Source organism: Janthinobacterium algoris, assembly GCF_051380935.1.
Lineage (GTDB): Bacteria > Pseudomonadota > Gammaproteobacteria > Burkholderiales > Burkholderiaceae_D > Janthinobacterium.
In genome coordinates this window covers 1-56,154 of sequence record NZ_JBNYXZ010000025.1, presented here as the reverse complement: position 1 = coordinate 56,154, position 56,154 = coordinate 1, and the positions used below count along the sequence as shown (strand labels likewise).

The following is a 56,154-nucleotide window of genomic DNA, read 5'->3' as shown; positions in this document are numbered from 1 at the left end:
GGGTCGACTCTCCGTTTAACTGAACCTCAAAGCCAGGATCTACGTATTCAGTGAGAATGTTGGGGGCATCTGTCAATGCAGAAAAGGGGCTTTGCAATGATAGAATCATCTTCCAAACCCGGTTCAATGCTGCTTCGGACCAAGTCTCACGTAACCGTCCGATCCGAAGCCGCGTACCTTCGCGCTCTATAGGTTTTTGATATTGTTCGACATGATTAAATATGTCGTTCAGGTCTTGGCCGGACTCAAAGTGATTATCCCAATCAAACGAGACTCTTAATCCTAGCTCACTACCGACGACCTCTGTCTCCATCATAAGAGTCTTACCGAGGCGCTGCACGGCAAAACGACCAATACCTTTACGGCCTGCCCGCAGTCGCTGGTAGCGGGGGGATATGGGCTGCGTCTGCTTGTGTGCGGTTGATAGCCTCATCCAAGAATCTCGTACAACTTGGAGCGTCATGCCCAAACCGTTATCCTCGATTACTAATTCACCGCCTTGCTTGTCGTGATTGTGGAATGTGACGATCACCTGAGAGGCATCCGCATCATATGCATTTTTAATAAGTTCAGCCAACGCGGTTTCTTGTTTGGCGACCAGTTCAAGCCCCAACCGCTGGATATGGCCGGCATCAACGCTAAAGCGGACGGCATGCACACTATTATCAACTTCACTACGACTGAGCCTTTCAATAAGATGCCAGTTAGGTTGTTCTTTTGTAAGCTCTTCAGCGATGATATGGCGCAGGGTTTCTAGCTCGCTCATAAGTCTCTTTTCTCGTTTTGGACAATACTTAGCATTCGTTTTAACGAATGCGCCGACTGCGGACAGTTTGCAATCCAGAATGTAATACGGGAAGTGCTGCTGCCAGTTCCGCGTCATTGAAGAGAAACGCATCAGCACATAGACGAGCACCTGCCGCGTCTCCTTGGCGTAACCTCTCATTGACCATATTAAAGGCTACGTTAATATCGGTCAAACTTCTATTTTTTGGCAAAAACAACGTGAGTTTCAGCGCACTTGACGGCTCAAGTTTCAGGGCTCCGGATCCACGCGGATGCCCAATTATTTCCGCAGCTAGTTGCGTAAAAGTAGTGTACATCGACAGGGCTATGAGCTTCATTTGTGTCGTCGTCACCTCGTCATGGAAATAAACACGATACATTGAGTTTGTTGAGTTTACCTCGGCCGAATTGAGAATGATACGCGGCCCTAGATCAGTCATAAAGACAAAAAATGCATCTGGCGTGCCGTGCGCATCTCGGAATTGATGCCAGATAGGACGACGTCGAAACGTAGAATTTTTATCTTTTTTATCCTTCGGATAGGTCGAAAGATATTCGACCAACAGCTTATTGCGCGGAGCCGAGGGAGTCCATAATGCCATGCAACGAACATCGTCTTTAGTATGGTGCCTACAGTCGTCTAAACTAATAGCAATACCTGAAACATACTGACTAAGCGGCATGATGTACTTGAGATGGCAGTTCTCTATCTTATGTCGCCGCCACTCAGAGCGACTTTTAACGAAATACGGCGTGTCGCCTGTCACCAATCCAATTCTTACACTGGCGAGGTCGCTTAGCGAGTGCATATCCGGAAGAGATGCAAGACTTTGATGCAACTTTCCCACATCCGCAGGCACAAGACCATGACCAGGATAGGCCACTTCTTGAACGTTGATATCAACCGGCCAGTTATCCATCAAAGAAGTGAGTTCCTTGGTGCTTTCTAGGCACTGCACCATAACCCTATCGCTCAAGGCTAACTTACCGAACCCCTCAGCCAATAATATAACTGTCGTCTCCTCTGTCCCCTCAGTCAGAAAAAGCCGCTCAGCTAAAGTAAATGCCATCACACGTTCAAACTTGCTTCGTATAAGCTGCCTAATAGCAGCTGAATAATCTGCGTATAGAAAACTTCCAGGAAGTACAAGTGCCAAGCGCCCACCTGGCTTGAGAAACTGTAATGCATGAACCACGAAATAAGCCCATAGATTGGCTTTTCCATGTAGGCTAACGCCTGCAGCATTTATGGTTTGAGCGGCAGTCTCCTTTTGCTTGGCTGAAAAATTGCTATGGCGAATGTATGGAGGATTTCCAATAACCAGATCCATTTTCCCCGCAGAGCATTGCCCAGGAGAGTAATCAAGGAAATCCTGTTGGAAAAAATGCCCGGCAATAGTTGCCGGTTTGACGCGCGTCCTCAGGTAACTAAAGGCGAGCGGGTCGATATCGCAACCATAAAGGTTAGCTTCTGGAGTAGTGTTTCCAAGTCCTCTAAGACGCGCCACCGCAGCCTCAAGAAAAGTACAACCGCCAAAACATGGCTCCAGCACAAGGTCCGTCGGCAAGCGGATACCCCAATTTGAAAGGGCTGTGGATACAGATAGGGGCGTATAGAACGCTCCAATTTTTTTACGGTGGCCGATATCGTGCGACTTTACTCCAAAATCAGGTTTGATCCCGAGATCGGCTTCATTTTCCAGCATTGAACTCATTGCGTGTTTTTTCCTACTCCAATCGTCTTTATCTCACTATCGGCGGCGCGGCGTAAGATTATTTCGGCACTATCTACGAGCAGTACCACCTCGACGGTGTCGCCTTCGGCGATTCCTAGAGTACGTAGTAAGTTCGCATCAAGCGCGATCCTACGCGCCCGTTGAATAATGACGGTCCCAAAAGAGACTTCAGTAAGAGCGTGTTTAGTCACAATTTAGTATTTCTGAGTACAGACAAGTGACAGCATAAAGCAATCGACGCCTGTCGCCTAGGATCGATTGCATTGACGGCGGTGCTTCTACGACGGTGCATTGGTGTGCCTACCGAGAGCACTTGTCATAGCAATTATGGCAACAACTTCAATTAAAGCAACTATTGCCTGTCGATAAGTATCCATAAGGCAACACTGACATGACCTGTATTGAGGTCACAGGTGACCTTTTCCAGCTCATACGGACCTAGCGAAGGTCACTCATCGCTAGTACATACGTTGCAGAGATACGGTGCGCCGTAAATGCATGATCATTCGCTACGACCCTGCGAAGCTCAAAGTTAACCTGAAGCATTCCACGGGAGTAGCTTTTATGTATAAACGCTTCCATCCTGGACTTATGCCGGCGCGGTTGAGCTTGCCAGCAATTTCGGTGCAAAAGTCACGCAGGGCTTGGATGGTTTGCGCGAGCGCCTAACGTTGTGGGACTAATAACTATCGCTGAGCGCGCATAACAGTTTCCAATTTACGGAGCCACTAGCGAGAACAATTCGTCAATGCTGATTTCACCGCGAACAAAACGAGCGACTTCCTGTTCGCAGGTTTCGCTCACCTTAAGCCCTGATAGAAATAACGAAGAACGCGCGAAGTCGACTGCGTCCTGACGCCTACGTTGCTCAGCGCTCATTCCGATACTGGCCAAGGTCGCCTGTCTACGATCCTCATCATAGGTAGTGCAGCTCTCGTCGTACTCCTTACTTAGTCGAACGAGTTGCGCAGAAACGTCTTCGATATCGCACCTTGTTTGCTCTCCTTCCTGCGTGGTCGTGACGTATTTCCGGGCGTGATCGAACAGGTCGCCGAAAGTGACAGTTCCTTCAATATAGCGGCCTAACAATGCGATGTGCTCAGCGTCGGGTACACCGCCTTCTCGCTTAAAGTTGGCGAGCATTATTCCAACGCGTGTACGTCGCTCTTTCTTAGCAGTATCCATGCGCTCTTCCTCTATCTAGGCGAACCACATTACTGGCGGCCGGTATCGCCGGCGGGCCGGTCATCGCATACATAGGTCCATAGGCGCGCTGTCTTTGGTCCTGCCTTCGCAGGACGTGAGTAGCGGGTCGATGCTTATTTTGGATAGGCATAAGAGGATGTTAGTGGTCTGTCGGTAAAAATAGTCTCTAGTGAAGCTGAGGTAGCTCTGAGGTCCGTTCGGCGATTCATTACCTCTAGGGCAACTTCAACACGGTACGCACACAGGTATTCATAGAGGTGCAACTGACTAACTTCCAGCTCACTTGACGACGAACGGGCAAACAACAAATGAGCGACAAGAGCAATAGGCCCCGCCAAGTAGTCGCGTGACTCATCGCATGGGTTTTCCAGAACTTGATCAAGGCTATCTGCAATCCTATCAAGCCAAAAATCCGAGAGTTGGCAGGGGAGGGCAGCACTCGGATGCTTATCTAGTATATCTTTCTTAAGCTCGACTAGATCCATTAAAGGTGGCAAAGGTTCTTTCATCGAATTCCCCCTGGTTGGTCTCATCTACTTTGACCTCCAGTGCGTGTGGAATCCCGCACGTTGAAAATGGGTCGTAAATGCCGTGGCCTATTTTGCCCGATAATTTGAACATGGGGTATGAATTCTGCCTCCAAAACCTCAGATTATGATGTTTACTTAAAAGCAATTGGCGGTACCATCCGTGAGTTGCGTAAGAACCTAGGTTTTTCCCAGGAGGAGCTGGCACATCGGTCTTCGATTGACAGAAGTCACATGGGGAAGATTGAGCGTGGAGAGCGAAATGTGAGCGTTGTAAATATAATACGAATTTCACGTGCATTGCATTGCGCTCCCTCCGAGCTGCTTCTGCGTGCAGGAATCTAAGTAGATTCTTGCTCCTCAGCATTAGAAAGTCATATTGGCGCGCTCACTTCATTTTCTTTTGGCTTTGTCTGAGAGGTGCTTTGTAGCAAGTTCTTCTTGAATGTTAGTCACATTATCCGGTATCGCCCCCAAATCCGTCAGCGTGCGCAGTACCTCTTGATGACCCTCGAAGAATTGCGCCCACCTGCTGAATCCCCCCATTGCTCCAACGGCACGTAACAGAGCAACATGAGCGGCAGTCAAAGTTTGAACGCTGGCTTCCAGTTCGACGATCCGTCGTTCTTTCTTGGCCAGTGCTGCGGCAGCTTCAACAGCGGACTGCTTTCCGACTCGGCCACGCCATGCCCTATACTCATGCTGACGCCCTTGGTAGTCAGCCAGAAGAGCACTCCTGGACTCGTTACGCGTGATCGATGACGCAGCTTTGATATTGGGGTGCAAACGCGCGACGGCACGTGCGGTGATGTCCTGGTCGTCCGCCAGCAGCATCTCGAGAATTAGTAGCATCGCAGCCTCGTTTTCCTGCATTGCTTTTCCCTCACTCATTCGTCCACCACATCACGCGCACGCGGAATTGACAGATCCACCCCGTCTGGGAAGGCCCGCTCACCATCGGGTGTAATAAGAAGCCTTTGCACTCCGGCAAGCCTTTCTTCAGCATGCTGAAGCTGGTTCTTCCACCCAATGCTATTGGATGTTCGCGCCCGTATTGTCTCGATTGCTGCTTTAAATTTCCCTTCAAGGCGAATCAGATTTACCGTGTTTTCAGGCAGCCCTGTTGCGGAGAGATGGCGGCAATTCGCAAAGCACTCTAGATGTTTAGGGCAGGGGTCCACCGTGAAGGAATTTAGACAATGACCGTAGGGGGTTGCGTGAAATCCGTCGGCCTCGACGCGTAGGTATTCATACGCCGCAGCATCGCCATCCTTAGCTTGAATTCGGACGAATGCTTCAACAATAGGACCGCTGGCCTTGCCGCCTTTGATCATCTTAGCTACTGTAGTGGCCTTTTCTCCAAGCAACAGTTCAACCTCTTCGGGAATTGAAATCTGTTCAAGTTCTTCAGCTAAACTGCGATGGTCGTATTCAAAGCTCTGTGCCACACTACGGCGATTGTAGCGTTTCGAAATAATCGTATCAGCGACACCTAACCGGAAGAGCTCAGTATTCTGTAAATGTCTCAACATGTGGGACTCTAAACGCAATTCTTGGTCCGCCTTAGTCTTGCCATAGCGCTCGAACAGAGATGGGATCTTGTCGTGATCACCTAGTCCTATGCCCACCAAACGCGAATCAGGACGACTTATCGAAAAGTAGCGCGTAACGTCGCAAATCCCGTCATTGCGCTCTTCGGAGAGAGAACGCTTTGGATGCAAGAAGAGCAATTGCCAAGACTGAACTACACCAGAATCGGCGGTCATTGGTAAGAGGTCCGGCATTTTGGATGGGGTCATTTTTCGAATGTGCTCCTCCAGTTCTCCCACATTCAAATAGGTATTGTTCCAAGACATTCTTGCTTCATCATAAATCAGAACACCTGTTGAGGTGCGGAAGCGCATACTAGTTTCGCCGGCACGCATTTGCTTTTGCAGGCGATTTCCGAACATGTAAATTGCCATATCGAGCTTTCGGGTAGATCCAAGGGACTTCTCAGCCTGAAATTTGTGTAGCTCACGTAGTATGGCCGGGTCAAAATCCTTACGATACTCGTTGATAAAATGGTCGCGTTCTATGTCAAGCCAGAATGGATTGCCACTGAGACGGGTGTAAATATCTGAGAACGGGACAACCTCGTCTTCGCGAAACCATGGCAACAGTCGACCCGTTTCGCATTGCATTTTCAACGTTTCCCGAAGCGGAGTTGTTATATAAGCAACTCTTTCCAAGGTTTCGGTCAATAGCGTACGGAACATCTCCGGTACCGCCTGTGTACTTTCCCGCAATATTCGACTGTCCGACTCTTCCTCTTGCTGCTTTTCCGCGAAGTGCCGAAGCATAAGTGCAGTGGAAAATCCCCCCACTTGTCCTGAACCTTGGCCTTTCGCATCGATATAAGTTCGTTCACGCTTCCAGTCGACCGGAAGCAGGGTAACCTCACCAGCGCGCAACCCAGTAATAATCATCGTCCGAGTCGCAGCGAACCGAAGTTCATCCATGAACGACTGAGGGCGCTCGGTCATTACAATACGTACTAACTCCCAAAAGGCTCGACGGGACGGCAGTCGTTCGACGCGTTTACGCTCTTCCAGCTTTGAGCGAAGCTCGTCTTCTGACAGGGTCTGTCGTGATCTCACGCTGGTCACTTGAACTCTTTGTACCCCAAGCAGACCATACATTTGGCCCGCATCGCAAATATGATTGGTATCCAGAATGATCTTGACCAATCCGGCAAGGAGGTCGCCAAGTTTGCCGGACGCCTGCACGGCCCTTGCAATGCGAATGGCATACTGAAGGTCGTCCAATTTAAGTTCCCACGGCTCTCTTTCTACGCACGTTGCCATGACGCGGAGAGGGCGCGCTATGCTTTGATAAACGTATCCAGACGAGTTCCGTTTGACCAGTAATTGCTCGATGACCGCCGCCTTAATAAAGTCTTGCCAGGCAGACGAAAGGGCACATTGATGTAACGGTACGAGTCCGCTCGCTGCGCGTTCGAGATTGATGATACTGAGTGTTTTGGAATCAGTACCCAAATCGCGCAGATAATACGCTGGCGGAGGGACATCGCCCACGCACGTCGTCAAGTTCCAACCAGCGTCCTCGACAGCATAGCCGTCGCAATTGATCTTGAAATCCCAACGAAGTTCTTTACTGACGGCCAACGATTTTCCGAGTTCAATGAAGGATTTGTAGTGTATGTTCATGCGCAATCACCTTCAAGTTCGTCGATGACTGTTTGAATCTCGCTGATAGTTCGTTGAAGCTGCATATAGGTTGGCGACTTCAAATCGGCCCGCGAACTTTGCTCAAAAAAAAGCACGATTTCTCGCATATCTCCCAAGACCTTGTTATGTAGCCCCTTGTCGTTAACGGGCATAAACTTGCGACATCCATAGCATGATGCGACTGGGCTATATGGGCACGATGGTTGCCCTGAGTTGCATCCGCCAATGCCGGAGATTGGAATCCCGTGCGGAACTGCCGCTATTTGTTGCTCATCCTTTAGTGCAGCCAGTTCTTCTGGAGAGATAAAACGGTCATGTGCAATTCGGGCAACACGACGATAGACCTCAGAAGCCCCTAATGCCCGATTCACTCGATCGGCGTGCGATGCCGATGTTGCGTAATAGATTAGGCCTGTATTTGTCTGCGCATGCCCCATAAACTCTGCTAATTCTTCATGACTAGCGCCGGCATCAACCAACCGCTGTGCGGCCGTATGGCGCAGATCCGAAGCAGTTCCAAGGTCATCAGAGCTAATGATGCTACGAACAAGTGTGGAAATACGATGACTAACTTCAAGGGTTGACTTTATCTGGAAGAATTTTTCAGAACCGCTTATTGTTATTTTATCTAAATGCGACTTTAAATGAACAAATATTGGAACCCATTCGCGCTTAACTCGACGCGTCAATTGAATTCTCTGCTTTGCCCCGCGCTGCTTGGCCATATGGAAGGTTAGGTGCACAGTTGGATCATCGTCGATTTTATCGTGCCAGATGCGTACGTGTTTGGCATCCAATATAGCAATTTGCACAGGGCGCATCGCAAACTGGTAGGCGCATAGCACCATTCCAGCGTCTGCAATGGTGGAGTAGGGGACATAGTTACCTGCTCGTAGACTACTCACCATGTCATCAAAATAGCGCACGATTACTGCTTCCTCATCAGAAGACAGGAAGACATCTCCAGCGCGAACCCCCGCGTACTTATCAACAGCAGGGAGGGGGAGAGTAGTGCGCAGGTAACTACGATACTCATGTGACCAGCCATTCCAGCGATATGTGCATAGCAAATGCAGAATGTGTTTGACGAGCAAATAGCTACCGGCTCCTAGTTCACGCGCCCGCCATTTAGACCATAGTTGCCTGACCTCAAGGGGGCCAGTTTGCAGCAGAACAACAAGATCATGGTCACTCAAATGATACAGACTTGAGAAATAACTTGCGACCGTTCTAATGCTGAGGTCCTGTTCAAGCATTAGTGCTAGGGTGTGCTTAAGGATAAGCACACAGTAAGGATTACGTTGATCGAAGCTAATCTTTACGCTTCGGCCATGGAAAAAGAGCTCAAAAACATTTTCGTCTACTGGGGCACGAATAGAGCGCGTAGTGTCGTCGAACTCATCGTAGTACCTTAGCACGGATGGTAGTGGCTGCAGGCTTGCGCAGAATTGAATCAATGCATCTGACGGATTCAGCTCAGCAGGTCGCTGTTCGGGCATTAGTACTCCTTAGGAATCGAGCGCAGCAGGGCGACTCGATCATCAAAAGCATTGTTCCAAATGCCCGCAAGTCGGTCTTCAAAAACAGCCCGGGCATAGTGAGATGGCATTGTTGACTGGCGTGACCAACCGAAGAATGTTCGCATTTTTTGCAATGCCTCGTCCATCGAGTCACCGTGCTGAAGTAACTGATGGAGACGAACCACAGCACAGGTATGACGAAGATCATGCGGTGTAACAGTCGTCTTGCCTGTACGCGACTTTAGTTCCCTTACCACGTGAATTGGAAGTCTACCTGATATCACAGAAAATGCCTTCGTAAGCGCCTCAGTCGATAGCGGTACGTTAGACTTGGAATTCAGCAGAAATGAGTGCCGAGGGCGGCCTCGATAATTGCTGGTATATGACTCAATGATGCGTGCCGTGGTTTCGCTGGTTGGAATTTGCCTAATCGAATCTTTGGTTTTAATGCTCGGTTTGGAGTAACGAGGGTCTTGGGCAGCGCTTTCGTAATCGTTCTCCCGAACGTTGATCCAACACCGATCACGTCCCAGTTTTGCGTCAAAAGCGCTCTTAATTGCGTCCGCAGGAAGTAACAGCACCTCGCCTCGCCGTAATCCTTGGTGGAGCATCAGAATAAACGCCACATACACACGCCAGCGCGTCTGAACGCGAGGAAATGGATTATCTTGGGATTCGGGGTCTAGGATCTGATACAACACCTCAACGGTAGACGCCGGCAGCGAACGGAGCATTTCTGGCGAGTTGCGCTTCTTCACGCGAAATTGGCTGTATAGGACTGACAGTTGATGAAGTCGGCTTTCGATCAGGAGCAATGTCTTGTGAGAGTCGCTTTTTGCTATCCAAGACACAATCGAGGTCACGAAGCCCAATCCCACTTGCCAGCGTGTCTCATCAGCTTCAGTCGTTACGGCTTGATTGCGGATGGAAATGAACCATGATTCAAGCATTTCAGCCAGGCGGCAGTCATTCAATGTACCGAGCGCGTCGTCCAGTGAACCATGCCCACATAGTTCATCGGCGTGTTGGTACAGGTTCTCGATGTAGCGCAATTTCTTGACGTGTGTCGAATTGGCCAAGGCGCCAGTAACTGCGGCTGACCATACGACTGCCCAATAGCGCGGCAGACCATGTCGGTCAACCAAAACCGGACCTGAAAGGCTTGAAGGGATGTGCGTATCGGCAAGTTGAATTAGCATCGGCATCCTAAGTTCACCGCAACACCTAAACATACCATTAATCGGGTATGCGATTTGGTACTTGAGCAAAATGCGCAACACTCCGTAAACTACCAGTCCTTCGCATAATTTATATTATGTCAAACGGAGGACGGAGAGTGCGAGGTACTTCTGGTCGTCTAGCGCGCTTACCTAAATATGCCGACACTTCTTACCTAATGCTTAACACACGGTGACTTTCGACGTTTTTGACACCGTGTAGGCATGGTTAGGTAATACAGAAGATGAAATTTCTTTGTTGGCACATTTACGTAAACGGCACGCCGGCCATTCGCTTGCTCAAGGTTGAACCAGATATTTGCAAAAATCTGTTCCCGCTGTGCGTTATGATTAAATGTGACGCGATCGATGCGAAAACCAGCTAGGAGCAAATCATGAACATTAACCCCATCCGTTCGACAGCGGACCATCGTGCGGCGCTGAGGGAGATTGAAGGCCTGATGATGGCTAGAATTGGCACGCCGGATGGAGATCGCCTTGATGTTCTGGCGACGCTGGTCGTGGCATATGAGGCCAGGAATTTTCCTATCGAGGTGGCAGACCCCATCGACGCCATCAAGTTTGCTTTAGAGCGGAAGAACCTTACCGTTCGGGACCTGCAGCCGATGATCGGTGGCTTGGCCCGCGTCTACCAAATCATGAACGGAACCCGCCCGCTTACTTTGCCGATGATACGGCGTTTACATGCGGGGCTTGGCATTCCTGCTGAGGCGCTGATCAAGCCGCGCAAACTGGCAGACCAGTCAGCTTAGTATTGGGCTGAGTTTGATGCTAGCAATACATAAGAATTGCCCGTAGCCGGAGCGTTTTCCTAAAGATGCCTACACTTTGGTATGGCGCAAACCATGGTTGAACAGTCAGGCGATCCTACAGGGTTCGACGCTACGTGTTGGGTATCGGGCTGGTTGCTCAAACCGCTGCTAGCATTGGCTGGTGCGACTCCTGCAAGCTATCTGGACACCTTTGTGGGCCAATAGCTGGTTGCAGAACTGTTGTCCATGAGCCAAAGCGGAGCATACGCATAGCCCTTTCAGCCAGCTGCAGGAACGAAAATACCTTGTTTTGACTGACGGCCGAAGCTGTATCAAAGTCAAAGCGCCGTCAGTCAAGGTTCGGTTAACGTTTCTTGTCCGACTGCGATACCAGCGAACCAGCTAGCGATCTGGTGGTAGCTGCTGAATTAGCGTTCTGAAGCGCCGTGGACGCTTTCGCTTCCATTGCCTTGCCCGTCACTTTTTGAGTGCCAGATTGTGCCAGTGCGCTGCCCGCTAAGCTACGTTGCAGTGTCGAGGCGTTCGGATTGCTGAGCGTGCGCCCTGCTGTAGTGGCGACCTTGCCGCCAGTGGTTTTACCTGCCATGCATTTCTCCTTAAAAAGAAAACCCGGGATATCCATATCTAGTAAATCTATTAGATATTCACACTATAGGTAGTATTTTTCCAAATGCAAGTAATTTATTGTCAACAGGAAGAATATGAAATGTGGGAGCTATCCAGGTCATCGCTATAGATGCAAAGACACCGAAATTGTTTGGCTTCACATCAAAAATTCCTAAGCTGGCAGCAAAGGCACTCAAATTGTTGTGTGGATTTCGATAAGTGACTTTGCGGGGTGACTACAAGGTGCCATGATGCTCTGCTCTCGAGTGGAGGCCGCTCAGCTCACGAATAGTGTCTTGCTGTGAAACCAGCGTTGCTTGCGCAGTCCCTAATGCAGCCTCCAGCGTGCGCGACTGGTTTGACTGCACCTCGATTTGCGCTGCCGCCTGCACCAATTGGTCCCCAAGTGCCTCTATCAGCCGCTCGTTGCTGGCGACTTGAGCCAATATCACTTCGACTTGGTGCGCGGCACTTTGACTGGCGGCAAGCTGCTCGGTTAATCGGCGCCCTGCTGTCTGCTCATCATACAGCGACTTTTCGGCCTGAGAGAGCGCAGTAACCAGCCGCGCAGCTTCCTGATTTAAGCGAGTCGATTCTTCCTGCTTTTGTATAAGGGTATGTTGCTGTTGTCGCAACTCTGCTTGCACTTGTTGGAGCTGTTGCTCGTGGCGCCGCAAATCCTGGTCACGTTGTTCTTTAACGGATTGCCTGTAATGTTCTAAGGAATTGCGTGCATGTGTATGTTTTTCTTCCAGTGATTGCCGGTGCACCTCGTTCTCGGCCAAGCGCTCTTGGAGGTCAGCCACCTGCTGTTGCGCAATGTGTCGTGAGATCGCTTCCTCTTGCAGACGGACATCGGTGACGACATGCATTCTCCCCATTTCTTCGACGCGCTCCCTGGCCTGGCGCAGTTGCTCCTCCAACGAAGCCAGATCCTGCTGCAAGGCAGCCAAGTTTACCGCATGCGCCTGATCTTTCTGGGCACTGACCGCTTCAATCACTGACACCCGTTCATTCGCCTCATCATGCAATCGCGCTGCCAGTCGCGTCACGATATCCTGCAGCGCATCGCTGATCGACACTTTGCGACCATCGATACTCCCCTCCTCCGCTTCCAGCTCTTTCAGATATTTATGGATAGTGGTTTTGGAGCCCGTGTTGCCCAACGCAACACGCACTGCGTCAACCGAAGGATGACGCCCCTGCGCAAGCAAGGCATCGCGTGCTTTTTTGACATCAGAATGATAAAGTCCAGCACGAGCCATGACCACTCCATGAAATAAGATAACGTCTTACATACCATGTAATTACATACCATTTTTAGAGAAAATCAAGGCGAGATTCTGCTTGAAATTGGGGCCGGATAATATATGGTTATCCTGTGTCAAACGTCTTTTCGTGCCATTTTGTCCGCGTTTGCTGTACATTTGCCGATAGCACCGGACATAATTGGCAACGCCACTAGCGACGATCTACCCAGCCGACCTTACCCGCCCGCTTTTTCTGCCTTACCATGCCATGTCTGATATCGACCTCTTTCTGCAGGCTGCCACGCGCGAGAACACGCGAAAGAGCTATCGAAGCGCGGTCCGCGACTTTGAAGTTGAATGGGGTGGTTTTTTGCCGACGACGTCCGATAGCGTGGCACGCTACCTAGCCGACCGAGCCGGCAAGTATGCCATCAACACCCTGCGTCAGCGATTGGCCGCATTAGCCCAGTGGCATCTCGACCAGGGCTTTCCCGACCCAACCAAGGCTCCGGTAGTACGCCAAGTCTTACGCGGTATCCAGACGCTGCACCCAGCCGAGGAAAAGCGGGCAAGACCATTCCAGATCGATCAACTCATGGCGGTCGATCACTGGTTGACGGCCAACGTCGACGCCGCGCAATCCCAGGGTGAAGTGGCCACCGAGTTGCGGTACCGCCGCAACAAAGCGTTGTTTCTCCTCGGTTTCTGGCGCGGGTTTCGCGGCGATGAGCTGACGCGCTTGCAGATCGAGCATATTCACATCACGCCAGGTGAAGGGATGACTTGTTTCTTGCCGCGCACCAAAGGCGATCGCCAGCTCAAGGGTGGCAATTTCAAGGTGCCGTTGTTGTCGCGCTTGTGCCCGGTCAGCGCTTATGAGGAATGGATCGCCGCAGCGAAATTGACGGCTGGACCGGTGTTTCGTGCCATTGACCGCTGGGGCAACATCGGCGTCAACGGATTGAACATCGATAGCTTGGTGCCGCTCCTGCGTAATATCCTGCAAGAAGCTGGCGTGGATGCACCTGAGTTGTACAGCGCCCACTCGCTGCGCCGCGGCTTTGCCACCTGGGCGACTGCCAATGGGTGGGATCTGAAAACGCTGATGGAACATGTCGGCTGGAAAAACGCACAGTCTGCCATGCGTTACATTGACAGGGAAGATTCATTTAACCGGCGCCGCATCGAGCAGATCCTTCTTCCTCCTGCGAGAAAGTAATCAAACATTTGGGTTGGAGCCCGTATGCAGGGCCAACTGGCATGAAGTGATGGGGTTGATATGGGCCGTCCTCCCTGGAGGCGTCTCAGAAAACGGAAAGTAAATAAAGCAAAACTAAACTATTTTGCAGCGGCTCAGTGCCAGCTAAGTCATCCTCCGTAGTCTCTCCATTACGCAAATACCTGCGTTCTTTTTGGAGAAGCACCATGAATCGCTACAGCAAACTTTCTATCCTGGCCGCAGCCATCGCCGCTGCGGCCACCGTTGCCTATGCCGCCCAAGGCAGCATGGAAAACGATGCCATGGCCATCACCAAAGCCAAAATCCCGCTGGCTCAGGCCGTCACCACTGCCGAGCAACACGCCAATGGCAAGGCTGCACGCGCTGAGTACGAAAACTCGAAACAGGGTTGGGTCTACGACGTGGAAGTCGTCAGTGGGGCCAAGGTCTTTGATGTCAAGGTCGATGCCGACAAAGGCACGGTCATTTCGTCCGCCGAAGACAAAGCGGATCGTGACGACGACCACGACAAGCGAGATTGACTATACGCCACTATGGTCGGGGCATCCCTATGGGGTGATCCGGCCACGGAGAACAAATGGAAAACCTCAATCACGCACTATTTCTCTGGCTTAATGCACCAGAGCATCCAAGCACGCTGCTGTTGGCCGTCGCCACCATTTTCGCTGAATATGCCATTTGGGCGCTCCCGGCCATCCTCGGGCTCGGTTGGCTACGCGGAAGCGAACATACCCGCAAGATTTTGCTCGAAGCGACCGCGTCCGGTCTAGCAGGCTTGCTCATCAACCATATCATTGGGCTGGTTTCGCAACATCCACGTCCTTTCATGATCGGTCTGGGGCACACCCTGATTCCCCATGCGGCGGATTCTTCGTTCCCGAGCGACCATCTGACGCTCCTATGGGCCGTCGCCTTTAGTTTCCTGATGCACAGCAGCTCACGTGTGGCTGGCCTGGCACTGGCATTATTGGGGCTGCCTGTTGCTTGGGCGCGTATCTATCTCGGCGTTCATTTCCCGCTGGACATGGTGGGTGCGGCCATGGTCGGGGTGCTGAGTGCGTGGCTGGCCTTTCGTGAAGTACGCATGTATTTGCCCTCAGCTTACCGCCTTACCCTGAGCGTTCATCGAAGTCTCTTCCGAAAACTCATCCAAATTGGATGGGTGCGCAAGTGATGGGCCTATGGCTGGCCTAAGTTTGGCCGGTCAGACTTGCCCCAAGAACAACCAGCCCTTGCAGGAAACAACGCCATGAATACGCTGACCATGCCTTCCACATCAAATTGGCTCAACAAAGTCCCCGAAGTGACGCTCTCATTCTGGGTCATCAAAATCATGTCCACGACGGTCGGAGAAACAGGAGCCGACTTTCTGGCTGTCAATGCTGGCTTCGGCCAAAGCATGACTCGCACAGTGATGGGCGCGCTGTTGGCTGTTGCCCTAATCATACAGTTACGAACGCGGCGCTACACGCCCTGGATTTACTGGCTTTCGGTCGTGCTGGTCAGCGTGGTGGGCACCCAGATTACCGACCTGCTCACCGATGGGCTAGGCGTGAGCCTGTTTGTCAGCACGTCAGCATTTGCCGTGGCGCTGGCAGGAATTTTTGCGGTTTGGTATTGGGTGGAACGTACTTTGTCCATCCATGAGATTTTCACACGGCGCCGGGAGTTGTTTTACTGGTCTGCCATCCTTTGCACGTTTGCACTGGGCACGGCGGCGGGTGACTTGGCGACCGAAGCGATCGCTCTGGGCTTCACATGGGGGGCGATGTCATTCGGCATATTGATCGCTATCACCTATGCGGTATGGCGCATGGGCGGCAACGCCGTTCTGACCTTCTGGATAGGCTACATCCTGACTCGCCCCTTCGGTGCCGCACTTGGCGACCTGCTGACGCAGGCCAAGGCCTATGGGGGCCTCGGCATGGGTGCCATGTGGACCAGTGCTCTATTCCTGACCGTGATCGTGATGCTGGTGGCCGTCGCGCAGTTTAGCGTTGGCAATCGCATGAATGCACAAGCCGTCGAATAAACTCTATCGAAAAACTCAAGGAAAAATCATGCGCCATCTGCATTCGCTAACTCACTCCGTTACCGCACTATCGGCCATCGCTCTCTTGGCCCTTGCGGCTGGCTGCTCAAAGTCTACCAACACCGGTACGGCAGGCTCTGCTTCATTAAAAACAAGTCAGGCTACTTCTGCACTGCAGGCAAAGACTGCATCCAAGCTTGGGGATCTGTCTGCGTTTCGGACCATCGCCGCAGAGGTTGCTGCCCTCGTAGATAAAGGCGATCTGCCAGCTGCTAAAACGCGGATCAAGGAGTTGGAGGTGGCATGGGACTCGGCGGAAGCAGGCTTGAAGCCCCGTGCAGCGACTGACTGGCATATGCTCGACAAAGCCATTGACCGCGCCCTTAGCGCCCTACGTGTAGATGTACCCAGTCAAATCGACTGCAAAAAAGCTTTAGCTGACCTGATGACCATTTTTGACTCCCTCCAAGCCAAGCACTAACTAGTAAACAGGAATTGAGATGAATATTTCAACCGAAAAAGCATTAGGCAAAGTCCCTGAAGTGACGCTCGCTTTCTGGATCATCAAGATTGCAGCCACCACGCTCGGCGAAACAGCTGGCGATGCCGTTTCGATGTCGATGAATTTGGGGTACCTGATTGGTACTGCTATTTTCTTGGCGGTATTTCTGACAGCGGTATTTGCGCAAATCAAGGCCAAGAAATTTCACCCCTTCCTTTACTGGACAACCATCATTGCAACTACCACAGTCGGCACGACGCTGGCTGATTTTGCAGACCGATCGCTTGGTATCGGGTACGCTGGTGGCTCGACCTTACTTATAGCTTTGTTGTTCGGTTCCCTATTTATATGGCATCGAACACTAGGCTCAGTGTCGGTCAGCACGCTCAGTTCGCCGAAAGCCGAGATATTCTACTGGGTAACTATCATGTTTTCTCAGACCTTGGGAACGGCACTGGGCGACTGGACAGCCGGTACCGCTGGCTTGGGCTACACCGGCGCCGCTATAGTGTTCAGCGTCTTGTTGGCACTGGTCGTTGCAGCTTACTATTGGACAAATGTGTCGCGGACCCTGCTTTTTTGGACAGCATTCATTTTGACTCGACCTCTCGGTGCCGTGGTGGGGGATTTTTTGGATAAGCCGCTCAGTGCAGGCGGCCTGGCTCTGAGTCGTTACTCAGCATCAGCGGCATTATTCGCCTTTATTTTGACTAGTATTTTGCTATTCAAGCAAAGGGCTGCCAGAACAGCGCATTGAATTATCGGTATAAGAAGGAGGAATAATGCGAGTCTTGCTGGTCGAAGACGACACCATGATTGGCGAAGCCATCCAAGGGGCGTTGAAAGACGCCTCTTATGCGGCCGACTGGGTAAAAAACGGTCAAACTGCCCTTACGACACTGGGTTGCCAGCACTATGACCTGGTGCTGCTCGACCTTGGACTGCCTGGCAAGGATGGGCTGGAGGTGTTGACCAACATCCGCGCCAAGGACAACCCCGTTCCACTGCTCATCATCACCGCCCGTGACGGCCTCGATGATCGACTGCGCGGCTTGGATGGCGGGGCCGATGACTACGTGCTCAAGCCCTTTGAAATGGCCGAACTGCTAGCCCGCATGCGCGCCGTGCTACGACGCAAGGGAGGCAGCGCAACGCCCATACTCAGCAACGGTGTTGTCTCGCTTGATCCGGCCACGCGAGAGGCCGCAGTCAACAGTAGTGCCCCGGCGCAACTCTCCAACCGTGAGTTCGCGTTGTTGCAAGCCTTGCTGGCACGCCCCGGTGCAATTCTTTCCCGCAGTGATCTGGAAGACCGTATCTACGGATGGGGCGAAGAGGTGGAAAGCAACGCGGTCGAATTCCTGATCCATGCACTGCGGCGCAAACTGGGCGGAGAAATCATCAAAAATGTCAGGGGGGTTGGATGGATGGTTTCAAAAAACGTTTGAACGAGTCAGTCCAGTTCAAGCTGTCGTTTTCGCTGTCGCTGGCCATTTTGGTCATCGCAATGGTGGCTGGCTTATTTTCTTTCGTATCCGCATTCGACGAAGCCCACGAGTTGCAAGACGATATGCTGCGCCAAGTTGCGGCGCTGTTTGATCAGCAACACCTCCCGCTTACACATTTTGGAGACGATGGACGCGCCAAAGACAGCGATGAAGAGTCCCGGGTCATTGTCCAGTATCTAGCAAATGGCAGAAAGGTGACCGGAAAAGGTGAGACCGGAGCACCGCTGCCACTACCAATCACGCTACCCGATGGTCTGCATACGCTTGAAGTTAACGGAGAGCCGTTCCGTGTGTTGGTTAAAACAACGTCTAACGGCGAGCGTATCGCCGTAGCACAGGAAACTGGCGTTCGCGATGAAATCGCACGCGACAGCGCTTTGCGCACTTTGATGCCGTTGCTAATTCTGGTTCCAATCCTGCTTTTGATCGTGGCTGATCTTGTGCGCAAGATGTTCCGGCCCATCGCTTCTTTATCTGCGGAAATCGACCAACGCGCCGAACAAGAATTGCATCCAATCGAAGAAAAGCATCTTCCTGCTGAAGTACGACCGTTCGTGGTGGCAATCAATAGTCTACTTGCCAGAGTTGAGAAAGCGATGGAAGCACAGCGCCGGTTTGTCGCGGATGCGGCGCATGAGCTTCGCTCTCCGTTAACCGCCTTGTCACTGCAAGCCGAGCGGCTGGCCGAGGCAGATATGCCTGACCTTGCACGTGAACGTCTCAGGACATTGCGCCGAGGCATCGAGCGTGGCCGGAACCTATTGGATCAGCTTCTCACCCTGGCCAAGGCTCAGTCTGCGCTCGACCGACCCGAGTCGCCCGTATCAGTGCAGGACGTCTATCGACGTGTTCTGGAAGATCTTATGCCACTGGCAGAAGCCAAACACATCGATATTGGTGTCGAAGGAGAACAAGACGTCCTACTCTGGGTTAACGAACTGGACATGATTGCCGTCGTTAAGAATTTGGTTGATAACGCCATCCGTTACACGCCGACTGGCGGCAGGGTCGATCTTTCTGTCGCCGAGGAAGAAGGTCGCGCAATATTGCGAGTCCAAGATTCAGGGCCTGGGATTCAAGTAGTAGAACAAGATCGGGTGTTTGCCCCATTCTATCGCATTCTTGGGAGCGATCAGGTCGGATCAGGCCTGGGCCTTTCCATCGTCAAGGCAGTCACGGATCGGATTGGCGCTGAGATTCAGATAGGATTCTCAGACGAAGTGACGCATTCTGGCCTATGTATCTGTGTGCTCATGCCGCTGGCTAAACCACTTTAAGGAAATATATGGCGACATCAACTGGCTGGTTCTATTGGGCAATTCTATCCGCCGTATTTGCAGCACTGACTGCTATTTTTGCCAAGATAGGCATACAGGGAGTCGATTCCGATCTGGCCACATTGATCAGAACGGCGGTCATCATTGTCGTACTGACCGTGTTCGTGGCTTACACGGGCAAGTGGTCCAATCCCTTCGAACTTTCGCCGAAGACTTGGCTGTTTCTTGGGCTGTCCGGCTTAGCCACTGGCGCGTCTTGGGTATGTTATTTCCGGGCACTCAAGGTAGGAGATGCATCCAAAGTCGCGCCTGTGGACAAGCTTAGCCTCGTCTTGGTGGCTGTGTTCGCGTTCGCATTTCTGGGAGAACGGCTATCGGTCCGGGAGTGGTCGGGCATTTCGCTGGTCGCTGGTGGTGTTCTCTTGCTCGCCTTTAAGCGTTGATGTGTCTGATTGAGCTATGCTGCTAACGCACACCAAGATCACTGAACTCTCGATGGAAGCTGATGTGTGGCCGGGTTCACCCGGCACTTCACACATCTGAAAACCAGCGACACGGCCAAGGACAAGACCTTGCTGCTGACGACAATCCTGACCGATGCCATCAATCCTGGGCTAACCAAGATGGCCGAGTCCTGCCTTCGCAATACCTTCCGTCAAGCTGTCATGGCTACCCGTCGAAGGATCACGAGTTTGCTGATAACTTCCATACGCAATGGCATATATCTCATCACTTCGTCCGACAGCTCACAGATGATGATGCTTTACTAATGGATATGTTGTGGGTTTGGCTTCCGCGCTACAACGGCCATTCAGTGGAGCTGTATCGAGGAGAGAACATTGAACGGCTTGAAAGTGGTATGCTCGGAACCACATGGATCAGTAGGAAAGAAAAGGCTAGCATGTTCGCTAGCGACTTGAACACCGTAGGCAAAGGAGGCGTGATCCCTCAGACGTTAGCTGTAGTGACCTGCATTTGAAACTGGCCGGACCAGCATTCCAGCCGATTCTCGGCCAGGAATAACTGCAACTGACGGCCCCATCAAACCAGCATTAGCTGCAAATGAACCTGCATTTAGTCGCGCCGCCCGCCATCCTATCGCCGCGAACCAGCATTATCTGCAACTGACCAGAGTGTTCAACACGGTCTTGGTATCGGCCTCGATTTCGGCCAGCACGCCCAGCCAGTGACCTATTACTCGCTTGACGCTTGGTGCTGGCTGAGTGTCGCGCCAAACCGTCAGGATGCGTTGGTAGCCGACCAGATCGGCCCGTTGCACGCAGTACGCGGTCGTCATTTGAGTTGCCTCGATGTCGGTGAATTCTCCTGTGCGGCTGGTCTGCTCCAGCTGTCCGACATGGGCAGCCGTGTCGCTCTGGATGCCCCGCAGGTGCTCAATAATGAGCGGCAGGCCGGTCGGATTCGGCCAGGCCAGGATTTCGACTTCCTCGGTCGTGCCAGTGCCGGTAGCGATCCTCAAGACATCGTGCAAGCCCGCTCCGATCAAGTCTGCCTTCGGGATGTTCGTATGTGTCCACGGAAACAGCTCCTGCTTCTGTGCGACCAGCATGCGCAGGTCCTGTTTGAATCCCTGTTCAAAACCGGGAGGCGATGCCTCCTGGTTGTCGGCCTCGACCATTTTCCAAATTCGGTCGATGTGGTCCTCCTGCTCGGCGTTAGGAAACAGGCTTATGTTCCACGTCAGGAAGCAGCTCATTCGTTGGCCTGTTGCTCGGTTTCTGGCTTGTGGAAATGGTATAGCGTCTCTTGGGCTTCCTTAACCGTGCGGAACGGCCGTTCGACTTTTCCTTTGGAGCGCGCCGTTACTCGCTCGCCGTCCTTACCTGCGGGGATGTGCGTCATCCACTCGATGCCCAGCGCGTGCATCACATTCTGGAATACTCGACTTTCGGCGAGCGCACCAGGCCCATCGCTGTCTCGACACCATAGTCCTCCAGCAGCTCGATGGCCCGCTTCGTGGACAGGTGGCGGCCCTGCTTGTTGGTGGTGCGCAGCTTGAGGGCAGCGACCAATTCGCAGTACCGCTTCAGTTCCGATTTCGGCAGCACGCGCGGCTTGCCGTGATCGATACGGTGGACCACACGGGGCTTCAGAAAGTCCTTCAGGGCGCGATACACTGACGTGGTGGAGATGCCGTATAGCTCGGACATGGCGCGCACTTGAGCCGCACGTTCCGGACTTTTGTGAGGCAGACGGTCAAGCCGCTGCCGCAATTGCAGCAGCGATTCGACCGGAATCTGCTTACGCCACCCGGCTGCCACCGCTGTCAGCCTTGTCGAGGTAGTTGTAGAGCGTCGATTTGGAAATCCCCATCATCTTGCAGATTTCTTCGACGGTATGGTTTCGCTCCCGGTGCAGTTTGACGGCGAGCGCGAGCTTGACCGGATCGAGGCGTTTCGGCCTCCCGCCCATGCGGCCGCGTGCACGTGCCGCGACCAGCCCTGCCTGGGTGCGCTCGCGGATCAAGTTGCGCTCAAATTCGGCCAGCGCGCCGAACAGGTGAAAGACCAGCCTTCCGCCGCTCGACGTGGTGTCGATGTTTTCTTGCAGGCTGCGCAACCCGACCTTGGCGACCTCCAGCCGCTCGACCAGCTCGATCAGGTTCTTGAGCAGCCGGCCCAGCCGGTCCAGCCGCCAGATGACCACTGTGTCGCCGGCGCGCAGCATACTCATGAGGGTGGCTAGCCCGGTGCGGTCGGCTCGTGCACTGCTCACCATGTCTTCAAAGAGGCGTTCGCAGCCCGCCGCCAGCAACGCATCGCGCTGCAAGTCCAGGTTCTGGTCGTCGGTCGAGACGCGGGCGTAGCCGATCAGCATGGCGACTTACTAAATTGATCACGAAAATTCAGTATAGCTGGACTTTGAATATTGGAAAGGGATTGTGGATTGTCGGTGTGCTTGAGAAGGCCGCTATAAGCCGGCCGCGCACGGGAATCCAATAAACCCTCGTTTGTTGGGCGTCCGAATTACAATAAGCTCAGCGCTCCTGCTACAACCAACAACGGAGGAAACATGGATGTCGAAGTGTCACAGGTTGCAATCTTCCTGCGCCAAATTCGCAGCCGCTCGTATGAGCATCGTCAAGCTATGAATATACTTTCAGACGCTCGATTGGCGGGCCAGATGACAGCGATTCTCCGGCAGGAATTAGACTCAATGGCACGTGTCATCTACCTGCTTACTCAGACCGTAGAGCGCCGCACGCTGCTGATTGATACCTCAGTAGCCGGGAAGAAATGGCCAAAAATCACTGACAAGGAGATGGTTGACATTGCTCAAGAATTACAAGGCTGGACACAATCCGTCTACAAATTCAGCTGCGCATTTATCCATCTATCTGGACTGCACGACTACAAAGACCGCGATCCTCTAGCCCTACTTTCGCAAGAGGATCGATCGGCCATCCTTCACCATTGCCGCTACTATCATGGCGGGCCAATGCAAGAAGACGCCAGCTTCGATAACCTCATCCCATTTTTTCCTCGTATTTTTGAAAAAATCGCCAGCAACCTATATTGTTACCTTAGAGCACTTGAACGAGGCGAGGAGCTTGACATCCACGAGGTCTAGACCGAGATAATTTTTATGACCGTCGGCCAGATCGTCAGTCGCAGTTATTCCTGACCGGCGTCGATGGAATGCCGGTCGGCCACACCAATGCAGGTCGTTACAGCTTTGCGCTGGCCAGTGCGGCGATCGCTCTAGCCGCGCCACTGGATGTAATTCATCGGAGTCCTCAATACGGACCGCCCCGGAGCAACGGAACGCAAAACCGGGTTAAGCAGGCTTAGCGCCCAATTTTCCCTAATTCTGTGTTTGCCCCATTAATTCAGTTGGTTACATCAGTATTTGGGTATTTTTGCACGAATCCCGGCCTATCTTCAAGATGTTCAATGGCCGGCCGAGGAATAGTCGACCTTCACGAATAGACTAGGCGTTCTGTTGGAGCTTATCGGGCAAATCGATGATGAATATGCAGCCTTGACCGAGCTCGCTTTCGACCGTGAGTGTCCCGTCGTTTGCTTCGACGCTTCGTCGCGCAATAGACAGTCCGAGTCCCAGGCCGCTCTTGTTAGCTCCGCTCTGCGTAAACGGTAAGAATATGTCCCGCGTGGCCTCCGCGCTCAGCCCTGGCCCATTGTCTTTGACTTTGATCAGGATGTTGTCCGTCCCGGCGTCTGCGCTGAGTGTGACGACGCCACCTTTGCCGCTGAATTTGAATGCGTTTTGCAACAGATTGCCGACCGCTGAGAAGAGCAAGTCCTTATCAGCATAGACCGTCAACAAGGAGGGAGTTTGCTCAACGAGAAAGGCGCACTTCATCAGATCAGCTTCCAGCGAAGCGGAGTATTTTACTTCCCTGATAAAATTTGCAAGACTGAAAGTCGTGCGATGCAATTTCATGCCAGGGCCAATGCGGACGTCAGCAAGCGACTGGTCAATCAGACCTCGAAGGCTGACCAGACTACGGTCAAGCACACTCCCGGTGGGACCGACCAATCCAACATTACCTGACTTGATGGCCGCCAGAGCGAGCGTTGCTGTGCTTAAGTGATTGCGCAGTTCATGGGCGAAAAATCCTAGACGTTCATTTACCTCCAAAGCTTGCTCGTCGGCGATCACCAAGTCGCGGTGCTCGTTAAACGCGGTCACTGCCTCGGCTATGCCATTGTCCAGGCACCGATTGAGCGTTCGGAACTCGTCGATACTAAATGCTTCATTGAGGTCAATCGATAGGTCCGAGACAGCCTGACAAAGGTCGCCGTAGTCATGGACTACCTCGCTTATCGAGTATCCCAATGTCAGGAGATCTGCGCCGTGGATGGAAGCCGTCATACCCACTTCGCCGCGGCGCTCTGGATCGTCAGTGGAAGGACCGGACACTGCCAGGGCCTCTGCCTCTGCTCCTCTACATTCCGCTTGCAGCGTGTGTATGAGCTGATCCAAGAACATGGGAATACCCTGTTCCAGCTGCTGCTTATTCGGTGATCGATCAGGGCGATTTGCCACTTTCTCACGGCATCGCCGTTCAAGCTCAGCCCGATTGTCGATTAAAAAATCATGCATCATGGCAGCTCTCCATAGGTTATCGAATATTGATTTCGGCTAATATTGTGGAGTAAGTGAGTCGCGCTTATCCAAAGGCTAGAATACGCTTTTTTACATCGGATGCTTTGCGCGTCAATCGTGCACGTTGGGGACTGCCTGGATCTGCCAGCGTTCTAGTTCAACCAGGCAATCCAACAAACGAAGTTTTCTGGACGGATGCGAATGCAAGCGCGCTCTGGCCAGGTTACCCGAAGCTCGAAGTCCTCAAACGCAGTCCACCATACTTATTTCGAAAACATCGTCGTTCGATGGGTTTTTGGAACATTCTCAGTTGCAGTTATTCCTGGTTCGCACCGATGGAATGCAGGTCAGCCCTATCAAATGCAGGTTCATTTGCAGCTAACGTTAGTTTGGCGGGTCCGTCAGTTGCAGTTAATCCTGGTCGAAAATCCCGTTAAATACAGGTCGGAGCATTATCGATTGCAGGTCGCTACAGTTAGCTCCAGCCTCGTCAATCATCGCAGGCCCCTCCAAGCATTCCATCTACCTGGGAGAGTACGAATTCACCCTCGACACCCGTAAGCTCGACGAGATTGTGCGAATCCGCGATTTCGGCCCATGCAACCTTCTCTTTAACCAAAGTCAGGAATGATCGTGCCGGTGATGGATGTCGGGATAATGGGGATGCGCATGGCGCAGCGGCAGATGCTGATGGGCATGCACATGCGGCTCCTTGCCGTCCCAGCTGTCATCGTGCGTATGCTGGTGATGGGCGTCGTGGCTGTGCGCATGCGTATGTAACAGCGGCTCATGCTCGTGATCGTGCTCATGATTTTCCGTTAAATGCAGCCAAATGCCTGCGGCCATCAATGCTGCGGCCAGCCAGAACAGCAGCCCGGGAATGTCGCCCAGCATGAGCAGCGAGATGACCGCGCCGACAAACGGCGCCGCCGAGAAATAAGCGCCCGTGCGGGCCGTTCCCAGGTGGCGCAACGCCAGCACGAACATCACTAGGCTCAAGCCGTAGCCGCAAAAACCAACCAATCCTGCGTTCACGGCGATGCTGACGCTGGGCAAGGTGTAACCCAGGGCCAGGGCGATGGTCAGGTTAACGGAACCGGCGACCAGGCCCTTCAATGCGGCAATTTGCAAGGCATCGCTGGCCGACACCTTGCGTGTCAGGTTGTTGTCGATGCCCCAGCACAGGCAAGCGCCCACAATGGCGATCGCGCCCCAGGGCACGCCCAGTTTTGGCACCTGCTCCCAGGACAGCAGGATGCCAGCGGCGACGATCAGCAGCATGCCGATGAAAATACGGCGGTCGAAATTTTCCTTGAAGACAAACCACGCTAGCATGGCAGTCAGCACGCCCTCGATATTGAGCAGCAACGATGCCGAGGAGGCAGGCGTCAGCGTCAGGCCGAACATCAGCAGGACCGGCCCGGCGATGCCGCCGAAGGCAATCGCCCCCGCGAGCCATGGCAAATCCGCAGTCGTGAGCGTGGCGGATTTGTCCTTGGTGTTGCGGGTGAGCACCGCGCGCACCAAGAAACAGGCCAGCAAGCCTAGTCCGCTGCCCAGGTACAGGATTCCTGCCAGAGTGACGGGAGCGACCTGCCCTACCAGCGTTTTGGCAAAGGGTGTGCTGGCGCCAAACAGCGCCGCCGCCAGTAAGGCGTACACGACACCCTGATGCGTGCTGTGACTGGGTGAAGATGATGAAGATGACATGCCATGCTTTCATAACGTATTGTTTACTTAGTCTGCCAGTATGCACGATCCGACACACGCTGGCAGCGCAATCCACATCACAGCCCGGTGAGGGGCCGCATGCTGGCTTACTTGGCGACCAACTCGGCCTTGACTGTGTTCTTGTCCGCAAAGGTAATGCTTGCCTGGGCTCGGGTGCCGGCTGCCAGCGGCACCGCCGTCTTGGCGATCATCGTATTGTCCACGCCAGGCTGCAAGGCGACGTCGGTCTTGGTATTGCCCGTCATGATTGTCAACACGCCCGTTGCGCCTGCCGTCGCATAGCTCTTGCCCGCGCTTTTGGCATACACCGTGGCTCCCGTCTTGCCGCCCTTCAATTCGAGCTTGATCTGGGCCGGCGCCTCGTCATGATCGTGGTCGGTGTGGGCCCATGCGCCAGGTGCGCTGGAAACGAGCAACAAGGTGGCCGACGTCAACATAACTTTTTTCATGCAATTCTCCATGGATGCGGCGATTTTGGTCGGCCTCGCCGCGATAAGCCGTCGTGCTTGTGCGCGACACCGTGCCATTAGCGCCGCACACAGGAAACCAATCGTATTACTTACTTTTTGTAAATGTCTGCGTAAAAACCGCTGGAGCGCAGGATTAGCGTCACCGGCTCGGCCGATTTGTTTTTCCAGTACCAGCCGTGCACGCCTGTAAAGGGCGCGATCAGCGAGCCGCTGGAGCTGCTCACGCCCTTGTCGGCGATAAAGCTCTCGAACTCGTCTTCCCGCGCGTTGACCGGTTCGCCATGAAAATCATGGTTGACCGCGGCGCCACCCTTCGTTTCCCAGGAATAAATCAGCGTTGCTCCCTTGGCCAAGTGGGTTTTGACTTCCAGGCCTTTACCGGGCGCCAGCGTAATTTCCTGCTCGTCCGAGCGATATGGCACCGTTTGCTTCGAGGCAATCGTGAGTGCGCGTTCTTCGCCGGGCGCAGATACTTGCGATCCTTGTGGCGCGGGTGCGCTATCGGCGGCCGCCGTTGCCGGGCGATGCAAGGTGGTCAAGCCCAGCGCCTTGCCGATTCCTGTGGGATCGATGCCATATTCGGCAGGCAGGACCGCGATGGTCAAAATGAGGCCGGCAACCAAGGCCGTCAGGCCGGTACCACGCAACAGTTCTTTTTTAGGGACCGAAATGCCGCCGTTCATTGGTGTGGATGTCATGGGTCGTGCTCCTATTTGCTGAGAAAGCCGGTGAATTGGTAGCCGGCCAGAATGAATCCGGCCGTCATCAGGACGAAATTGCCAGTGGCGGCATGCCGTACAAAGCTGGTGGTGCTGCGCCAGTAACGCATGGCGATCAGGATCATGCTCAAGGCCAGCAGTTGGCCGATCTCCACGCCGACATTGAAGGCGATCATGTTTGGCACCAGGCCGTCGGCGGACAAGGCAAAGTCCTGCAGCTTGGTGGCCAGGCCGAGACCATGGAAGAAGCCGAAGATCAGCACGGCCGCCCGCTTGTTCGGCTGTACGCCAAAGACCGTCTGGAAGCCGCCCAGGTTGTCGAATGCGCGGTACACGATGGACAGGCCGATAATGGCGTCGACAAAATAGGCATTGATATGCCAGCCGTTGATCACGCCCAGCAGCAAGGTCGTGCTGTGGCCGATGGCAAACAGCGTCACATACAGGCCGATATCCTTCATGCGGTACAGGAAGAAGATCACGCCGCACAAAAACAGCAAATGATCGTAGCCGGTGACCATGTGCTTGGCCCCCAGATAAATGTACGGCAGGATCTGCATGCCGCTGCTGGCCTGCAGAAACCCCTTGTCGGACTCGGATACTCCATGGGCGGCCGCGATACCAGCGCATAGCCACAGCAGGGCGCCGGCCAGCCAGCTCCACCAGGCACCAAGGCCCGGCTTGTTCGTCATCAATTTCATGTAGCGCTCCAATTAACGGTCTTGGCGTCGGGAGACGCCTGGAAAAATGCCTTATTCATGGTCCATGTCCCACACCACATGCGCGTCGACCAGGATGCCGTAGTACGCGCGTGCCGCCGCCACCCGCGCCGCCAGGGCGTTTTGCTGGGCGGTGGTCGCCTGGCGGCGGGCCGCCAGCAAGGTAGGAAGATCGGCTTCGCCCAAAGTGTAGGCACGTTGCAGCAGGCGTGCGTTGTCACGCATGTCCGCCGCGCCCGCTTCGGCCACCTGCCAGCTTTCATGCGCGCCCTGTGCCGACGCCAGCGATACGGCGATGGCGCCATCGAGGGCGCGCCGCTTCAGTGCGACCTCATGCTGCGACACCTCCATGGCCTGGACTGCCCGCCCATCGCGTGCGGCCCGGTGGGCGCCCGGCAAGGGAATGCTGAACATGACACCCGTGATGCGCTCACGACCGCCCACCTCGGACGCCGTGTACAGGCCGACGGTGGGATCTGGCGTGCGCTCGGCCCGCATGCGCGCGCTGACGCCTTGCGCCTTGAGCAGTTGCGCCTCGGTAATCTTGAGTTCGTCACTCTGGGACAGGATGCGTTCACGCCAGAACGTCGGCGACTCGGCAAGGGGCAGCGAGGAAGGCAAGGTGGACAACTCGCGCTGGAAGCCAGGAAAACGCGCATGCAGGCGCGCCCAGGCAACAGCGGCCGCCGTTTTGGCTTCGATACTGACGCGTTGCTGGTCGGCTAGATCGCCACGCGCCAGGCTGGCATCGAGCGCGGCGGCGTCACCTGCCTTGACGCGCTTGTTCACCGCAGCAAGATTGTCGCTGGCCGCCTGCTGGTGCTCGGCGGCTAGTACCAGCGCCTGTTCAGCGTGCGACCAGTCCAGCCACAGTCCCAGCAATTCACGCGCGGTCTCGTGCAAGGCCTCGCCATAGCGCGCCTCCCCCTCTTCCTGCAAGGCCTGGCCGATGCGGCGATCCGCATTGGCCTTGGCCGGCAAGCGCAACGTGCGCTCCACGCCCGCATTCCACTCCCTGTAATGCGGCCCGGCTTCCACGGCACGCCGCTGGGCCGTGACCTTGGCGGTCCACTCGTACGGCGAATCCTGCGCAAGAGCGGCGTCCTGGCGCAGCATTTCGCGCCCGGCACGGGCGGCGGCCACCTCAGGATCCTGGTCCAGCAGAGGGCGCACCATCGCTGTCGGCAACAAGCCAGGCGCCGGTGGCAGTGGCGCGGCCTGGACCGCACCCGCCGCCAGCGCAATGAGTAATCCATACTTCATAGCAGCTCCCCCGCTTCGGTAATGGGTGTGAGCCAATAGCGCACACCGCCGCCTTGCAAGACTTGGCGCAGCATGGTCAGCACTTTTTCCCGATGCGCTTCCGGCAGAAGTGCATCGATGCGCGTCATCTTGGCCAAGCCAAGCACTTGCTCCGTGGCGCTGAGCCGATCGTGCGCCAGGCCGTGTGCGGCCGCCGCCGTACTGGTAAAGAGGGAAATTTCACTGCTCATCAGCAGCGTGTCGAGCACGTGCTCTTCCAGCGCTGGAGGACACAGCAAGGTTAAACACAGTTCAGTCATGGAATTTCTCCTGCTTCGCCACCGCGAAGCGCAAATAAAGAATGGGCAACAACAGCAGGGTCAAGGCGGTCGCCGTGATCAAGCCGCCAATCACCACAATGGCCAAGGGGCGCTGGATTTCCGAGCCCGGGCCGCTGGCGAAGAGCAGCGGAATCAGGCCAAAAGCGGTGATGGAAGCGGTCATCATCACCGGGCGCAGGCGTCGGCGTGCTCCTTGCACCACCAACTCGGCCAAGGCCATTCCCTCGGCACGCAGCTGATTGAAATAGCTGACCAAAACGATGCCGTTGAGTACGGTGATGCCCAGTAAGGCGATAAAGCCGACCGATGCCGGCACCGACAGATACTCGCCTGTGAGCCACAAGGCGACGATGCCGCCCACCAGGGCGAACGGGATAATCGACAGTATCAGCAGGGCTTGGCGCACCGAGCGAAAGGTCGAAAACAGGACAATGAAGATCAAGCCCAATGCCACCGGAACGACAACGCTCAAGCGGGCGGCCGCGCGCTGCTGGTTCTCGAACTGGCCACCCCAGGTGATGCGGTAGCCGGTTGGCAGCTTCAGCGTCTTGGCCACACTGGCTTTGGCTTCGTTGACGAAACCCACTAGGTCGCGTCCGCTGACATTGGCAATCACCACGCTATAGCGGCTACCCATCTCGCGGTCGATCTTGACCGGTCCCTCGGCCCGTTCCAGCTTGGCGACGGTACTGAGCGGCACGCTGCTGCCGTCCTTGGCGGTAATGCGCACGGCGGCAAAATCCGTCGGTGACAAACGGACAGATTCGTCGGCACGCAGCAAGATAGGCGTGCGGCGATTGCCCTCGACCGCATGGCCCGCCTGCTGGCCTTCGATCTGGACCCGCAGCGCATCCTGGATTTCCTCGACGCTCAGACCCAATCGGCCAGCCTGCAAGCGGTCGACGGCCACGCGCAGGTATTGCACGCCATCGTTTTGCACTGTGTAGACATCCTGATTGCCTGGTATGGTTTTCAGAACAGTTTCCACTTGCGACGCAAACTGGTTCAGCTGCGCCAGATCGGGGCCGAAGATTTTCACAGCGATATCGCCGCGCACGCCGATGATCATCTCGCTCACGCGCATTTCGATCGGCTGCGTAAAGCTGTATTTAATACCAGGCAACTGGTCGAGTACTTTGCGGATCTCGTCCATCAGGGCTTCCTTGCTCTTCATGCGCCATTCGCCAGTCGGCTTGAGCAAGAGATAGGTGTCGGTTTGATTCAAACCCATCGGGTCGAGGCCGATTTCATCCGAACCCGCACGTGCCACCACGCCAGTGATTTCCGGCAGCGCTTGCATCAATGCCTGATGGACCTTGAGGTCCAGCGCAGCGCTTTGTTCAAGGCTGACGGAGGGCAGCTTTTCGATGCCGACAATCAGGTCACCCTCATCCATGGTGGGCATGAACGTCTTGCCCACCTGCGTGTAGAGCAAACCGGCGCCGAGCAGCATGACCGCAGCGCCGATGGCAACCACCCGTTGCCGGCGCATGCTCCAGGCCAGCACGGGTTCGTACCAGGTCAGCAGTTTGCGCGGCAGCCAGGGTTCCTGATGCGCCACATCGTGCAGCAGATACGAAGCCAGGACGGGAATGACGGTCAGCGACAGCAGCAGCGAGCCGGCCAGCGCAAAAACGATCGCCAGGGCGACCGGGGCAAAAAACTTGCCTTCCAGATCCTGCAGCGTCAGCAGCGGCAAAAACACAGTGATGATGATAACGATGCCGGAAGTGACCGGAACGGCTACTTCGCGCACCGCCCGGTAAATCGTATGCAGGCGGGGCAACTTTCCGGCAGTCGGATCGTGCGCCAGTCTTTGGACGATATTTTCCACCACCACCACGGCCGCATCGACCAACATGCCTATGGCAATGGCCAGGCCTCCCAGACTCATCAGATTGGCCGACATATTGAAGCCGCGCATGAGAATGAACGTGATCAGCGCCGCCAGCGGCAAGACCAGGGCCACCGTCAGCGCCGCGCGCATGTTGCCCAGGAACAGGACCAAGAGGACGACGACAATCACCGTCGCTTCTAATAATGCAGACGAGACGGCACCCACGGCTTTCGAGACGAGCTGTGCCCGGTCATAAAAGACATTCAGGGTGACGCCCTTGGGCAAGGTTGGCTTGATCTCGTCGAGCTTCTTGCGCACGCCTTCGACCACTTGCTGCGCATTGGCGCCGGCAAGACCAAGCACCAGGCCTTGTACCGCCTCCCCTTTGCCGCTCTGGGTCACGACGCCATAGCGTGTCAATGAGCCGATACGCACGTCGGCGAGTGCGCCCACGCGCAACGGCGCCCCGTTCTGTACCGTGACGACGACCGCGCGCAAATCATCGAGGCTGGTGATGCTGCCTTCGCTGCGCACCAGCAACACTTCATCGCCGTCGCCGAGGCGCCCGGCCCCGTCGTTGCGGTTGTTGGCGCGGATTGCTTCACTCAACTGTGCCAGTGTGACGCCGCCGGCCGCCATGGCCAGCGAATTGGGCACGACCTCAAAGGCGCGCACTACTCCGCCCAAGGCATTCACATCAGCCACCCCTGGCACGGTGCGCAAGGCGGGACGGATCACCCAGTCGAGCAAACTACGGCGCTCGGCCAGGGAGAGACCGCCACCTTCGATGGTAAACATGAACATTTCACCCAGCGGCGTGGTGATCGGTGCCATGCCACCGCTGATGCCACCGGGCAAGCTCTCGGTGATGCCGGCAAGCCGTTCACTGACCTGCTGGCGGGCCCAGAAGATATCAGTGCCATCCTGAAAGTCGATGGTGACGTCGGCCAGTCCATATTTCGTCACCGAACGCAGGACTTTGGTCTTCGGAATGCCCAGCATTTCGACTTCGATCGGCACCGCGATGCGGCTTTCCACTTCTTCCGGCGTCATGCCGGGGGCCTTCATGATGATCTTGACCTGCGTACTTGATACGTCAGGAAAGGCGTCGATGGGCAACTGGTTGAAGGCAAACCAGCCAGCACCACCCAACATCAACGCCGCCAGCAGGACAAATAGCCGTTGCGAGAGACAAGCCTGAATCAGACGGGCTAACATCAGCTGCCTCCTTTTTCGCCCAGCCAGGAGCCTTTCAGGGCCACGACGCCGGAGATGGCGAGATGATCGCCCGCCTTCAGCGTCCCGGACACGCGCACGCGCTGTCCGGCGCTACTGACGACGGTCACCGGACGGGCTTCAAAGCCATCCTTATTTCGCACAAAAACGTAAGCTTGCTTGCCGTCGTGTGCCAGAGCGGCCAGCGGCACGTCCCAGGCGGCAGTATTGGCGCTCAACGGCAATTGCACGGTGACCATTTCACCGGGCCGCAAGCCACTTGTCCCAGCATCCAGTTCGGCGCGAATAGCGACCGTCTGGCTGCCCGGTACGACGACCGGACTGATACTGACGATGCGTGCCTTGCTGTTGCGCCCCTCTATCTGCAAGGCGCCGCCGACCCGCCAAGCCGCAGATTCAGCGGCAGGCGCCTGGATGTCCAGTGCCAGACGATCCACTTGTGTCAGGTGCAGCAAGGCGGTGGCAGGGTCGATCCGCTGACCCGGCCTGACCTCGATGTTGGTCACGATGCCGGCCTGGGTGGCCGTAAGCGTCAATCCATCCTCCAGCTTGCCGCTGGCGATAATGCGTTCGATAGACTGTGCCGACAAACCAGCCAGGCGCAGCGCGGCTTTGGCTTGGCGCAATGTCGCTTCGCTATCCTGTAGCGCCGCCTGCGACTCCTGCACGCGGCGCTGTGCAATGATGCCCTCGTCGAACAAAGCCCGTTCGCGCAGTGCAGTCTGGCGGGCCAGGCCGGCACGGCTCGCCGCTTGCAACACTTGCAATTGGAGGGGGCCGAGTTCCTGGCTGACCACGCGCAGCAGCGGTGCGCCGCGCTTGACCATCTGGTTCGGTTGCACATATAGCTGTATCGCCAGGCCCGCAACGGGCGAGCTGACGATTTGTTCACCATTGGCGGGCAAGGCTACCTGCGCAGGCAGGCTCAGCACGACAAGTTCGGCATCGCGCTGCAAAGCCTTCACCTGGATATTGAGGGCTTGCATCTGCTGTTGCGTGACAGCAATTTTGGCTGAGCGTTCTGCGGCGGATGACGGAATGCAAAATGCCAGCGCAAGCGCCAGGCACAAGGGCGAGAGTATTTCTCTTGTTTTCATGATTCTTTCCTGAATGAGGCAGACAGGGCTACTGGGGTGATCGAGGCCAAGGCCCGCAGGCCAGGCACGCCAACATCCACCTGGCGCGCCATATAGGCGGCGCCGGATGAAGGAAGGCAGCACAAAGTGATAATGCAACGAAGACAGGAACGCGCGACGCATCCGGGCGCGCGTCCACTCCAGAAAATGCATGATTGGGGGCGCAAGCCTCCGGTCATACAGACGGAGTTAGGCTGTCAGCGCGTCGCTACAAGGGGGGCGGAACGGGGGATCGTACGATGGGAGCGGCAAGCGCAGGGCGACAAATTGCGGTGGGACATTGGCGTCCGCAGCCGGCATGGAAAAGCCGCCAAAGGCGGTATCCGGGAAAAACTGAAGATGGTCAACGGCGTGCAATGCCTGGTGTCCGGACTTGCCAGGCACGTCATTGCTGCGATCATCATGATCGCCGTCGTCGCTGTGGCCCAGGTGGGCATGCTCATGCTCACCGGCATCCTGGTCGAGCTGGCCGATATGCGCCATCTCATGTGCCAGGCGAACGCTGCTCCCCGTCCATGCGCCGCTGTTCGTCATGAACATGACGAACAGGAAAAAAGCGAGGTAGTTGGAGAGGGACTTGCGCATGCCCGGAATGTATCACGCCTGTCATGACTTTGCGAGGGCGCTGTTGTGAAAATTTAAAAAAGTGCAGGAACCTTTGATCGTATTCTAATTAGCACTGGTAAACAGTTCAATTCTGACAGGATTGTAATCCTGGCGTTAGACGACTGTCACCTTTCCAAGGTAGACTGAAGACAGAAACCGACGGCGATCTTCGCCATCCGCATAACGTGGACACAGCAGTTGAACGAGTGGAAAAGTGACATGCGATTATTAGTTGTGGAAGACGAGCAAAAGGCGGGCGAATATATTCAGAAAGGTCTGAACGAGTCTGGCTTTGTGGTTGACTTGGCGAGAACTGGGCCCGACGGACTTCACGCTGCCACTACTGCCCATTACGACCTGATCGTGCTTGACGTCATGCTTCCGGGCTTAGATGGTTGGCAAATCATCGCTGAGTTGCGCAAAACGGTCGATACGCCGGTGCTGTTTCTTACAGCACGGGATGGGCTCGATGACCGCATCAAAGGCCTGGAGCTTGGTGCGGATGATTACTTGGTCAAGCCCTTCGCTTTTGTTGAGTTGCTTGTTCGTATTCGAACGTTGTTGCGCCGAGGGCCGATCAGAGAAGCTGATATTTTTCAGATTGCCGATCTGGAACTGGACATTCCCAAGCGAAGAGTCATACGGGCCGGTGTGCGGATTGATTTGACTGCAAAAGAATTTGCCCTTTTGCATTTGTTATCCAAGCGGGTCGGACAAGTTTTGTCCCGGCCGTTGATTGCATCGCAAGTCTGGGACATGAATTTTGACAGCGACACGAACGTGGTGGATGTCGCGGTACGCCGTCTACGAGCAAAAATTGACGACCCCTTCGAGGTCAAACTGATCCATACGATTCGGAGTATGGGCTACGTGTTAGAAAATAGACAATGAAGGTCAAGAACTGGTCTCTCACAGCTCAGCTGGGGGCGCTCTTCGCTGGCATCTCGGCAATTGTATTTTCGGCCCTAGGCATCTATCTCTATCAAGCACTCGCGGCGCAGCTCCAGGCACGGGATGATGCAGACCTTGTCGACCGTATTGTGTTCATCAGGCATATGCTTGAGGAAACATCGAGTGTAGAGTCGATTCGTGTGGATCCGCACCGCTTTTTAGATGCTGTCGATTTGCATGGCGGCTTTTTGCTCGTTATGCAGGCACAAGACGGTGAAGAATTAACCCGCAATACCCGTGACCGTTCATTCATGCACGCCAATGGGGCTGTGCCGGCTGAGACGATGCCAGAGCCATCTCACGTACGTGCTGCGCCAGGGCATAGCGAACCCAACCTAAGGGTCATTGCAGCGCTGGGTACCGTTGGTTCGACAGGTTCCGTGGTGCAAATCACGCTCGCCCGGAGCGAAGAGAGCCGCGCAGCTGTTCTATCTGCATACAAGTTAAAAGTTCTTGCTTCAGGCTTCTTTGGTGCTGTGCTAACAGCCCTACTGGGGTTTCTGCTTGTGCGTCGCGCGTTGCACAAAGTGAAGCTCTTCGCGCAGCAAGCTCAGCAAGTCAGTGCGCACAATTTGGAAGTGCGCTTGCATGCAAAATCAGCCCCGAAGGAATTCCAGATACTGGCTGATTCGTTCAATGAGGTGCTTGACCGCCTGCAAAATAGCTTTAATAACCTTTCCCAGTTCGCAGATGACCTGGCACATGATTTGCGTACGCCTCTTAACAATCTGATGGTGCAAACAGAGGTTGCCCTGTCTCACCCCAGAGAATCGGAGGAATATCAAAACCTGCTCTCATCTAACTATGAGGAGTTTTGCCGTCTAGCCAGGATGGTGGAAAGCATATTATTTTTGGCACGGGCTGACCATGACCAGGTTTCGCTAGCAACTGAACAACTCGATATGGATGTTGAGCTGACGCGAATCGCCGAGTATTTTGAAGGGCCGGCGTCCGACGCCGGGATATCAGTCATCGTCATCGCCACGGGTAAAGTGCTTGCTGATGGACACCTACTTCGCCGCGCGGTGAGCAACCTTGTATCGAACGCCATTCGGTATACCCCGAAGGGCGAAACTATCACCCTCAGGGCGATAGCTGACGACGACGGGGCCGTGGTTTCCGTTTCCAATCATGGTCCAGGCATCACGCAGGAACACCTGCCGCGGCTGTTTGATCGGTTCTATCGTTCCGATAAATCGAGGTCCAGTACGTCAGCCTCCGCTGGCTTGGGTCTTTCAATCGTCAAATCCATCATGACGCTTCACCATGGCCGCGCCAGCGTCACGAGTGAGCCCGATGGAGTAACGCAATTCACGCTATTTTTTCCAGCACCCATTACCCACTGATCGTTCGAGGTGGGTTTGCGAGGACAGGCACCTTGAAATTACCAAGGATTACCCATAGCCCCACACCACCATTAGCGCAATCGCCGACGGGAGAAAAGGCATCTGGTTGTTCGATTTCACAAATGCCTTTGCCGCTGTTAGATGTCGGCGGCGTGGTTCCGCCGCCCCCGCTGGGCGCCAACCGCACTACTTCATTGGATGTTTTTTCATCCAGGCGTCGAATTGCGCGATCTCTTTCTTTTGCGCGGCAATGATTTTCTTTGCAGCGCTGATCATGGCTGCATCCTTGCCGGTATCGACTTCAACTTGCGCCATATCAATGGCCGCCTGATGGTGAGACCGCATCATCATCACAAAATCGTGATCGACATCGCCAGTCATTTTCATTTGGCCCATTTTTTCGTGCATGTCGTCCATCGACTTACGCATTTTCATTGAAGCGTCGCCGGAAGCATTTGCACCCATTTCCATCTTGCCTGCGGAAGACGCCGACGTCTGCGCGGTAGCTACCACCGGTATTGTATATGCCGATATAGCCACTGCGAGGCTGCAAGTTAGATCGCGTGCAATGCGTAGACCACTGATTTTGTTGTTATACATATTTCTCTCCTGACAGGATGTTGAAATATCCCCCACCCATGTCAACCAGGCGGAGGGGGCGTTGTGTATTGACAGCAATTTTTTCCAATTGACAATCAGGCCGCCATGCTACGGCAACTGGACGCGCACGCATCACATGCCTGCACGCACTCTTCCATACCGTCAAGTTCGCGGCAGCTATCAGCGCAAGCTTGACAGATATCGGCACAAACAGCGCACAAACGGGCGCTGAATGCAGAACCGCTCAGCTGCAAATTTGCTGAGGTTTGGCAAATTTCGGCGCAGTTCACCATCAAACGAAAATGATCCGGCTCGACGTGTTTTCCACCCATCTTTAGACAATGAAGCATCGCCATCTTCGTACAGACTTGATGACATTGTGCGCACGCATCGATGCATGACTGCATGTCCGAGGCCGCCATATTTGTTAAATTTTTCATGTCAAGTTCCTTATCATAAATGTTGAAATGACATAGCAACATCACATGATAATCCGCAAAAATTCTAGCTGTATGTACGACATCGCACGTCGATCCACGATTGATCAACAAGCCGCATTCCTTGCCGCGCGGCGTGGAACAGAGCGGAACAGGCGTTATTGAATGAATCGAGGCGGGGCAAAAGCAACCTCTTCATATTTTTTGCTGACACCGGTATGCCGATATTTGTCATTCTGTTGACTGTAGGCGTACCGATCCACGCCGCCGTTTTATGTTGTGGCAGCGCGCATCCTTTTTAGCGTGTTGCCGAAGATGCACTTGAGGCGCTGTACCGCAGGCTCAGCCGTTTGCCGGTGCCCTATCCAGCCTGCTTGCTGTGGCTAAAATGTTGCTAAAAAATTTAGCTCATATCGAATTGAGGAAATGTATTTGACCTTGGACCTGCTGAGGTTTCTGTAATGTAAATGTAATGTTTCCGTCATTCGGGTGTGCGAGTCCTCTACGTAGAATAACTTCATCGAATTCGCAGCTTCATTAACCCGCAAGTGAAAAGTAAGGACATTCCAATGAAATTCCTCAAACCAAACATCGTCGCCGTTTTCGCTGTCATCGTGCTAAGCCCCCTCGCAGCCATGGCACACCAAGGCGAAATGCACTTGAATCCTGCATTCGGTAGTGCTGCTCCAGCGCCGTCCGCCACCTGCACCATCACGATTTCGTCAGCTACCAAGTATGTAAATGTCACCCAAGGCGACGTCGTCAAATTTGACGTGGATGGCAAGACGTTCACTTGGCAGTTCGATACGCTGCGCACCAAAGCAAGCTTTGACTTTTCGGCAATTGCACCGTCCGGTGTGAATACCCACGGCGTACGCGTGTACGTGGCAGCTAACCCCATCTACGCCAACTAAGTACATGTAAGTCCGCCTGCTGGCTGCTGACACATGAAGTTACTGAGATTTGCGGGACGACCAGTGAAGATGAAAGATGATCCATTGATCGCCCTGCTTTTCGAGAAAAGCTGTTTCCGTGCCGAATAAGTGCACATTTTTGCCCTGGAATTGTCCTGTCGTCTCTGTTTCCTGCATCACGACCGCCAGGTTTCCATCAATACGTTCGTTTTGTTTGAGGACTTTGCTTTTGGTGGCCTTGGCAAAGGCGGTATCGGCTGGCAGGTGATGACCAGCGTATTCATCACGTGAACGCTCAACATGCCCAGATTCGTAAATTTTAATTTCCGGGCTAAGCAAAGTGCTCGCCTGCTCGGACTTGCCGCTGGCGAGCGCTTCGTGAAATGCAGCAACAGTTTCAGTTGGTGTGGCGGCGTATAGGGGGAGACTGAATACGGAAATAGCGATAAGGAAAGTCAGTTGGCGCACGAGGTCTCCAGTGTTTTTTGTCTATATGATGAATTGCGGTGATGCAATTAAATCAGCGGGCGGTGATTGTGGCAAGGTGGAAGTGAAAATACTCTGGCGAAACCGAAATTCGCTTGACCTTCCGTTTATTGGAAGGTGTAGCGTGAGTTGTCGGTTTCATCTCGGTTGGTTCGGGAATGTGCAAGCAACCTGGTGGAGCACCACGGCGAGGATACGCGGATGAATCGTATGCTGACGCGCATTGCAAGCAAGCTGGTACAGGTAAGGTGCGGGACAGCGGATGCCTCGCGCTACCGTTGGAAACATCGCCAAGGAGCTGATAATGGCCACAACCCGTTCCTCGCACCCCTTGAGCTCTTTTCACACCACCTTCCCCGCCGATTGCTGAAATCATGCACTGGCATTCGCCTCACCTCGTGCTGTATCCACCCAGTAACCAGTCAATTTTGAAAGAGAATCATGCAACGCTTCCACTTATTGCTTCTGGCAACGGTTAGCTTCGCGCCGGTTGCCTATGCACAATCCGCTCAACCCGCTAGCACCACTGCGGCAGTGACGGATGCTAAGGCCATGGTGCCGCCGTTGAAATATGTCTCTGCTTTTGCTGATGTTAAACCGATTGAGGAGTCCCCGATATCTCCAGATAAGGCCTGGATTCAGGCAAATCAAGATGTGACAGGGGGCTCTCAGCATGGCGATCAGGGGAACATGTCGATGGAAATGGTACCCGGGGCAAAAGGCCAGGAAAACCCCAAGCCACCTTCGGCGAGCGATCCGTACAAGGGCCATCAAATGAACATGAAAGGCAAATGACATGAAGCGATTATCGTTGCCAGCACCCGGTCGGGTAGCCACTGTATTCAGTGTCGTATTTCTTGCAGGTTGCGCCAGCTTTTCACCGGATGGTGGCTTAAATGATGTCTCCCGGCTAACGCAAGAGCGGATTGGACAGGTCAAGCCCTTCACTAAAGAGACGCTGAAAGACAGCCAGCAGTCCACTTCACAGGTGCAGTCCTTGCTGTCCGCGCCACTGACGCCTGAATCTGCGGTCCAGATTGCGCTGCTCAATAATGCAGCGCTAAAGGTCTCCTTCGCTGAGTTGGGGGTCTCGGAGGCTGAAGTTGTACAAGCTGGACGGATGCGTAATCCAAGTTTTAGTTTCGGCCGCATCAGCGGAGGTGGCGACGCGGAAATCGATCGCAGTGTGATGTTTGACATTGCTGGCCTGCTGACGCTGCCCACGCGTCGACGCATTGAGCAAGGACGCTTTGAACAAGCAAAGTTGCTCACAGCTGCTCAGGCTGTGCAGTTGGCGGCAGAGACACGTCGGGCATATTTTATGGCCGTTGCGGCGGCTCAATCGGCCGCTTTCGCGGAGCAAGTGCGCGGCGCCGCCGAGGCATCATCGCAACTCGCCGACAGCATGACCAAGGTTGGAAACTGGAGCACACTTGACCAAGCCCGTGAGCGTGCGTTTTACCAAGATGCGTTGACACAATTGGCGAGGACCAGGCACGAAGCAACAGCCACGCGCGAACAGCTCATTCGCCTCCTGGGCCTGTGGGGAGAGCAGCAAAATTTCGTCCTGCCGGACAGGTTGCCTCCTCTGCCGGAAAAGCCGCGGGAAACGAACAATGCGGAAGCACAGGCCATGTCACAACGACTCGATATGCTGTCGGCCCGCCGCGAGACCGAGGCTACGGCCGCGGCACTTGGCTTAACAAAGGCAACTGGCTTTATCAACGTCTTTGATGCCGGCTACACCAACAAGAGTACGACAGGCTTGCCACGCGAGAACGGCTATCAGATTTCCCTTGAATTACCGATCTTCGATTGGGGTGGCGCCAAGGTCGCACGGGCGGAAGCGCTCTATATGCAGTCCGTCCATCGCACCACCGACATCGCCGTGCGGGCACGCTCAGAGGTGCGGGAGGCCTACTCCGCATACCGTACCAGCTATGACATCGCCCGTCACTATCGCGACGATGTTGTGCCGCTGCGGAAAAAAATATCCGACGAGGTTCTGCTTCGCTACAACGGGATGCTTGCCAGCGTGTTCGAATTGTTGGCGGACTCGCGCGAGCAACTGGTGAGCGTGAATACCGCCATCGAAACCCAGCGCGACTTTTGGATAGCGGAAACCAAACTTCAATCCGCCATCAGCGGTGGAAGTATGAACGATACAAGGACCATGCCATGATTTCACGTAGAGACTTTTTCAGAGGTGCAGGTGCTGTAGCGGTGAGTGCCGTTGCCGTTAGCAAGGCTGGTGCCGCGTCATTGCCTGAGGCAATGTTGATGGACAATGCCAAGACACACATTCCCCCGGCGCCCCCCACTGGACGGCCCTACAATCCGGTCGTGACCCTAAACGGCTGGTCATTGCCATGGCGGATGAAAAATGGCGTAAAGGAATTCCATCTGGTGGCCGAACCCGTAGTGCGTGAACTTGCACCAGGAATGAAAGCCAACTTGTGGGGCTATAACGGACAATCCCCAGGGCCGACAATTGAAGTGGTAGAAGATGACCGTGTGCGTATCTTCGTGACCAACAAGCTACCTGAGCACACCAGTGTTCATTGGCATGGACAGCGATTGCCGAACGGCATGGATGGCGTCACGGGCCTTACGCAACCGGGTATCGCTCCTGGAAAGACTTTCGTCTACGAATTCGAGGCCAAACGGCCAGGTACGTTTATGTACCATCCCCACGCCGACGAGATGGCCCAAATGGCAATGGGGATGATGGGCTTCTGGGTCACCCATCCAAAGGATCCGTCGCTCCATGCTGTGGACCGTGATTTCGTCTTCCTGCTCAACGCGTATGACGTGGAGCCGGGAAGCTATACTCCGAAGATCAATACCATGCTGGACTTCAACCTGTGGACATTCAATAGCCGCGTCTTCCCCGGCATTGATTCATTGCCAGTGCGCCAAGGTGACAAGGTACGCATCCGTGTCGGCAACCTGACGATGACGAACCACCCTATTCATATACATGGCCATGAATTTTTCGTCACTGGCACGGATGGCGGCTGGACCCCACCGGCGTCGCGCTGGCCAGAAGTCACCACCGATGTCGCAGTTGGACAAATGCGCGCCATCGAGTTCGTCGCTACGGATCTGGGTGACTGGGCACTTCACTGCCATAAATCCCACCATACCATGAATGCAATGGGTCACTCGGTACCGACAATGATTGGCGTCAACCATCGCGGGGTTGCTGAAAAAATTAACAAAATTGTCCCTGAGTATATGGTGATGGGCGACAAGGGCGGCTCCATGGGAGGCATGGAAATGCCCTTGCCGGACAACACTTTACCGATGATGTCGGGCGAAGGACCGTTCGGTGGGGTTGAAATGGGGGGAATGTTTACCGTATTGAAGGTGCGCAAGGACCAGAAGCGTGGCGACTATTCCGATCCTGGCTGGTACAAGCATCCGGCCGGAACTGTGGCATACGAGTGGACGGGCGCCCTTCCTGAACCCGAACGTGCCACTAACGCTGGGGGGCAGTCGATGCCAACGATGAACAAACCCAATATTGAAGTCACTGTTCGTAAGCCGACCGGGCATAGCGGTCACTAATTTTTTAACTGAAAGGAAACATCATGAAAAACCTGCACAAAGTTGTATTGGCAACCTTGATTGGCCTGTCATCCGTGGCAACGACCTCCGTGGCGTTTGCCCAGCAGCAGAGCGCCTCCGCGACGCAAGACGCGATGAGCGATGGGGAAATCAAGAAAGTGGACAAGGATGCCGGCAAGCTGACCATCAAGCATGGTGAGCTGAAGAACCTGGGCATGCCAGGGATGACCATGATGTTCAAGGTCAAGGAGCCGTCAATGCTCGACAAGGTCAAACAAGGCGACAAAGTACGTTTCGTCGTGGAAAAAGTTGGCGGCGCATTGACGGTCACCTCCATCGAAGCAATAAAGTAAATTTAACAAAGAGAGTTGAAGATGAAGACCCTGCGGAACATTATTCTTGCCACATCCATATTGGCGGCAACGCTGGCTACCCCATTTGCCATGGCACATGCGAGCTTGAAGAGTGCCAGTCCCGAGCCTGGTGCCTCTCTGGCAGTTGCACCAAAGGCGATTACGCTGACCTTCAACGAAAAGGTGGAAGAAGCCTTTAGCTCGATCACGCTGAGTGATGGCGAAGGCAAAGCCGTCGCTGCAGACAAGGCAAAGGTCGATGCGGCGAATCCAGCTGTCTTACGCTTGGAAGTACCAACATTGAACGCTGGCGCCTATACCGTGAGCTGGGCAGTTGCAGGACACGATGGACATCGTCGTAAAGGCGACTTTAAGTTCACGGTGAAATAAATGGATGCAGTCTCGCTGTTGCAAGTCAGTTCAGCTTTGCTGCTGAACCTCGGCTTTGCCTGGCTCGTCGGATCATGGTTTGCACGTTACTGGATGCGTTCTAGCGGCGTCGACCATGATCATTTCGAGCCAGCGCTGCGCAAACTTGACTTGATGGCGGCGGCAATCAGCACGGTTGCTAGTGCATCAGCACTATTGAGCGCGACGGCGATCATGGGAGGTGTCGGCCTGCGCGAAGCGTGCCCGATGTTCTGGATGATGGTGTCTACAACCGACTACGGACATGCAGGCTGCGCCACTATTGTGGTAATGCTTGCTCTCTTTCTTGTGCGATTAGTAGGCGGAGTTGGCCGCAGCAGCGATATTGCTGTCGTTCTCCTTTTGGCTGTATTTTCTGCAATACGGGCGTCCATGGGGCATGCGGGCGAGGAAGGCTTCTGGACTATTCCGCTAGCAGTTGAAGCGATCCATTTTTTTGCCATAGGCCTATGGACTGGTGCGGTGATGGTTACCGGCTGGTTTGTTCTGCATAAGACGCGGATAAGGAAATTTGATACGGGGTCCACCGATCAATACCTCGAACTGATGTCCCAGGCAGCAATACTTGCAGTAGTTTCCATTATTGCTACTGGCATCTACAGCGCCTGGCACCGAGTGGGGAGTTCCGAGCATCTTGTTCATACCACCTACGGCATCACCTTACTGGTCAAAGTTGCATTGGTCCTTCTTGCCATTGCCTTGGGCGGCTACAACAAATTTCGCGGACTGCCTGCCGCCTCCCGCTCCTTGCGCGGCGTCACCCTGGTGAGAGTCGTTTTACAAATAGAGACCTTGCTACTGCTCGGTGCACTGTTTGCGGCGGCAATTCTTACCATTCAACAACCACCTACCGCGATGTAATGCCGCGACGGTTTTCTACAAGAGAGTACGATATGAAAAAGATGACCTTAAATGCAATTGCAATAATGTTACTGGCCAGCTTGAGCACTTTCAGCAATGCTGCGGTGCCGAATAGCAGCCCAGCAGCACATAGTGGCCACCAGCATGGCGCAAATGAGCAGAACGCATCTCTTGTGGGCAAGGCGGGCGACCCGAAAAAAGTGACGCGTAACGTCACTGTCGATATGAACGACACCATGCGCTTTAGCCCAGCGTCTATTGCCGTGAAACGGGGCGAGACCATTCGCTTTGTCGTCAACAATTCCGGCAAGATCAAGCATGAGATGGTCATTGGTTCTGAGAGCGAGTTGAAAGAACATGCCCAACAAATGGCAAAGTTTCCGGAGATGGAGCATGCGGAACCCAATCAGGTGAGCGTAACGCCAGGAAAATCGGGAACCATTGTCTGGCAGTTCGACAAAGCCGGCGAAGTGGAATTTGCTTGCTTACAACCCGGTCACTTTGAGGCGGGTATGAAGGGACTGGTATTGGTTTCTGCCAAATAGATGACTTCATTCGGCGGGAATGTTCAATTCCCGCCGTTGCCGCAATAGCTGGTTCCACCACAGCCAACGAAACAGGCGAATCTGCCCAAGGAGTGATTCATGAGTAGAACTGAAGCCGAGCATCATGCGCACGAGCATCATCATGGCACCCATAGCGAGACCGGGCCTGGCAATACGATGAAGACAGGGGATGAAAAACCATTCATCGATCCTGTATGCGGCATGCGCGTTGGCGCAAATCCCGAAAAAGAAATCACCTACAAAAGTATGGTCTACCACTTCTGTAGCGGGAAATGCATGACAAAGTTCAATGCTGCGCCAGATTCCTTCATCGATAGAGAGAATGCGGCGCCCAGCCCTGAGCACTCGCCCCAGCAGGGAGCGGTCTACACCTGCCCCATGCATCCCGAGATACGCCAGCCTGCACCGGGAACTTGCCCCATTTGCGGCATGTCGCTCGAACCTGAAATGCCGACGCTAGATGAGGCGGAAAATCCGGAGCTAGTCGATTTCCGCCACCGCTTCTGGTGGACGCTGCCGCTGACCCTGGTGGTATTCCTGTTGGCGATGTTTGGGCATGTGTTTCTTGAAATGGGGCTGCCAAGCCAGAACTGGATTGAATTCGCATTAAGTACCCCTGTCGTACTGTGGGCCGGCTGGCCATTTTTCACGCGCTGGGCGCAATCGCTGGCACGCATGCGCCCGAATATGTGGACCTTGATTGGTTTTGGCGTAATGGCTGCCTATGGCTATAGTGTCGTCGCCACCATCGCACCGGGCTTCTTCCCGCCTACTTTTGCAGCACATGGCCGCATAGGCGTCTATTTTGAAGCAGCTGCAGTCATTGTTTCGCTCACGCTACTGGGACAGATACTTGAGCTGCGCGCACGCTCCCAAACTTCCGCCGCAATCAAATCCTTACTCGGACTCGCTCCGAAGACGGCTCGACGCATTCAGGATGATGGCACCGAAGACGACATTCCTCTCACGCACGTCCACGTCGGCGACAAACTCCGTGTCCGACCCGGTGAGAAGGTGCCGGTTGATGGCGTAGTGCTTGATGGCGAGAGTTCGCTCGATGAATCAATGCTGACTGGCGAGCCCTTACCTGTGACAAAGCGTCCCGGCGACACGTTGATTGGCGCAACGATCAATACCAGTGGGAGCCTGATTATGCGTGCCGAGAAAATCGGCAGCGACACGATGTTGTCTCAAATCGTACAAATGGTCGCGCAGGCACAGCGTTCCCGCGCGCCTATGCAACGACTCGCCGATAGTGTCGCAGGCTATTTCGTGGTCGTGGTCGTGGCCATAGCGCTACTGACGTTCGTGTTATGGGGAATGTATGGCCCTGAACCGAGCTGGGTCTTTGGTTTTGTTAACGCCGTTGCAGTACTGATCATTGCTTGCCCATGTGCATTGGGGTTAGCCACGCCGATGTCCATTATGGCCGCCACTGGCCGCGCCGCCACCCAAGGGGTGCTCTTTCGGGATGCCGCGGCAATAGAAGACCTCAAGAAGGTCGACACACTGATTGTCGACAAGACGGGGACCCTCACTGAAGGTAAGCCTTCCTTTAACAGCGTGGTCGCAGCGCCTGGCTTCAAGGACGAAGACGTCCTGCAAATGGCGGCTAGCATAGACCAGGGCAGCGAACATCCTTTGGCACACGCGATCGTCAACGAAGCGAACCGGCGAGCATTGGTGCTGACCAAACCAGACAGTTTTGAGTCTGCCAGCGGTATTGGCGTGCGCGGCACGCTTGGCGGGGTTCACATCGCACTTGGCAACACCGCCCTGATGGATGCTGACAAAGTTGATTGGAGGCCGCTTGCTGAGGTCGCTGAACGCTTGCGAACAGAAGGTGCTAGCGTCATGTATCTATCCTCTGACGGCGTTTTGGCAGGACTGATCGCCGTGTCGGACCCCATCAAGGCAACGACGCGTGAGGCGATAGAGGGCCTGCGCGCTGAAGGGCTGACCGTGATTATGGCTACTGGCGATGGTGTCACTACCGCACGGTCCGTGGCCGAAAGGCTGGGCATCGCGGAGTTTTACGGAGAGGTAAAACCACAGGACAAGTTGGCCTTGGTAGAGAAACTGCAAAAGCAAGGCAAGGTGGTCGCAATGGCCGGCGATGGCATCAATGATGCCCCCGCACTGGCGAAGGCCAACGTTGGCATTGCCATGGGGACTGGAACAGATGTGGCTATCAACAGCGCTCACGTCGCCTTAGTCAAGGGAGATCTGCGTGGGATTGCCCTTGCCCGTCGAATCTCGGTCGACACTGTCCGAAATATGTGGCAGAACCTGGGCTTCGCGTTTATCTACAATGCCTTGGGCATTCCACTGGCTGCCGGTGTGCTGTATCCATTTACTGGCCAATTGCTGTCGCCGATGATCGCCGCGTTAGCGATGAGCCTAAGTTCCGTGTCTGTCATTACCAATGCACTGCGGTTGCGCGGCACCGGCCGGCCTTAGCCATTGACCATACCATCGAGAGACAATCTCGCGGACGCAAAAATGAATAAGCACGTGAATGGATGGGATCGCTCCAGGCTGCTTACGCTACCAGGAGCGGTCCCATCCAACGCTCAACGACGCGTTACTTCTTCTTCATCATTTCCTGACAATCCTTCATCATTTGATCCATTTTTTCGTGCATTTTCGGATCCATTTGATGATCCATTTTTGGGTCCATCTGGCGATCCATTTCAGCTTGTGGGGCTTTATTGGCGGCTTGCATCATTTGCGCCTGCTTGGCCTTGCGCCCTTGCTCAATCAGTTGCCAGTCGGGTCCGGCGAAGGCGGGAAATGCAGCGCTAAGGGTGCTGATACAGAGCAGCGTAAGTAGTAATTTTTTCATGATAATTCCTCAGTAAACCAGTTTGATGTACGTGTCTTCATCCCCGTCATCACGTGGCTAATTCAACCACCGACAATACAGAAAGCGCAGTGCAACCACGGAAACTTCTGAAATGTCAGAAAAAAATCTCCCGCTAACCGTTTGCGAAACATACCGCATCGTGGCTGCGGTAGCACCCGGATCCAGGTTGTCGCCGCTTGCTTTTTGTACGGCAAAAGGTGGACCGATACAGCACATGGCACATGGTCGGCAATTCGTCATGGCCATTGGCTGCGCGATCGCCGCAGATGCGCGCAGCTCAATTTGTAGTGGAAACGCCGGCACATGGCTGTGCCAGAAAAAGCCGAGCAACACAGCCGCACACTTCACGAAATACACGAAATGCTTAGCCGAGCGGTATGTGCCAAACAGTCTCATGACGGCTAAGCCTCCTCTGCCACTGCGGGGCCAGCTGCGCGAATCTGACGCCGACGTAGCAGCAGATAAACCGCTGGGACCACAAACATGGACAACAGCGGCGCGGTGATCATGCCGCCAACCATCGGCGCGGCGATGCGTTGCATGACCTCCGACCCGGTGCCGGTGCCCAGCATGATAGGCACCAGGCCGGCGATAATGACCGCCACCGTCATCGCTTTGGGGCGCACGCGCAAGACCGCACCTTCACGAATTGCATCGAGCAGATCGGTTTCGCTGGCGTTACCGTTCGCCAGACGTTCATCCCAGGCATGTTTTAAATAAAGCAACATGATTACGCCGAATTCGGCCGAGACACCAGCCAACGCGATGAAGCCGACGCCGCCGGCGACTGACAGGTGATAGTCGAGCAACCAGAGTAGCCAAATGCCACCGGCCAGCGCAAACGGCAGCGTTGCCATGATCAAGGCTGCTTCGTCGAAGCGCTTGAAGGTCAGATAGAGCAGCACGAAGATAATAAGCAAGGTCGCTGGCACGACGATTTTGAGTTTTTCAGTGGCACGCTCCAGATATTCGAACTGCCCCGACCATGCAATGGAGTAACCCGCCGGCAATTTGACTTCCCTGGCCACGACTTGCTTCATGTCATACACAGTCGAACTTAAGTCGCGATCGCGAATATCGACATACACCCAGCCTGACAGCCGGGCATTCTCACTCTTGAGCATCGGGGGACCGTCGTCGATGCGGATCGCGGCGACATCACCCAGCCGGATTTGCGCACCCCGCTCAGTCAGCACCGGTAGCTGGCGCAATTTCTCGACTGAGTCGCGCACCTCACGTGGATAGCGCACGTTGATAGGGAAACGCTGCAATCCTTCGACAGTTTCACCGATATTGTCGCCGCCGATCGCTGCTGACACCACGCTTTGCACGTCTGCAATATTCAAGCCGTAGCGGGCGGCCGCGTCGCGATCGATATTGACGTCGATGTACCGTCCGCCATTCAGGCGCTCGGCCAGTGCTGAGGAGACGCCCGGCACCTTCTTGACTGCGCGTTCTATCTCACCTGTGATGCGGTCAATTTCCTGCAAGCTAACGCCTGCGACCTTGACGCCGACCGGGCTTTTGATGCCGGTGGCCAACATGTCAATCCGGTTGCGGATCGGCGGCACCCAGATGTTGGACAGTCCAGGCACCTTGACGGTGCGGTCCAGTTCCTGTATCAATTTTTCCGGCGTCATGCCAGGGCGCCACTGATCGCGCGGCTTGAACTGGATCATGGTTTCGAACATTTCCAGTGGCGCCGGATCAGTGGCGCTCTCGGCTCGGCCGGCCTTGCCGAAGACGCTTTGTACCTCAGGTACCGTTTTGATCAGCCGGTCGGTCTGCTGCAACAACTGTGCGACCTTGCCGGCCGACAGACCTGGCAACGCCGACGGCATGTACAGCACATCGCCTTCATCCAGTGGCGGCATGAATTCGCCGCCGAGCCGGGTCATGGGCCAGATCGTGATGGCCGCTACCAGTGCTGCCGCCAGCAAAGTCAGCTTTGGAAAACGCAGTACGACATCGAGCAAGGGTCGGTATATCGCGATTAGGAAACGATTGAGGGGATTCTTTTGCTCATCGGGAATCCGGCCTCGGATCAGATAGCCCATTAAAATGGGAATCAGCGTCACTGCCAACCAAGCCGCCGCCGCCATCGCATACGTCTTGGTAAAGGCCAGCGGCGAAAACATGCGCCCCTCCTGCGCTTCCAGAGTGAACACGGGAATGAACGAGAGAACGATGATCAACAGCGAAAAGAACAGTGCTGGCCCGACCTCAACCGCAGCGTCGCCAATGACGCGCCAGTGCTCATTACCCTTCAGCTGTTTACCCGGATGGGCATGATTCCAGGCTTCAATATGCTTGTGGGCATTCTCAATCATCACCACGGCGGCATCGACCATCGCGCCGACGGCAATGGCGATACCGCCCAGCGACATGATATTGGCGTTAACTCCCTGATAATACATGACGATAAAAGCGATCAGGATACCGATCGGCAGCGTGATGATGGCCACTAACGCCGAGCGCAAGTGAAACAGGAATAGCACGCAAACGACCGCGACGACAATGAATTCCTCGATCAGCTTTTCTTTCAGGTTGCTCACAGCGCGCTTGATCAGATTCGACCGGTCGTAGGTGGGAATGATTTCGACGCCAGGAGGCAGGCTTGCTTTTAGTTTTTCCAGCTTGATCTTGACGGCATCGATGGTTTCCAGCGCATTTTTCCCGGAACGCATGATAATTACGCCGCCAGCAACTTCGCCCTCACCATTCAATTCGGCAATCCCGCGCCGCATTTCCGGCCCAATCTGGATGCGCGCGACATCGCCCAGCCGCACCGATACGCCGGCGTCAGTCGTCATCAAGGGAATCTTGCGGAAGTCGTCCAGCGACTTTAGATAACCAGAGACCCGTACCATGTATTCGGCCTCGCCCAATTCCAGCACGGAGCCGCCCGTTTCCTGATTGGCTTTCTGCACGGCATCGATAATTTTGCCATGCGGGATGTTAAAGGCGCGCATCTTGTCTGGATTGAGCACGATCTGGTACTGGCGCACCATGCCGCCAATGCTGGCCACTTCCGAGACGTTGGGCACCGCTTTCAACTCATACTTGAGAAACCAGTCCTGCAAGGCGCGCAATTGCGACAAATCGGTCTTGCCGCTACGGTCGACCAGCGCATATTCATAGACCCAGCCGACGCCGGTCGCATCTGGTCCGAGCGCCGTTTTTGCCTGCGGTGGCAGGCGTGACTGCACCTGGTTCAGATATTCCAGCACCCGTGAACGCGCCCAGTATGGATCGGTACCGTCTTCAAACAGAATGTAGACGAAGGAGTCACCGAAAAACGAGTATCCGCGCACCGTCTTGGCGCCCGGCACCGACAGCATCGTGGTGGTCAGTGGATACGTGACCTGGTTCTCGACGATTTGTGGCGCCTGCCCCGGATAGCTGGTGCGGATGATAACCTGCACGTCCGACAGGTCGGGAATCGCGTCGAGCGGCGTGCGCGCCAGCGACCATATGCCCCAGGCCGTAATGAAAACAGTCGCCAACAAGACCAAAAACCGGTTGCTGATAGACCAGCGGATCAGTTTTGCGATCATTTCGCCACTCCCGCTGGTGCCTTCATGCCACCCATGGGTTTGTTCTCGGGTTTCGGCGCACCGGAGGTCGGCGCAATGGCCACGATCTCAAAGCTGCCATCCTCGCCTTGCTTGATGTCGAAGGCGACTCGGTCACCTATACCGATATTGGGCGGCAAGCCCGTGGAAGGCACTTTGAAACCCATCGTCATCGACCCCCATTGCAGCGACGTGATAGGGCCATGCGAAATGGTGATTTCATCCTTGCCGATCTGTTCTACCTTGCCTACCCCATGGTGGCGCGGGGATCCCTTGTCTGCGTCCGGGGATGGCGTATCGCTCAAGCGTGTCGTCGTTCCCTTCAGGCTGGCCTCGGAATCGACCAGGAACTGCGCCGAGACGACCACTTTCTGGCCAGCGGACAGGCCCTTGCGGATTTCGGTGAGACCATTGCCTTCGCTGCCGACCTGCACATCGACGGGCATAAACTTGCCCCCCTCCTGGGCAAGCATGACAACGCTGCGTGTACCCGTCTGAATAACTGCCTCCGATGGCACCTGCAAAACATCGGCGCCCTTGTTTGACGCGAAGGTCAACGTAGCAAACATGCCGGGCAACAACTGAGCGCCGGGATTAGCCAGCTCCACACGGGCTTTCAGGGTTCGCGTCGTAGCATTAACTTCCGGCAAAATGGCATTCACCTTGCCTTTGAAAATACTTCCGGGTAGCGCTTGTACCCGCGCTTCGACGGCGTCACCGGGGAGAACCTTGGCCGCCACGCTCTCGGGCAACTCCGCATTGACCCACACTGTCGCGAGGCCATTGATGCGAAACAGCGGCGCACCGGCTGAGACGGTCATTCCTTCCCGGGCGCCAAGCTCTGCGATCACACCGCTGATGGGTGCTGAGACCGTCATGCGCGGATGGACCTTTCCACTCGATTCGACTAGGCGGATTTGCCCTTCAGTCATACCAACCAGCCGCATGCGCTGTCGGGCAGCATCGACCAGGGATGCTGTCTCATTGCCTTGCATACGACGGCTCGCCAGATAGTCTTCTTGTGCCGCGATCCAATCAGGAACATACAAGTCAGCCAAGGGTTGCCCCTTTTTCACCGGATCGAGCGTGGCACGCGCATACAGGCGCTCTACAAACCCACCGCTGCGCGCCTGCACCAGTGCCACGTCGCGCTCGTCATAGGCGACGTTACCGACGACAACCAAGCCGCCGGACATCTTTCCGAATGTGACGAGCGCTGTGCGCACTCCCAGGTTTTGCTGGACCCGTGGGCTGATCGTGACATTACTGTCCTCACCATCTCCCGCAGCATAGACGGGCACCAGCGGCATATCCATGAACGGTGACTTGCCGGGTTTGTCAAACTTCTGGCCCGGCACCATGGGGTCATGCCAATATAATGGTTTCTTGTTGGCAGCACTCGCGGCGCCTGCTGCGTTGCCGGATGCCACCTTGACGTCACCTGGAGATACTGCCTGATGTGCTTGTCGTACACCAAACTGGTAACCGGCATAAGCGACTGCTGCAAGGGATCCCGCAAGTACCAGGACGCGTAATTTCTTATTGTTCATTTGAATTCCTGCTGGCGATGTACTGCGGAAATCTGCGCGATTGCGGTGTCGGGAAAGAGGAAGCGAAGCTGTGCCCAAAACTGGGCTGTATTCATCTGTAGCTGCAGCAACTGAACGTGCATGTCTGCACTGTTACGCCTGGCAGCGAGCACCTCGGCCAAGGACGCTTTGCCGCCACGGTAGGAGGCCAGGACCGCCTGGCTTCGTTCGTCGGCAAGTGGCAATAGCTGGAGCGCGTAGCGCTCGCTACGTTCTTGGCCGCTCCTCCATTCGATGAGCAAGGCACGAATGTTGGCGGCATCTTCTCGCAGCAGTTCGTCGCGTTCGCTCCTGGCTTGTTCGACCAAGGCGAGTCTGGAGGTTAGCTCGCGGTCCTGCCGGTTCTTACGATCCCACTGCAATGGCAGGGACAGGCCAACGGAGACCATGTTCGAATAGGCCGCGCCGCGCTGCTGGAATGCGAACTCGATACTCCAGTCCGGGTGCCGGTTCGCTTGCGCCAGATTGACATCCGCCTGGGCGGCTTCTTCTTGCCGATTCAACACCACGATCTGCGGGCGGTGCGCCAGTTCAGTGTCGGGAAAAAGCGGGTCCAGAGGGATGGTGCCCAGGTCGGGCATGCCAGCCTCGGCAAGCTCGCCGCTGCTGCCGGTCCAACGCGCCAGCATGTTTTTTGCCGTATTGAGATCACGTTCGACCTGGCTGGCTCGGTCCTCAAGGGTTAACAAGGCAGAACGAGCAGCCAGCACGTCAGCCTGACTGCCACGCCCTCCCCTGTAGGCCGCCGCAGCAGCGTCTATTTCCTGGCGAGAAAAGGCCACTTGCTCTGTTAGTACAACTGACATTTTCCGAGTGTAGTAGACGTTGAGCCAGGAGACAGCCGTGTCGCGTTGAATCGCGGCGAGTGCGACATCTTTTTGCGCTTGCGCCTTGTCGGCTTCGCGCTCAAGGCGTGCGGAACGCCAGCGCAATTTATCGGCACGTGTCAGTTCCTGCGAAATGCCGATGCGCCGCATCGTCATAAAATCCCCGCTCAAACTAAAGCGATCACTGCCACTTAAGGGCACATTATCGATACCGACCTTGAGAGTTGGGTCGGGGCGCTGCGCCACTGCTACCGCCATTTCATGTGCGGCGACAGTTGCCTGGTCCTGCGCATGGAGTTGGCGCGAACGGGCGACAGCCTGCTGCAGCGCCTCGGTGAAGGTGATTGGCTGGGGGGCCGCGCGCGCATCATGAACGGAGGCAAGCAGCGGAAAAGTAAGGGCGAGAGCGAGCGCCGTCTTCATGAATGGGCGAAGACGGGCGACGCGTGCATGCGACTGCACGGAGTACGGGATAGACATGGCAGCTCCAGAATGCGATGGGCAACAACGCCCTGTCGAACCCGACAAGGCGATGACGATCTAGACAGTCTGGAGTATTAAATACGGAAACAGCAATGGCGGATGGAGATAGGCGGCGCCGTTGGCCTCGCCAAGGTAATGAGCAAGGGCGGTTTTGCTGTATACGCTAGGGGAGTGTCAAAAATAGCTAACGTCAGAACCAGGACAACAGGTACGAAAGATGGGTGGTCGGCAACAGGTGTCTTGTCCAGCGACTGCCTGGACGCATCTCCCACAGCATGAATTTGACACAAAGTCGACTGGTCAGTGTCCATGCCGGCGCAGTCTGCCATCGCGGGCATCGCAGATACCCCAACGCCTGCGGATACAACAGAACCACTGCCTCCCATCGGCACGCCAGGGCACAGGTACGAAGCGACCGCATGCTGCATGAACAGCATGCTAAGAATCGCGACAAGAGCCGTGAACAATCGCACTGTGCGGGAGGTCTTCATAAACTGTCTATATAGATGATATTCGTAGCCTAGGTGGTATCAAACTCACTGTCAAGGTATTGCTGCTCTGCACTTGACCTTGAGAGCCAGAATGTCTGGGCGCAGATAAAATCGGCCTCAAATCTGGATTTGGTCTGGGTGGACCGCCAAAGCGTACTTCCGACGGCGTGATTCATGTTCGTTCATTTCGATTCTGTCCAAGTGCGATCATGGCGCCCAATAGGCGGGGCCCTCTCTCCATGCTATGGTTCATGCAGAGCGTCATGCAAATTGTCTGAACGCCGCTCGACAGCGAAGTATTGCTTCGCATGCCCTGCTTGACTTTGCCTATCCCAAGGCCACAAAGGCATATCATCGACCTTTAAAAAACTGACTTCGCCTTCAAACCATGCCCTGCGTTTCTTATACATGTAATTCCACTTGCCTAAATGGCAATTTCTTTCAGCAGGTGAACTCTCAAAAAATCGACTGTAGTGACATAAATGTTGTTCATAAAATGCCACTTCAGTCCAGATATTTTCCAGGCCACTTTTAGGTCCATCAGACAAGCGTGCGTGCCAGAATGCATAGAGGGCGAAGAATGTCGCCAGCCATTCCAGCCGGGCGGTACGTCCGCCGCAGCATGCGATGTTTTGAAATAGCTTTCCACAGAGCACAGCGTTTTCCATCGCGCCGAGATTATGAGAGCCAGTTTGAACAAAACGGCTCTCCATGTGGCAGCGGAACGCCACAAAAGCCTGTAATCGCACAGAACACGCCGAGCTCTTCGCGAATGTGTGTTGAGAAACCAGGTCATTGAACTTCTCGAGCGGCAAGGATTCCCTCTCTGCAATCCATCGCCTTAGCCTGGCAAGCGTGTACCGGTACATCTTGCAGCCATGATCAGCTAAAGAGGAGTGCGCCCTGTAGGCAGGAACGGAGTCGTCATACCGACAGACCCAATTCAGTGTAACGATGCGATCATTCGCGTATCGCGATGGCAACAAATATTCAAGTTGAGGCGTTTTCTTGTAGACGGCAGCTCTGGCAAACTCGGTGGTGCTCCACCAAGGCTGATACATCGTTGGAGATGCCTCAAGGCATTCGACTTTGATATGCCTATGCGCAGTTCTGATTGCGGACCACCAGCTACTATGAGGTGTACTGTCAATAGCGGACACTCTTGTTTCAAGCCGCCTGTGGTTGTTTGCTGAATTTTTCAGCAAACAACGCGGGCGGAACATTGCCGAGGCGCGAGTGGCGCCGCTGGCG

54 protein-coding genes and 2 pseudogenes (1 of these 56 only partly in view) are annotated in these 56,154 nt (G+C 54.8%); 24 read left to right on the top strand and 32 right to left on the bottom strand.

From position 1 onward, the window contains the following. The 4 genes from ACQ4W7_RS26405 to ACQ4W7_RS26390 all read right to left on the bottom strand — a co-directional run. A protein-coding gene (locus ACQ4W7_RS26405; protein WP_436534492.1) for an ATP-binding protein crosses the window boundary here: on the bottom strand, positions 1 to 766 show its 5' portion. 269 nt of this gene lie to the left of the window's left edge; only the first 766 of its 1,035 coding nucleotides appear in the window; its start codon is at positions 764 to 766; its stop codon lies off the left edge, out of view. 40 nt (positions 767 to 806) lie between these two features. After that, positions 807 to 2,501, bottom strand: coding sequence for an HsdM family class I SAM-dependent methyltransferase (locus ACQ4W7_RS26400; protein ID WP_436534490.1), 1,695 nt, complete (start codon positions 2,499 to 2,501; stop codon positions 807 to 809). Between the two features lie 738 nt (positions 2,502 to 3,239). Further along, a complete protein-coding gene (locus ACQ4W7_RS26395) occupies positions 3,240 to 3,707 on the bottom strand; it encodes an antitoxin VbhA family protein (protein WP_436534488.1) in 468 nt (155 codons plus the stop codon). A 134-nt stretch (positions 3,708 to 3,841) separates the two neighbouring features. Then, positions 3,842 to 4,237 carry a hypothetical protein gene (locus tag ACQ4W7_RS26390; protein WP_436534486.1) on the bottom strand — a complete coding sequence of 132 codons (396 nt, stop codon included), beginning with the start codon at positions 4,235 to 4,237 and terminating at the stop codon, positions 3,842 to 3,844. Positions 4,238 to 4,354: 117 nt separating this feature from the next. Between ACQ4W7_RS26390 and ACQ4W7_RS26385 the strand changes: the two genes are divergently transcribed. Further along, complete coding sequence (locus ACQ4W7_RS26385) at positions 4,355 to 4,600, top strand: helix-turn-helix domain-containing protein (protein ID WP_436534484.1); 246 nt, start codon at positions 4,355 to 4,357, stop codon at positions 4,598 to 4,600. 48 nt (positions 4,601 to 4,648) lie between these two features. On the opposite strand, the gene ACQ4W7_RS26380 is transcribed toward ACQ4W7_RS26385, so the two are convergent. The 4 genes from ACQ4W7_RS26380 to ACQ4W7_RS26365 are packed head-to-tail and all read right to left on the bottom strand — an operon-like array spanning position 4,649 to position 10,204. After that, positions 4,649 to 5,128, bottom strand: coding sequence for a hypothetical protein (locus tag ACQ4W7_RS26380; RefSeq protein WP_436534482.1), 480 nt, complete (start codon positions 5,126 to 5,128; stop codon positions 4,649 to 4,651). A gap of 14 nt (positions 5,129 to 5,142) precedes the next feature. Next, positions 5,143 to 7,464, bottom strand: coding sequence for a hypothetical protein (locus tag ACQ4W7_RS26375; RefSeq protein WP_436534480.1), 2,322 nt, complete (start codon positions 7,462 to 7,464; stop codon positions 5,143 to 5,145). Further along, positions 7,461 to 8,984: a site-specific integrase gene (locus ACQ4W7_RS26370; RefSeq protein ID WP_436534478.1), complete on the bottom strand. Its 1,524-nt coding sequence runs from the start codon at positions 8,982 to 8,984 to the stop codon at positions 7,461 to 7,463. Before ACQ4W7_RS26370 ends, ACQ4W7_RS26375 begins: the two co-directional genes overlap by 4 nt. Next, positions 8,984 to 10,204: a site-specific integrase gene (locus ACQ4W7_RS26365; RefSeq protein ID WP_436534476.1), complete on the bottom strand. Its 1,221-nt coding sequence runs from the start codon at positions 10,202 to 10,204 to the stop codon at positions 8,984 to 8,986. The genes ACQ4W7_RS26370 and ACQ4W7_RS26365 overlap by 1 nt, the downstream gene beginning before the upstream one ends. 413 nt (positions 10,205 to 10,617) lie before the next feature. Here ACQ4W7_RS26365 and ACQ4W7_RS26360 point away from each other — a divergent pair, with 413 nt between their 5' ends. Then, complete coding sequence (locus ACQ4W7_RS26360) at positions 10,618 to 10,995, top strand: helix-turn-helix domain-containing protein (protein WP_436534474.1); 378 nt, start codon at positions 10,618 to 10,620, stop codon at positions 10,993 to 10,995. Between the two features lie 364 nt (positions 10,996 to 11,359). On the opposite strand, the gene ACQ4W7_RS26355 is transcribed toward ACQ4W7_RS26360, so the two are convergent. Together ACQ4W7_RS26355 and ACQ4W7_RS26350 are read right to left on the bottom strand one after the other, a co-directional pair. Further along, complete coding sequence (locus ACQ4W7_RS26355) at positions 11,360 to 11,602, bottom strand: hypothetical protein (protein ID WP_436534472.1); 243 nt, start codon at positions 11,600 to 11,602, stop codon at positions 11,360 to 11,362. Positions 11,603 to 11,858: 256 nt separating this feature from the next. Continuing rightward, positions 11,859 to 12,887: a DNA-binding protein gene (locus ACQ4W7_RS26350; protein WP_436534470.1), complete on the bottom strand. Its 1,029-nt coding sequence runs from the start codon at positions 12,885 to 12,887 to the stop codon at positions 11,859 to 11,861. 253 nt (positions 12,888 to 13,140) lie between these two features. Here ACQ4W7_RS26350 and ACQ4W7_RS26345 point away from each other — a divergent pair, with 253 nt between their 5' ends. The 10 genes and pseudogenes from ACQ4W7_RS26345 to ACQ4W7_RS26300 form a co-directional block, all read left to right on the top strand. Beyond that, positions 13,141 to 14,091 (top strand): site-specific integrase, encoded by a 951-nt coding sequence (locus tag ACQ4W7_RS26345; RefSeq protein ID WP_436534468.1) that lies wholly within the window; start codon positions 13,141 to 13,143, stop codon positions 14,089 to 14,091. 206 nt (positions 14,092 to 14,297) lie between these two features. Beyond that, positions 14,298 to 14,633 (top strand): PepSY domain-containing protein, encoded by a 336-nt coding sequence (locus ACQ4W7_RS26340; protein WP_196855215.1) that lies wholly within the window; start codon positions 14,298 to 14,300, stop codon positions 14,631 to 14,633. 56 nt (positions 14,634 to 14,689) lie between these two features. Then, a complete protein-coding gene (locus tag ACQ4W7_RS26335) occupies positions 14,690 to 15,286 on the top strand; it encodes an undecaprenyl-diphosphatase (RefSeq protein ID WP_436534466.1) in 597 nt (198 codons plus the stop codon). Between the two features lie 75 nt (positions 15,287 to 15,361). Further along, positions 15,362 to 16,144, top strand: a complete 783-nt coding sequence (locus ACQ4W7_RS26330) for a COG4705 family protein (protein WP_436534464.1) — start codon at positions 15,362 to 15,364, stop codon at positions 16,142 to 16,144. A gap of 28 nt (positions 16,145 to 16,172) precedes the next feature. Continuing rightward, complete coding sequence (locus ACQ4W7_RS26325) at positions 16,173 to 16,625, top strand: hypothetical protein (RefSeq protein ID WP_436534462.1); 453 nt, start codon at positions 16,173 to 16,175, stop codon at positions 16,623 to 16,625. 19 nt (positions 16,626 to 16,644) lie between these two features. Then, the gene (locus ACQ4W7_RS26320) at positions 16,645 to 17,403 is read left to right on the top strand and encodes a COG4705 family protein (protein WP_436534460.1); all 759 of its coding nucleotides are present in this window, start codon (positions 16,645 to 16,647) and stop codon (positions 17,401 to 17,403) included. Between the two features lie 25 nt (positions 17,404 to 17,428). Next, positions 17,429 to 18,094 carry a response regulator gene (locus ACQ4W7_RS26315; RefSeq protein ID WP_076568645.1) on the top strand — a complete coding sequence of 222 codons (666 nt, stop codon included), beginning with the start codon at positions 17,429 to 17,431 and terminating at the stop codon, positions 18,092 to 18,094. After that, positions 18,070 to 19,431, top strand: a complete 1,362-nt coding sequence (locus ACQ4W7_RS26310) for an ATP-binding protein (RefSeq protein ID WP_436534458.1) — start codon at positions 18,070 to 18,072, stop codon at positions 19,429 to 19,431. Before ACQ4W7_RS26315 ends, ACQ4W7_RS26310 begins: the two co-directional genes overlap by 25 nt. 8 nt (positions 19,432 to 19,439) lie before the next feature. Continuing rightward, a complete protein-coding gene (locus ACQ4W7_RS26305; protein WP_436534456.1) occupies positions 19,440 to 19,874 on the top strand; it encodes an EamA family transporter in 435 nt (144 codons plus the stop codon). 13 nt (positions 19,875 to 19,887) lie between these two features. Continuing rightward, a pseudogene (locus tag ACQ4W7_RS26300) lies at positions 19,888 to 20,103 on the top strand (Tn3 family transposase); the annotation flags it as partial. A 442-nt stretch (positions 20,104 to 20,545) separates the two neighbouring features. Here ACQ4W7_RS26300 and ACQ4W7_RS26295 read toward each other — a convergent pair. The 3 genes and pseudogenes from ACQ4W7_RS26295 to ACQ4W7_RS26285 form a co-directional block, all read right to left on the bottom strand. Continuing rightward, positions 20,546 to 21,148, bottom strand: a complete 603-nt coding sequence (locus tag ACQ4W7_RS26295; RefSeq protein WP_436534454.1) for a hypothetical protein — start codon at positions 21,146 to 21,148, stop codon at positions 20,546 to 20,548. Positions 21,149 to 21,150: 2 nt separating this feature from the next. Further along, a pseudogene (locus tag ACQ4W7_RS26290) lies at positions 21,151 to 21,689 on the bottom strand (hypothetical protein); the annotation flags it as partial. Between the two features lie 4 nt (positions 21,690 to 21,693). Further along, complete coding sequence (locus tag ACQ4W7_RS26285) at positions 21,694 to 22,269, bottom strand: recombinase family protein (protein WP_436534452.1); 576 nt, start codon at positions 22,267 to 22,269, stop codon at positions 21,694 to 21,696. Positions 22,270 to 22,464: 195 nt separating this feature from the next. Here ACQ4W7_RS26285 and ACQ4W7_RS26280 point away from each other — a divergent pair, with 195 nt between their 5' ends. Next, positions 22,465 to 23,022, top strand: coding sequence for a hypothetical protein (locus ACQ4W7_RS26280; RefSeq protein ID WP_436534450.1), 558 nt, complete (start codon positions 22,465 to 22,467; stop codon positions 23,020 to 23,022). 360 nt (positions 23,023 to 23,382) lie between these two features. On the opposite strand, the gene ACQ4W7_RS26275 is transcribed toward ACQ4W7_RS26280, so the two are convergent. The 10 genes from ACQ4W7_RS26275 to ACQ4W7_RS26230 form a co-directional block, all read right to left on the bottom strand. Beyond that, positions 23,383 to 24,522, bottom strand: a complete 1,140-nt coding sequence (locus ACQ4W7_RS26275; protein ID WP_436534448.1) for a sensor histidine kinase — start codon at positions 24,520 to 24,522, stop codon at positions 23,383 to 23,385. 621 nt (positions 24,523 to 25,143) lie between these two features. Further along, complete coding sequence (locus ACQ4W7_RS26270) at positions 25,144 to 26,232, bottom strand: DMT family transporter (RefSeq protein WP_436534446.1); 1,089 nt, start codon at positions 26,230 to 26,232, stop codon at positions 25,144 to 25,146. 107 nt (positions 26,233 to 26,339) lie between these two features. Further along, the gene (locus ACQ4W7_RS26265; protein WP_436534444.1) at positions 26,340 to 26,702 is read right to left on the bottom strand and encodes a hypothetical protein; all 363 of its coding nucleotides are present in this window, start codon (positions 26,700 to 26,702) and stop codon (positions 26,340 to 26,342) included. 110 nt (positions 26,703 to 26,812) lie between these two features. Continuing rightward, positions 26,813 to 27,406, bottom strand: a complete 594-nt coding sequence (locus ACQ4W7_RS26260; RefSeq protein WP_436534442.1) for a transmembrane anchor protein — start codon at positions 27,404 to 27,406, stop codon at positions 26,813 to 26,815. A 26-nt stretch (positions 27,407 to 27,432) separates the two neighbouring features. Then, positions 27,433 to 28,143, bottom strand: a complete 711-nt coding sequence (locus ACQ4W7_RS26255) for a HupE/UreJ family protein (protein WP_436534440.1) — start codon at positions 28,141 to 28,143, stop codon at positions 27,433 to 27,435. Between the two features lie 51 nt (positions 28,144 to 28,194). Beyond that, complete coding sequence (locus ACQ4W7_RS26250; RefSeq protein WP_436534438.1) at positions 28,195 to 29,424, bottom strand: TolC family protein; 1,230 nt, start codon at positions 29,422 to 29,424, stop codon at positions 28,195 to 28,197. Further along, complete coding sequence (locus tag ACQ4W7_RS26245; RefSeq protein ID WP_436534436.1) at positions 29,421 to 29,723, bottom strand: DUF3240 family protein; 303 nt, start codon at positions 29,721 to 29,723, stop codon at positions 29,421 to 29,423. The genes ACQ4W7_RS26250 and ACQ4W7_RS26245 overlap by 4 nt, the downstream gene beginning before the upstream one ends. After that, positions 29,716 to 32,799: an efflux RND transporter permease subunit gene (locus ACQ4W7_RS26240; RefSeq protein WP_436534434.1), complete on the bottom strand. Its 3,084-nt coding sequence runs from the start codon at positions 32,797 to 32,799 to the stop codon at positions 29,716 to 29,718. Before ACQ4W7_RS26240 ends, ACQ4W7_RS26245 begins: the two co-directional genes overlap by 8 nt. Beyond that, positions 32,799 to 34,106, bottom strand: a complete 1,308-nt coding sequence (locus ACQ4W7_RS26235; RefSeq protein ID WP_436534432.1) for an efflux RND transporter periplasmic adaptor subunit — start codon at positions 34,104 to 34,106, stop codon at positions 32,799 to 32,801. Before ACQ4W7_RS26235 ends, ACQ4W7_RS26240 begins: the two co-directional genes overlap by 1 nt. A 36-nt stretch (positions 34,107 to 34,142) precedes the next feature. After that, a complete protein-coding gene (locus ACQ4W7_RS26230) occupies positions 34,143 to 34,538 on the bottom strand; it encodes a hypothetical protein (protein ID WP_436534430.1) in 396 nt (131 codons plus the stop codon). Between the two features lie 240 nt (positions 34,539 to 34,778). Between ACQ4W7_RS26230 and ACQ4W7_RS26225 the strand changes: the two genes are divergently transcribed. Both ACQ4W7_RS26225 and ACQ4W7_RS26220 read left to right on the top strand, forming a co-directional pair. After that, positions 34,779 to 35,450, top strand: a complete 672-nt coding sequence (locus tag ACQ4W7_RS26225; RefSeq protein ID WP_436534428.1) for a heavy metal response regulator transcription factor — start codon at positions 34,779 to 34,781, stop codon at positions 35,448 to 35,450. Continuing rightward, positions 35,447 to 36,856 (top strand): heavy metal sensor histidine kinase, encoded by a 1,410-nt coding sequence (locus tag ACQ4W7_RS26220; protein ID WP_436534426.1) that lies wholly within the window; start codon positions 35,447 to 35,449, stop codon positions 36,854 to 36,856. Before ACQ4W7_RS26225 ends, ACQ4W7_RS26220 begins: the two co-directional genes overlap by 4 nt. A gap of 186 nt (positions 36,857 to 37,042) precedes the next feature. Here ACQ4W7_RS26220 and ACQ4W7_RS26215 read toward each other — a convergent pair whose 3' ends face one another. Continuing rightward, positions 37,043 to 37,456 carry a DUF305 domain-containing protein gene (locus tag ACQ4W7_RS26215; RefSeq protein ID WP_436534425.1) on the bottom strand — a complete coding sequence of 138 codons (414 nt, stop codon included), beginning with the start codon at positions 37,454 to 37,456 and terminating at the stop codon, positions 37,043 to 37,045. A 95-nt stretch (positions 37,457 to 37,551) separates the two neighbouring features. Next, the gene (locus tag ACQ4W7_RS26210) at positions 37,552 to 37,896 is read right to left on the bottom strand and encodes a four-helix bundle copper-binding protein (protein ID WP_436534423.1); all 345 of its coding nucleotides are present in this window, start codon (positions 37,894 to 37,896) and stop codon (positions 37,552 to 37,554) included. A gap of 566 nt (positions 37,897 to 38,462) precedes the next feature. Between ACQ4W7_RS26210 and ACQ4W7_RS26205 the strand changes: the two genes are divergently transcribed. Continuing rightward, positions 38,463 to 38,807 (top strand): CzcE family metal-binding protein, encoded by a 345-nt coding sequence (locus tag ACQ4W7_RS26205; RefSeq protein WP_436534421.1) that lies wholly within the window; start codon positions 38,463 to 38,465, stop codon positions 38,805 to 38,807. A gap of 39 nt (positions 38,808 to 38,846) precedes the next feature. On the opposite strand, the gene ACQ4W7_RS26200 is transcribed toward ACQ4W7_RS26205, so the two are convergent. Beyond that, the gene (locus tag ACQ4W7_RS26200) at positions 38,847 to 39,275 is read right to left on the bottom strand and encodes a YybH family protein (RefSeq protein WP_436534420.1); all 429 of its coding nucleotides are present in this window, start codon (positions 39,273 to 39,275) and stop codon (positions 38,847 to 38,849) included. 459 nt (positions 39,276 to 39,734) lie between these two features. Between ACQ4W7_RS26200 and ACQ4W7_RS26195 the strand changes: the two genes are divergently transcribed. The 8 genes from ACQ4W7_RS26195 (at position 39,735) to ACQ4W7_RS26160 (ending at position 47,532) form a co-directional block, all read left to right on the top strand. Next, on the top strand, positions 39,735 to 40,088 hold the full coding sequence (locus ACQ4W7_RS26195) for a hypothetical protein (RefSeq protein WP_436534418.1): 354 nt from the start codon (positions 39,735 to 39,737) through the stop codon (positions 40,086 to 40,088). Between the two features lies 1 nt (position 40,089). After that, complete coding sequence (locus ACQ4W7_RS26190) at positions 40,090 to 41,475, top strand: TolC family protein (RefSeq protein ID WP_436534416.1); 1,386 nt, start codon at positions 40,090 to 40,092, stop codon at positions 41,473 to 41,475. Continuing rightward, positions 41,472 to 42,863 (top strand): multicopper oxidase family protein, encoded by a 1,392-nt coding sequence (locus tag ACQ4W7_RS26185; protein WP_436534414.1) that lies wholly within the window; start codon positions 41,472 to 41,474, stop codon positions 42,861 to 42,863. Before ACQ4W7_RS26190 ends, ACQ4W7_RS26185 begins: the two co-directional genes overlap by 4 nt. Before the next feature lie 23 nt (positions 42,864 to 42,886). After that, positions 42,887 to 43,216, top strand: a complete 330-nt coding sequence (locus ACQ4W7_RS26180; protein ID WP_436534412.1) for a copper-binding protein — start codon at positions 42,887 to 42,889, stop codon at positions 43,214 to 43,216. Between the two features lie 21 nt (positions 43,217 to 43,237). Next, the gene (locus tag ACQ4W7_RS26175) at positions 43,238 to 43,606 is read left to right on the top strand and encodes a copper resistance CopC family protein (RefSeq protein ID WP_436534410.1); all 369 of its coding nucleotides are present in this window, start codon (positions 43,238 to 43,240) and stop codon (positions 43,604 to 43,606) included. Beyond that, on the top strand, positions 43,607 to 44,506 hold the full coding sequence (locus ACQ4W7_RS26170) for a copper resistance D family protein (protein ID WP_436534408.1): 900 nt from the start codon (positions 43,607 to 43,609) through the stop codon (positions 44,504 to 44,506). Positions 44,507 to 44,547: 41 nt separating this feature from the next. After that, positions 44,548 to 45,051, top strand: a complete 504-nt coding sequence (locus tag ACQ4W7_RS26165) for a cupredoxin domain-containing protein (protein ID WP_436534547.1) — start codon at positions 44,548 to 44,550, stop codon at positions 45,049 to 45,051. 99 nt (positions 45,052 to 45,150) lie between these two features. Further along, positions 45,151 to 47,532, top strand: a complete 2,382-nt coding sequence (locus tag ACQ4W7_RS26160; RefSeq protein WP_436534406.1) for a heavy metal translocating P-type ATPase — start codon at positions 45,151 to 45,153, stop codon at positions 47,530 to 47,532. A gap of 124 nt (positions 47,533 to 47,656) precedes the next feature. On the opposite strand, the gene ACQ4W7_RS26155 is transcribed toward ACQ4W7_RS26160, so the two are convergent. From ACQ4W7_RS26155 to ACQ4W7_RS26130, 6 genes are all read right to left on the bottom strand, one after another. Continuing rightward, positions 47,657 to 47,917 (bottom strand): hypothetical protein, encoded by a 261-nt coding sequence (locus tag ACQ4W7_RS26155; protein ID WP_436534404.1) that lies wholly within the window; start codon positions 47,915 to 47,917, stop codon positions 47,657 to 47,659. Between the two features lie 57 nt (positions 47,918 to 47,974). Further along, complete coding sequence (locus ACQ4W7_RS26150) at positions 47,975 to 48,334, bottom strand: hypothetical protein (protein WP_436534402.1); 360 nt, start codon at positions 48,332 to 48,334, stop codon at positions 47,975 to 47,977. Positions 48,335 to 48,339: 5 nt separating this feature from the next. Beyond that, positions 48,340 to 51,495: an efflux RND transporter permease subunit gene (locus ACQ4W7_RS26145; RefSeq protein WP_436534400.1), complete on the bottom strand. Its 3,156-nt coding sequence runs from the start codon at positions 51,493 to 51,495 to the stop codon at positions 48,340 to 48,342. Continuing rightward, complete coding sequence (locus tag ACQ4W7_RS26140) at positions 51,492 to 53,063, bottom strand: efflux RND transporter periplasmic adaptor subunit (RefSeq protein ID WP_436534398.1); 1,572 nt, start codon at positions 53,061 to 53,063, stop codon at positions 51,492 to 51,494. Before ACQ4W7_RS26140 ends, ACQ4W7_RS26145 begins: the two co-directional genes overlap by 4 nt. After that, positions 53,060 to 54,409 (bottom strand): TolC family protein, encoded by a 1,350-nt coding sequence (locus ACQ4W7_RS26135; protein WP_436534396.1) that lies wholly within the window; start codon positions 54,407 to 54,409, stop codon positions 53,060 to 53,062. Before ACQ4W7_RS26135 ends, ACQ4W7_RS26140 begins: the two co-directional genes overlap by 4 nt. Positions 54,410 to 55,145: 736 nt before the next feature. Continuing rightward, positions 55,146 to 56,154: hypothetical protein (locus ACQ4W7_RS26130; RefSeq protein WP_436534394.1), on the bottom strand; the 1,009-nt coding region annotated here is incomplete at its 5' end.

What these genes read in the sequence shown, in the direction of transcription:
- ACQ4W7_RS26400 (WP_436534490.1), bottom strand. Translation starts at nt 2,501, where the DNA reads ATGAGTTCAATGCTGGAAAATGAAGCCGATCTCGGGATCAAACCTGAT.
- ACQ4W7_RS26395 (WP_436534488.1), bottom strand. Translation starts at nt 3,707, where the DNA reads ATGGATACTGCTAAGAAAGAGCGACGTACACGCGTTGGAATAATGCTC.
- ACQ4W7_RS26390 (WP_436534486.1), bottom strand. Translation starts at nt 4,237, where the DNA reads ATGAAAGAACCTTTGCCACCTTTAATGGATCTAGTCGAGCTTAAGAAA.
- ACQ4W7_RS26385 (WP_436534484.1), top strand. Translation starts at nt 4,355, where the DNA reads ATGAATTCTGCCTCCAAAACCTCAGATTATGATGTTTACTTAAAAGCA.
- ACQ4W7_RS26380 (WP_436534482.1), bottom strand. Translation starts at nt 5,128, where the DNA reads ATGCAGGAAAACGAGGCTGCGATGCTACTAATTCTCGAGATGCTGCTG.
- ACQ4W7_RS26375 (WP_436534480.1), bottom strand. Translation starts at nt 7,464, where the DNA reads ATGAACATACACTACAAATCCTTCATTGAACTCGGAAAATCGTTGGCC.
- ACQ4W7_RS26370 (WP_436534478.1), bottom strand. Translation starts at nt 8,984, where the DNA reads ATGCCCGAACAGCGACCTGCTGAGCTGAATCCGTCAGATGCATTGATT.
- ACQ4W7_RS26365 (WP_436534476.1), bottom strand. Translation starts at nt 10,204, where the DNA reads ATGCTAATTCAACTTGCCGATACGCACATCCCTTCAAGCCTTTCAGGT.
- ACQ4W7_RS26360 (WP_436534474.1), top strand. Translation starts at nt 10,618, where the DNA reads ATGAACATTAACCCCATCCGTTCGACAGCGGACCATCGTGCGGCGCTG.
- ACQ4W7_RS26355 (WP_436534472.1), bottom strand. Translation starts at nt 11,602, where the DNA reads ATGGCAGGTAAAACCACTGGCGGCAAGGTCGCCACTACAGCAGGGCGC.
- ACQ4W7_RS26350 (WP_436534470.1), bottom strand. Translation starts at nt 12,887, where the DNA reads ATGGCTCGTGCTGGACTTTATCATTCTGATGTCAAAAAAGCACGCGAT.
- ACQ4W7_RS26345 (WP_436534468.1), top strand. Translation starts at nt 13,141, where the DNA reads ATGTCTGATATCGACCTCTTTCTGCAGGCTGCCACGCGCGAGAACACG.
- ACQ4W7_RS26340 (WP_196855215.1), top strand. Translation starts at nt 14,298, where the DNA reads ATGAATCGCTACAGCAAACTTTCTATCCTGGCCGCAGCCATCGCCGCT.
- ACQ4W7_RS26335 (WP_436534466.1), top strand. Translation starts at nt 14,690, where the DNA reads ATGGAAAACCTCAATCACGCACTATTTCTCTGGCTTAATGCACCAGAG.
- ACQ4W7_RS26330 (WP_436534464.1), top strand. Translation starts at nt 15,362, where the DNA reads ATGAATACGCTGACCATGCCTTCCACATCAAATTGGCTCAACAAAGTC.
- ACQ4W7_RS26325 (WP_436534462.1), top strand. Translation starts at nt 16,173, where the DNA reads ATGCGCCATCTGCATTCGCTAACTCACTCCGTTACCGCACTATCGGCC.
- ACQ4W7_RS26320 (WP_436534460.1), top strand. Translation starts at nt 16,645, where the DNA reads ATGAATATTTCAACCGAAAAAGCATTAGGCAAAGTCCCTGAAGTGACG.
- ACQ4W7_RS26315 (WP_076568645.1), top strand. Translation starts at nt 17,429, where the DNA reads ATGCGAGTCTTGCTGGTCGAAGACGACACCATGATTGGCGAAGCCATC.
- ACQ4W7_RS26310 (WP_436534458.1), top strand. Translation starts at nt 18,070, where the DNA reads ATGGATGGTTTCAAAAAACGTTTGAACGAGTCAGTCCAGTTCAAGCTG.
- ACQ4W7_RS26305 (WP_436534456.1), top strand. Translation starts at nt 19,440, where the DNA reads ATGGCGACATCAACTGGCTGGTTCTATTGGGCAATTCTATCCGCCGTA.
- ACQ4W7_RS26295 (WP_436534454.1), bottom strand. Translation starts at nt 21,148, where the DNA reads ATGAGCTGCTTCCTGACGTGGAACATAAGCCTGTTTCCTAACGCCGAG.
- ACQ4W7_RS26285 (WP_436534452.1), bottom strand. Translation starts at nt 22,269, where the DNA reads ATGCTGATCGGCTACGCCCGCGTCTCGACCGACGACCAGAACCTGGAC.
- ACQ4W7_RS26280 (WP_436534450.1), top strand. Translation starts at nt 22,465, where the DNA reads ATGGATGTCGAAGTGTCACAGGTTGCAATCTTCCTGCGCCAAATTCGC.
- ACQ4W7_RS26275 (WP_436534448.1), bottom strand. Translation starts at nt 24,522, where the DNA reads ATGATGCATGATTTTTTAATCGACAATCGGGCTGAGCTTGAACGGCGA.
- ACQ4W7_RS26270 (WP_436534446.1), bottom strand. Translation starts at nt 26,232, where the DNA reads ATGTCATCTTCATCATCTTCACCCAGTCACAGCACGCATCAGGGTGTC.
- ACQ4W7_RS26265 (WP_436534444.1), bottom strand. Translation starts at nt 26,702, where the DNA reads ATGAAAAAAGTTATGTTGACGTCGGCCACCTTGTTGCTCGTTTCCAGC.
- ACQ4W7_RS26260 (WP_436534442.1), bottom strand. Translation starts at nt 27,406, where the DNA reads ATGAACGGCGGCATTTCGGTCCCTAAAAAAGAACTGTTGCGTGGTACC.
- ACQ4W7_RS26255 (WP_436534440.1), bottom strand. Translation starts at nt 28,143, where the DNA reads ATGAAATTGATGACGAACAAGCCGGGCCTTGGTGCCTGGTGGAGCTGG.
- ACQ4W7_RS26250 (WP_436534438.1), bottom strand. Translation starts at nt 29,424, where the DNA reads ATGAAGTATGGATTACTCATTGCGCTGGCGGCGGGTGCGGTCCAGGCC.
- ACQ4W7_RS26245 (WP_436534436.1), bottom strand. Translation starts at nt 29,723, where the DNA reads ATGACTGAACTGTGTTTAACCTTGCTGTGTCCTCCAGCGCTGGAAGAG.
- ACQ4W7_RS26240 (WP_436534434.1), bottom strand. Translation starts at nt 32,799, where the DNA reads ATGTTAGCCCGTCTGATTCAGGCTTGTCTCTCGCAACGGCTATTTGTC.
- ACQ4W7_RS26235 (WP_436534432.1), bottom strand. Translation starts at nt 34,106, where the DNA reads ATGCATTTTCTGGAGTGGACGCGCGCCCGGATGCGTCGCGCGTTCCTG.
- ACQ4W7_RS26230 (WP_436534430.1), bottom strand. Translation starts at nt 34,538, where the DNA reads ATGCGCAAGTCCCTCTCCAACTACCTCGCTTTTTTCCTGTTCGTCATG.
- ACQ4W7_RS26225 (WP_436534428.1), top strand. Translation starts at nt 34,779, where the DNA reads ATGCGATTATTAGTTGTGGAAGACGAGCAAAAGGCGGGCGAATATATT.
- ACQ4W7_RS26220 (WP_436534426.1), top strand. Translation starts at nt 35,447, where the DNA reads ATGAAGGTCAAGAACTGGTCTCTCACAGCTCAGCTGGGGGCGCTCTTC.
- ACQ4W7_RS26215 (WP_436534425.1), bottom strand. Translation starts at nt 37,456, where the DNA reads ATGTATAACAACAAAATCAGTGGTCTACGCATTGCACGCGATCTAACT.
- ACQ4W7_RS26210 (WP_436534423.1), bottom strand. Translation starts at nt 37,896, where the DNA reads ATGAAAAATTTAACAAATATGGCGGCCTCGGACATGCAGTCATGCATC.
- ACQ4W7_RS26205 (WP_436534421.1), top strand. Translation starts at nt 38,463, where the DNA reads ATGAAATTCCTCAAACCAAACATCGTCGCCGTTTTCGCTGTCATCGTG.
- ACQ4W7_RS26195 (WP_436534418.1), top strand. Translation starts at nt 39,735, where the DNA reads ATGCAACGCTTCCACTTATTGCTTCTGGCAACGGTTAGCTTCGCGCCG.
- ACQ4W7_RS26190 (WP_436534416.1), top strand. Translation starts at nt 40,090, where the DNA reads ATGAAGCGATTATCGTTGCCAGCACCCGGTCGGGTAGCCACTGTATTC.
- ACQ4W7_RS26185 (WP_436534414.1), top strand. Translation starts at nt 41,472, where the DNA reads ATGATTTCACGTAGAGACTTTTTCAGAGGTGCAGGTGCTGTAGCGGTG.
- ACQ4W7_RS26180 (WP_436534412.1), top strand. Translation starts at nt 42,887, where the DNA reads ATGAAAAACCTGCACAAAGTTGTATTGGCAACCTTGATTGGCCTGTCA.
- ACQ4W7_RS26175 (WP_436534410.1), top strand. Translation starts at nt 43,238, where the DNA reads ATGAAGACCCTGCGGAACATTATTCTTGCCACATCCATATTGGCGGCA.
- ACQ4W7_RS26170 (WP_436534408.1), top strand. Translation starts at nt 43,607, where the DNA reads ATGGATGCAGTCTCGCTGTTGCAAGTCAGTTCAGCTTTGCTGCTGAAC.
- ACQ4W7_RS26165 (WP_436534547.1), top strand. Translation starts at nt 44,548, where the DNA reads ATGACCTTAAATGCAATTGCAATAATGTTACTGGCCAGCTTGAGCACT.
- ACQ4W7_RS26160 (WP_436534406.1), top strand. Translation starts at nt 45,151, where the DNA reads ATGAGTAGAACTGAAGCCGAGCATCATGCGCACGAGCATCATCATGGC.
- ACQ4W7_RS26155 (WP_436534404.1), bottom strand. Translation starts at nt 47,917, where the DNA reads ATGAAAAAATTACTACTTACGCTGCTCTGTATCAGCACCCTTAGCGCT.
- ACQ4W7_RS26150 (WP_436534402.1), bottom strand. Translation starts at nt 48,334, where the DNA reads ATGAGACTGTTTGGCACATACCGCTCGGCTAAGCATTTCGTGTATTTC.
- ACQ4W7_RS26145 (WP_436534400.1), bottom strand. Translation starts at nt 51,495, where the DNA reads ATGATCGCAAAACTGATCCGCTGGTCTATCAGCAACCGGTTTTTGGTC.
- ACQ4W7_RS26140 (WP_436534398.1), bottom strand. Translation starts at nt 53,063, where the DNA reads ATGAACAATAAGAAATTACGCGTCCTGGTACTTGCGGGATCCCTTGCA.
- ACQ4W7_RS26135 (WP_436534396.1), bottom strand. Translation starts at nt 54,409, where the DNA reads ATGTCTATCCCGTACTCCGTGCAGTCGCATGCACGCGTCGCCCGTCTT.